55 protein-coding genes and 3 tRNA genes (1 of these 58 running past the window's edge) are annotated in these 50,091 nt (G+C 45.9%); 41 read left to right on the forward strand and 17 right to left on the reverse strand.

Translation table 11 applies throughout. The features are described from left to right. Both ABD031_RS18965 and fabG read right to left on the reverse strand, forming a co-directional pair. Positions 1-127, reverse strand: partial view of a CHRD domain-containing protein gene (locus ABD031_RS18965; RefSeq protein WP_343854257.1) — the 5' end (the start) only. The gene continues 842 nt to the left of window position 1, outside the view; the window shows 127 of its 969 coding nt (coding positions 1-127); the start codon lies at positions 125-127; its stop codon lies beyond the left edge, outside the window. Between the two features lie 416 nt (positions 128-543). Beyond that, positions 544-1,290 carry a 3-oxoacyl-[acyl-carrier-protein] reductase gene (gene fabG / locus ABD031_RS18970; protein ID WP_343854259.1) on the reverse strand — a complete coding sequence of 249 codons (747 nt, stop codon included), beginning with the start codon at positions 1,288-1,290 and terminating at the stop codon, positions 544-546. A 292-nt stretch (positions 1,291-1,582) separates the two neighbouring features. On the opposite strand from fabG, the gene lpdA reads away from it, so the two are divergent. The 16 genes from lpdA to ABD031_RS19050 all read left to right on the forward strand — a co-directional run bounded on the left by lpdA (position 1,583) and on the right by ABD031_RS19050 (position 12,520). After that, complete coding sequence (gene lpdA / locus ABD031_RS18975; protein WP_343854260.1) at positions 1,583-2,980, forward strand: dihydrolipoyl dehydrogenase; 1,398 nt, start codon at positions 1,583-1,585, stop codon at positions 2,978-2,980. Positions 2,981-3,070: 90 nt separating this feature from the next. Beyond that, entirely contained in the window at positions 3,071-3,604 is a 534-nt protein-coding gene (locus ABD031_RS18980) for an RNA polymerase sigma factor (RefSeq protein ID WP_343854261.1), read from the forward strand. After that, complete coding sequence (locus tag ABD031_RS18985; protein ID WP_343854263.1) at positions 3,604-4,425, forward strand: anti-sigma factor; 822 nt, start codon at positions 3,604-3,606, stop codon at positions 4,423-4,425. The genes ABD031_RS18980 and ABD031_RS18985 overlap by 1 nt, the downstream gene beginning before the upstream one ends. Positions 4,426-4,540: 115 nt before the next feature. Beyond that, positions 4,541-5,176, forward strand: coding sequence for a hypothetical protein (locus ABD031_RS18990; RefSeq protein ID WP_343854264.1), 636 nt, complete (start codon positions 4,541-4,543; stop codon positions 5,174-5,176). Between the two features lie 225 nt (positions 5,177-5,401). After that, positions 5,402-5,860 (forward strand): DUF2721 domain-containing protein, encoded by a 459-nt coding sequence (locus ABD031_RS18995; RefSeq protein ID WP_343854265.1) that lies wholly within the window; start codon positions 5,402-5,404, stop codon positions 5,858-5,860. Then, positions 5,853-6,815 (forward strand): glycerophosphodiester phosphodiesterase family protein, encoded by a 963-nt coding sequence (locus ABD031_RS19000; protein ID WP_343854266.1) that lies wholly within the window; start codon positions 5,853-5,855, stop codon positions 6,813-6,815. Before ABD031_RS18995 ends, ABD031_RS19000 begins: the two co-directional genes overlap by 8 nt. Beyond that, entirely contained in the window at positions 6,805-7,818 is a 1,014-nt protein-coding gene (locus ABD031_RS19005; protein WP_343854268.1) for a threonine aldolase family protein, read from the forward strand. The genes ABD031_RS19000 and ABD031_RS19005 overlap by 11 nt, the downstream gene beginning before the upstream one ends. A 63-nt stretch (positions 7,819-7,881) precedes the next feature. Continuing rightward, entirely contained in the window at positions 7,882-8,163 is a 282-nt protein-coding gene (locus ABD031_RS19010; RefSeq protein ID WP_343854269.1) for a type II toxin-antitoxin system RelE/ParE family toxin, read from the forward strand. An 11-nt stretch (positions 8,164-8,174) separates the two neighbouring features. Continuing rightward, the gene (locus ABD031_RS19015) at positions 8,175-8,474 is read left to right on the forward strand and encodes a HigA family addiction module antitoxin (RefSeq protein WP_343854270.1); all 300 of its coding nucleotides are present in this window, start codon (positions 8,175-8,177) and stop codon (positions 8,472-8,474) included. Positions 8,475-8,566: 92 nt separating this feature from the next. Further along, entirely contained in the window at positions 8,567-9,829 is a 1,263-nt protein-coding gene (locus tag ABD031_RS19020; RefSeq protein WP_343854271.1) for a replication-associated recombination protein A, read from the forward strand. Between the two features lie 158 nt (positions 9,830-9,987). Next, positions 9,988-10,062: transfer RNA gene (locus ABD031_RS19025), tRNA-Val, on the forward strand. A 47-nt stretch (positions 10,063-10,109) separates the two neighbouring features. Then, positions 10,110-10,182, forward strand: a tRNA-Cys gene (locus tag ABD031_RS19030). A 47-nt stretch (positions 10,183-10,229) separates the two neighbouring features. Then, positions 10,230-10,304: transfer RNA gene (locus tag ABD031_RS19035), tRNA-Val, on the forward strand. Between the two features lie 43 nt (positions 10,305-10,347). Continuing rightward, the gene (locus tag ABD031_RS19040; RefSeq protein ID WP_343854273.1) at positions 10,348-10,596 is read left to right on the forward strand and encodes a GIY-YIG nuclease family protein; all 249 of its coding nucleotides are present in this window, start codon (positions 10,348-10,350) and stop codon (positions 10,594-10,596) included. A 446-nt stretch (positions 10,597-11,042) separates the two neighbouring features. Continuing rightward, positions 11,043-11,405, forward strand: coding sequence for a TfoX/Sxy family protein (locus ABD031_RS19045; RefSeq protein ID WP_343854274.1), 363 nt, complete (start codon positions 11,043-11,045; stop codon positions 11,403-11,405). Between the two features lie 131 nt (positions 11,406-11,536). Next, entirely contained in the window at positions 11,537-12,520 is a 984-nt protein-coding gene (locus ABD031_RS19050) for a PDDEXK nuclease domain-containing protein (protein ID WP_343854275.1), read from the forward strand. Positions 12,521-12,572: 52 nt separating this feature from the next. Here ABD031_RS19050 and ABD031_RS19055 read toward each other — a convergent pair whose 3' ends face one another. Further along, a complete protein-coding gene (locus tag ABD031_RS19055) occupies positions 12,573-14,399 on the reverse strand; it encodes a TonB-dependent receptor plug domain-containing protein (protein WP_343854276.1) in 1,827 nt (608 codons plus the stop codon). Between the two features lie 159 nt (positions 14,400-14,558). On the opposite strand from ABD031_RS19055, the gene ABD031_RS19060 reads away from it, so the two are divergent. The 5 genes from ABD031_RS19060 (at position 14,559) to ABD031_RS19080 (ending at position 20,887) form a co-directional block, all read left to right on the forward strand. Then, entirely contained in the window at positions 14,559-16,511 is a 1,953-nt protein-coding gene (locus tag ABD031_RS19060) for a M1 family metallopeptidase (RefSeq protein ID WP_343854278.1), read from the forward strand. Positions 16,512-16,812: 301 nt separating this feature from the next. Then, positions 16,813-17,934 (forward strand): hypothetical protein, encoded by a 1,122-nt coding sequence (locus ABD031_RS19065; protein ID WP_343854279.1) that lies wholly within the window; start codon positions 16,813-16,815, stop codon positions 17,932-17,934. 62 nt (positions 17,935-17,996) lie between these two features. Continuing rightward, a complete protein-coding gene (locus tag ABD031_RS19070; protein WP_343854280.1) occupies positions 17,997-19,037 on the forward strand; it encodes a sensor histidine kinase in 1,041 nt (346 codons plus the stop codon). After that, on the forward strand, positions 19,037-20,122 hold the full coding sequence (locus tag ABD031_RS19075; RefSeq protein ID WP_343854282.1) for a histidine kinase: 1,086 nt from the start codon (positions 19,037-19,039) through the stop codon (positions 20,120-20,122). The genes ABD031_RS19070 and ABD031_RS19075 overlap by 1 nt, the downstream gene beginning before the upstream one ends. Next, positions 20,123-20,887: a LytR/AlgR family response regulator transcription factor gene (locus ABD031_RS19080; protein ID WP_343854283.1), complete on the forward strand. Its 765-nt coding sequence runs from the start codon at positions 20,123-20,125 to the stop codon at positions 20,885-20,887. Between the two features lie 158 nt (positions 20,888-21,045). Here ABD031_RS19080 and ABD031_RS19085 read toward each other — a convergent pair whose 3' ends face one another. Then, the gene (locus ABD031_RS19085) at positions 21,046-22,149 is read right to left on the reverse strand and encodes a trans-sulfuration enzyme family protein (RefSeq protein ID WP_343854284.1); all 1,104 of its coding nucleotides are present in this window, start codon (positions 22,147-22,149) and stop codon (positions 21,046-21,048) included. A gap of 151 nt (positions 22,150-22,300) precedes the next feature. Between ABD031_RS19085 and ABD031_RS19090 the strand changes: the two genes are divergently transcribed. From ABD031_RS19090 to ABD031_RS19100, 3 genes are read left to right on the forward strand one after another with little or no spacing between them, the layout of a single operon-like run. Continuing rightward, complete coding sequence (locus tag ABD031_RS19090) at positions 22,301-22,831, forward strand: RNA polymerase sigma factor (RefSeq protein ID WP_343854285.1); 531 nt, start codon at positions 22,301-22,303, stop codon at positions 22,829-22,831. Further along, positions 22,828-23,508, forward strand: coding sequence for a hypothetical protein (locus tag ABD031_RS19095; RefSeq protein WP_343854287.1), 681 nt, complete (start codon positions 22,828-22,830; stop codon positions 23,506-23,508). Before ABD031_RS19090 ends, ABD031_RS19095 begins: the two co-directional genes overlap by 4 nt. Before the next feature lie 24 nt (positions 23,509-23,532). Then, positions 23,533-24,291: a hypothetical protein gene (locus ABD031_RS19100; protein ID WP_343854288.1), complete on the forward strand. Its 759-nt coding sequence runs from the start codon at positions 23,533-23,535 to the stop codon at positions 24,289-24,291. 122 nt (positions 24,292-24,413) lie between these two features. On the opposite strand, the gene ABD031_RS19105 is transcribed toward ABD031_RS19100, so the two are convergent. Continuing rightward, positions 24,414-24,884 carry a DUF4293 domain-containing protein gene (locus ABD031_RS19105; protein ID WP_343854289.1) on the reverse strand — a complete coding sequence of 157 codons (471 nt, stop codon included), beginning with the start codon at positions 24,882-24,884 and terminating at the stop codon, positions 24,414-24,416. Positions 24,885-24,986: 102 nt separating this feature from the next. Between ABD031_RS19105 and truA the strand changes: the two genes are divergently transcribed. From truA to hemE, 6 genes are all read left to right on the forward strand, one after another. Continuing rightward, positions 24,987-25,745 (forward strand): tRNA pseudouridine(38-40) synthase TruA, encoded by a 759-nt coding sequence (gene truA, locus ABD031_RS19110; protein ID WP_343854291.1) that lies wholly within the window; start codon positions 24,987-24,989, stop codon positions 25,743-25,745. Between the two features lie 6 nt (positions 25,746-25,751). Further along, the gene (locus ABD031_RS19115; protein WP_343854292.1) at positions 25,752-27,524 is read left to right on the forward strand and encodes an ABC transporter ATP-binding protein; all 1,773 of its coding nucleotides are present in this window, start codon (positions 25,752-25,754) and stop codon (positions 27,522-27,524) included. 52 nt (positions 27,525-27,576) lie between these two features. After that, on the forward strand, positions 27,577-28,146 hold the full coding sequence (locus tag ABD031_RS19120) for a hypothetical protein (protein WP_343854293.1): 570 nt from the start codon (positions 27,577-27,579) through the stop codon (positions 28,144-28,146). A 3-nt stretch (positions 28,147-28,149) separates the two neighbouring features. Next, entirely contained in the window at positions 28,150-28,662 is a 513-nt protein-coding gene (locus tag ABD031_RS19125) for a hypothetical protein (RefSeq protein WP_343854294.1), read from the forward strand. A gap of 73 nt (positions 28,663-28,735) precedes the next feature. Then, positions 28,736-29,290, forward strand: a complete 555-nt coding sequence (locus tag ABD031_RS19130) for a collagen-like triple helix repeat-containing protein (RefSeq protein WP_343854296.1) — start codon at positions 28,736-28,738, stop codon at positions 29,288-29,290. A gap of 111 nt (positions 29,291-29,401) precedes the next feature. Further along, a complete protein-coding gene (gene hemE / locus ABD031_RS19135; protein WP_343854297.1) occupies positions 29,402-30,427 on the forward strand; it encodes a uroporphyrinogen decarboxylase in 1,026 nt (341 codons plus the stop codon). 104 nt (positions 30,428-30,531) lie between these two features. On the opposite strand, the gene ABD031_RS19140 is transcribed toward hemE, so the two are convergent. Next, a complete protein-coding gene (locus ABD031_RS19140; protein WP_343854298.1) occupies positions 30,532-31,341 on the reverse strand; it encodes an MOSC domain-containing protein in 810 nt (269 codons plus the stop codon). Positions 31,342-31,771: 430 nt separating this feature from the next. On the opposite strand from ABD031_RS19140, the gene dnaK reads away from it, so the two are divergent. After that, on the forward strand, positions 31,772-33,679 hold the full coding sequence (gene dnaK, locus ABD031_RS19145; RefSeq protein WP_343854300.1) for a molecular chaperone DnaK: 1,908 nt from the start codon (positions 31,772-31,774) through the stop codon (positions 33,677-33,679). A gap of 127 nt (positions 33,680-33,806) precedes the next feature. Continuing rightward, positions 33,807-34,181 (forward strand): co-chaperone GroES, encoded by a 375-nt coding sequence (locus ABD031_RS19150; RefSeq protein ID WP_343854301.1) that lies wholly within the window; start codon positions 33,807-33,809, stop codon positions 34,179-34,181. Positions 34,182-34,227: 46 nt separating this feature from the next. Here ABD031_RS19150 and ABD031_RS19155 read toward each other — a convergent pair whose 3' ends face one another. From ABD031_RS19155 to rocD, 6 genes are all read right to left on the reverse strand, one after another. Continuing rightward, complete coding sequence (locus tag ABD031_RS19155; RefSeq protein WP_343854302.1) at positions 34,228-34,590, reverse strand: hypothetical protein; 363 nt, start codon at positions 34,588-34,590, stop codon at positions 34,228-34,230. A gap of 298 nt (positions 34,591-34,888) precedes the next feature. Next, positions 34,889-36,061, reverse strand: a complete 1,173-nt coding sequence (locus ABD031_RS19160) for a porin (protein WP_343854303.1) — start codon at positions 36,059-36,061, stop codon at positions 34,889-34,891. A 102-nt stretch (positions 36,062-36,163) separates the two neighbouring features. After that, complete coding sequence (locus ABD031_RS19165) at positions 36,164-37,459, reverse strand: ammonium transporter (protein WP_343854305.1); 1,296 nt, start codon at positions 37,457-37,459, stop codon at positions 36,164-36,166. Positions 37,460-37,976: 517 nt separating this feature from the next. Beyond that, the gene (hemB, locus tag ABD031_RS19170) at positions 37,977-38,945 is read right to left on the reverse strand and encodes a porphobilinogen synthase (RefSeq protein WP_343854337.1); all 969 of its coding nucleotides are present in this window, start codon (positions 38,943-38,945) and stop codon (positions 37,977-37,979) included. A gap of 139 nt (positions 38,946-39,084) precedes the next feature. Next, on the reverse strand, positions 39,085-39,741 hold the full coding sequence (locus ABD031_RS19175; protein WP_343854306.1) for an HAD family hydrolase: 657 nt from the start codon (positions 39,739-39,741) through the stop codon (positions 39,085-39,087). Between the two features lie 60 nt (positions 39,742-39,801). Next, the gene (gene rocD, locus ABD031_RS19180) at positions 39,802-41,043 is read right to left on the reverse strand and encodes an ornithine--oxo-acid transaminase (protein WP_343854307.1); all 1,242 of its coding nucleotides are present in this window, start codon (positions 41,041-41,043) and stop codon (positions 39,802-39,804) included. Positions 41,044-41,114: 71 nt separating this feature from the next. Between rocD and ABD031_RS19185 the strand changes: the two genes are divergently transcribed. The 9 genes from ABD031_RS19185 to ABD031_RS19225 all read left to right on the forward strand — a co-directional run bounded on the left by ABD031_RS19185 (position 41,115) and on the right by ABD031_RS19225 (position 45,602). After that, positions 41,115-41,267, forward strand: a complete 153-nt coding sequence (locus ABD031_RS19185; protein ID WP_343854308.1) for a C1orf53 family protein — start codon at positions 41,115-41,117, stop codon at positions 41,265-41,267. Positions 41,268-41,369: 102 nt separating this feature from the next. Further along, complete coding sequence (gene rpmB / locus ABD031_RS19190; protein ID WP_026968635.1) at positions 41,370-41,612, forward strand: 50S ribosomal protein L28; 243 nt, start codon at positions 41,370-41,372, stop codon at positions 41,610-41,612. A gap of 31 nt (positions 41,613-41,643) precedes the next feature. Beyond that, on the forward strand, positions 41,644-41,826 hold the full coding sequence (gene rpmG / locus ABD031_RS19195; protein WP_009036148.1) for a 50S ribosomal protein L33: 183 nt from the start codon (positions 41,644-41,646) through the stop codon (positions 41,824-41,826). 37 nt (positions 41,827-41,863) lie between these two features. Further along, a complete protein-coding gene (locus ABD031_RS19200; RefSeq protein ID WP_343854312.1) occupies positions 41,864-42,016 on the forward strand; it encodes a DUF4295 domain-containing protein in 153 nt (50 codons plus the stop codon). Between the two features lie 94 nt (positions 42,017-42,110). After that, positions 42,111-43,067: a signal recognition particle-docking protein FtsY gene (gene ftsY, locus ABD031_RS19205; protein ID WP_343854313.1), complete on the forward strand. Its 957-nt coding sequence runs from the start codon at positions 42,111-42,113 to the stop codon at positions 43,065-43,067. 119 nt (positions 43,068-43,186) lie between these two features. Next, positions 43,187-44,032 (forward strand): SPFH domain-containing protein, encoded by an 846-nt coding sequence (locus tag ABD031_RS19210; protein ID WP_343854315.1) that lies wholly within the window; start codon positions 43,187-43,189, stop codon positions 44,030-44,032. 3 nt (positions 44,033-44,035) lie between these two features. After that, positions 44,036-44,527, forward strand: a complete 492-nt coding sequence (locus ABD031_RS19215) for a hypothetical protein (RefSeq protein ID WP_343854317.1) — start codon at positions 44,036-44,038, stop codon at positions 44,525-44,527. Positions 44,528-44,530: 3 nt separating this feature from the next. Beyond that, a complete protein-coding gene (locus tag ABD031_RS19220) occupies positions 44,531-44,707 on the forward strand; it encodes a type II toxin-antitoxin system antitoxin (RefSeq protein WP_343854319.1) in 177 nt (58 codons plus the stop codon). A gap of 130 nt (positions 44,708-44,837) precedes the next feature. Then, positions 44,838-45,602, forward strand: a complete 765-nt coding sequence (locus ABD031_RS19225) for a class I SAM-dependent methyltransferase (RefSeq protein ID WP_343854321.1) — start codon at positions 44,838-44,840, stop codon at positions 45,600-45,602. Here the strand turns inward: ABD031_RS19225 and ABD031_RS19230 are convergent. The 5 genes from ABD031_RS19230 to ABD031_RS19250 are packed head-to-tail and all read right to left on the reverse strand — an operon-like array spanning position 45,599 to position 49,829. Then, on the reverse strand, positions 45,599-46,561 hold the full coding sequence (locus ABD031_RS19230) for a glycosyltransferase (RefSeq protein ID WP_343854323.1): 963 nt from the start codon (positions 46,559-46,561) through the stop codon (positions 45,599-45,601). The genes ABD031_RS19225 and ABD031_RS19230 overlap by 4 nt on opposite strands. Continuing rightward, positions 46,561-47,523, reverse strand: a complete 963-nt coding sequence (locus ABD031_RS19235) for a glycosyltransferase family 2 protein (protein ID WP_343854325.1) — start codon at positions 47,521-47,523, stop codon at positions 46,561-46,563. Before ABD031_RS19235 ends, ABD031_RS19230 begins: the two co-directional genes overlap by 1 nt. 3 nt (positions 47,524-47,526) lie before the next feature. Beyond that, positions 47,527-48,075 carry a DUF4199 domain-containing protein gene (locus ABD031_RS19240; protein WP_343854327.1) on the reverse strand — a complete coding sequence of 183 codons (549 nt, stop codon included), beginning with the start codon at positions 48,073-48,075 and terminating at the stop codon, positions 47,527-47,529. A gap of 7 nt (positions 48,076-48,082) precedes the next feature. Continuing rightward, complete coding sequence (locus ABD031_RS19245; protein WP_343854329.1) at positions 48,083-48,595, reverse strand: DUF4199 domain-containing protein; 513 nt, start codon at positions 48,593-48,595, stop codon at positions 48,083-48,085. After that, a complete protein-coding gene (locus ABD031_RS19250; protein ID WP_343854331.1) occupies positions 48,588-49,829 on the reverse strand; it encodes a dihydroorotase in 1,242 nt (413 codons plus the stop codon). The genes ABD031_RS19245 and ABD031_RS19250 overlap by 8 nt, the downstream gene beginning before the upstream one ends. Between the last annotated feature and the right edge of the window lie 262 nt (positions 49,830-50,091).

Consider the following 50,091-nt stretch of genomic DNA (forward strand, 5'->3'; position numbering starts at 1 on the left):
CAGTCGCGGTAGTATTGTCTTCTGCGATTCGATTCATTACAGGACTTTCTTCCTGAATTGTCTGGCAGCTAAAGGCGATCAAAGCCAAAAATGCCAACCCCAGAGGGGGTTTGATAGAGTTTTTCATAGTTACAAGATTTTGGGTTTTTTGAATTGATTTTTTTCCATATACGTAATTTTGTGCCGAGTATGGATTTTTTTGACTATCAATTAATTAACGGCTTTTTTTCGACATTTTCTACTGATTTCTCTTTACCAATACAAATGAATAAATCCACGGAAAAATGGTTTTCCATCTTTTTGATTTGAGTTTTATAGGAATTCATAACAGAAGTTAGGACGAAAAAAACTGAGCCTCCCAAATCGCCAGAATACCATTAAGGTTTCGTTGACGTCGAGAACTCTTCATTAACATTTCAAAACCCTCAAATCGGCATCGAAATACTCGAACATCCCCTACTCCTCCGATGGTCAAACAGGCAGGAACAAAAAACGGCTGGAATCTCTCCAGCCGCTCGTAAATCGTAATTCAAAAATCGTAAATCAAGTATACATCGCTCCATTCACATGCAGCACCTGACCTGAGATATAGGTACTCATATCAGACCCCAAGAAGACGCAGGCATCGGCAATCTCTTCCGGCTTGCCGCCACGCTTCATCGGAATGCCTTCTCTCCAGCCCTGCACGGTTTTTTCATCCAACACTTCAGTCATCTCGGTTTCGATAAATCCCGGAGCGATCGCATTGCAGCGGATGTTTCTGGACCCAAGCTCCAAAGCAACTGACTTGCTGAAGCCGATGATTCCAGCTTTGGAAGCTGCGTAGTTGGCCTGACCGGCGTTCCCTTTGGCTCCGACGACGGAAGTCATGTTGATGATAGAGCCGGATTTGGCCTTCATCATGGTGCGGGTGGCGGCCTTCACTGTATTGAAGCAGGATTTCAGGTTGACGTTCATGATTTCGTCCCAAGACTCTTCGGTCATTCTCATGAGCAGATTGTCGCGGGTGATACCGGCATTGTTGACCAGAATATCCAAGGCACCAAAGTCTGCCACCACGGCATTGACCAATTCCTCTGCCGCCTTAAAGTCGGAAGCATCCGAGCGATAGCCCTTGGCTTTGATCCCAAAAGCTTCCAATTCCGCCACCAAAGCTTCTCCTTTTTCTACACTAGACAAATAGGTGAAAGCTACGTTGGCACCTTCTTGTGCATATTTAATCGCAATGGCCTTGCCGATGCCTTTTGAAGCTCCGGTGATTAGTGCGGTTTTTCCTGAAAGTAATCCCATGAAGTTTAAAATTTTGTTTGGCCAAAATTAGAAAAAACTACCAGACTTTCTGCTTTCAGCAACTGGCCGAAAGGCTTTTTACCTGAAAGCCAAAGATTTAATCCTTGGACAAAGCTGTTCTCAAAAGATCGCTTCTTCAATTGAAGAAATGATAAAATTTCCGATCTATATTGACAAATTATTCAACATGAGTGCGTTTTGACTCAAAGAACTCGAAGAATATCCGATTTTTTTCTGAATTCAAAAGGCCTATTTTTGCAAAGTTTCAATTGTAATTAAACCCATTTTAGATATGTCTTCGACAAAATTTGACTTGATCGTGCTGGGTAGCGGTCCCGGTGGATACGTAGCGGCGATTCGCGCTTCACAACTCGGACTGAAAACAGCGATCGTAGAAGCAGCCGAACTTGGTGGTATTTGCCTCAACTGGGGCTGTATTCCTACTAAGGCTCTTTTGAAAAGCGCCCAAGTTTTTGAATACATCAATCACGCTGCAGACTACGGGATCACCGTGAAAGATTCCAGCGCCGATTTCACGGGAATTGTCAAGCGAAGCCGCGGAGTTGCAGATGGAATGAGCAAGGGCGTGACTTTTTTGATGAAAAAAAACAAGATCGAAGTCATCACCGGCTGGGGCAAGGTCCAGCCCGGCAAAAAAATTGAGGTCACCGATAAAGACGATAAAAAGACGGTATACTCAGCAGACAATATCATCATTGCCACCGGAGCGAGATCCCGTGAGCTGCCGTCGATGAAGATCGATGACAAGAAGATCATCGGCTATCGCAAAGCTTTGACTCTGGAAAAGCTGCCAAAGAAAATGGTGGTTGTGGGTTCCGGAGCCATCGGAATTGAGTTTGCGTATTTCTATTCTACTTTGGGCACAGAGGTGACGATTGTAGAATTCATGGATCGCATCGTGCCGATCGAAGACGCAGAAGTATCCAAGACTTTGGAGAAAATCTACAAGAAGGCCGGCATGCAGATCATGACGTCCTCTGAAGTGACCGCGGTAGACACCAAAGGCGAAGGCTGCAAAGTGACCGTGAAAACCGCCAAAGGCGAAGAGACGTTGGAGTGTGACATCGTCCTTTCGGCAGCAGGGGTTGTATCCAATCTCGAAAACATCGGTTTGGAAGATGTCGGAATCTTGGTAGAAAAAGGCAAAATCAAAGTTGACGAGTATTACAAGACCAACATGCCGGGCTACTATGCAATCGGTGATGTGATTCCTGGGCCAGCGCTGGCTCACGTAGCATCTGCTGAAGGCATCACTTGCGTGGAAAAAATCGCCGGTCACCATCCCGAGCCGATCAACTACGGCAACATCCCAGGCTGTACTTATTGCTCACCTGAGATCGCGTCTGTGGGTATGACTGAGGCGAAAGCAATCGAAGCGGGATACGAAGTGAAAGTGGGTAAGTTCCCTTTCTCCGCTTCTGGAAAAGCTTCCGCAGCTGGCGCAAAAGACGGTTTTGTGAAACTCGTTTTTGATAAAAAATATGGCGAGCTTCTTGGCGCGCACATGATAGGATTCAACGTAACTGAGATGATCGCCGAGATCGTCGCCATCCGCAAGCTAGAGACTACCGGTATGGAACTGATCAAAACCATCCATCCGCACCCAACCATGTCAGAAGCAATCATGGAAGCGGCAGCGGCGGCTTACGACGAGGTAATTCACCTTTGATCAAAATATTTTTGAAATAAATTGACACCAGGTCGAAACATTCGGTCTGGTGTTTTACTTTTAGACAATACCGCACCAACCCATTGACTTTTGCAGGAAGATGAAATCATAGCCGGTCTGAGAGCCAGAGACCGAAAAACGACCGAGTACCTCTACGAGAAGTATTCGAGAGCGCTGTTCGCTGTGATCGCCCGAATCATCTCCGATTCTGACATTGCCGAGGAAGTCTTCCATGATTCTTTTCTCAAAATCACCAAAAAAATCGACTCCTACGACGAGTCAAAAGGCCGCTTATACACCTGGATGGCCAATATTTGCCGGAATGCCTCCATCGACAAACTGCGCTCCAAAGAAATTTCCCAATCCACAAAGACCAACACAATAGATGACTTCGTATATGGCCTTGAAAGTAATTCAGGAACCATGGAGCAGGTAGAGGCGATAGGGGTTAAGGAGTTGATGAACCAACTCAACGAAGATCAACGATTCATTATTGAGTATATTTATTTCAAAGGATATACACACTCGGAAGTGTCAGAGGAGTTTGAAATCCCGCTCGGCACGGTCAAATCGCGTGTCAGAGCGTCACTTCAAGTACTAAAAAAGAACATAGACAGAATCTAGTGGACATTCAATCATACATAGCATCAGGCAAATTGGAGCTCTTCCTTCTGGGAGAGTTGACTGAGCGCGAGCGTGAGGAGGTTCTGGCTTTGGCAAAGACACATCCCGAAATTCAGCGGGAACTTGATGACTTGGAGGAGACGATGTTTTCTTTTGATGAGAAAATGGGAGTAGCTCCTTCACCAAAAGTGAAAGAAAAGATCTTTGCCAGCTTGGAGGAAAGTTTCAAAAAAGAAGAACCTGATTTTGTAAAACCAGCGCCAGTAGAAGCGAAAGTCGTGAAGCTTTCTCCTTGGAAAAACTTTGCGATCGCAGCGTCACTCGTAGCCGTATTGGCGAGTGCGGCAGCGATTTATTTTGCAGGAAAATTCTATGATACAGAGGAGAGATTCACTGCCTTGCTCCAAGACCAGCAAGTGATGGCAGACAATCTCAACCAGGTCAAACTCGAGTTTGAAGAAACCGATTCCCGACTGGATCGTTTGGTGTCAGGAGATTTCAAAAGGGTTCAGATGATTGGTGAGACACTTCCGATGCAGAAGGACGCCAAAGTCGATGTCTTCTGGGATCAAAGTGCACAGGAAGTGTTTGTAGCTGTCAACAACCTGAATTCACTTTCAGCTGAATTTGACTACCAGCTTTGGGCGATTGGAAAAGACGGGCCGGTAGGTATAGGCTTGGTCAATCCTGGTGAAAAATTCACCCTACAGCAAATGCAGGCGGTAGCCGAAGCGGGAGCTTTCGCCATCACCATTGAGCCAAAAGGAGGATCCAAAGCGCCCAACCTTGAGAAACTGGTGGTCTTGGGAGAGACTGCATAATTTCCGCCAATAAATATTGACGAAGCCCGGTTGTGAAATCGGGCTTTTTTTTGTGGCTTTTTCCTAACTTAAGTTTTATTTTTCTCCTGGTATTTTTCAAGTAAACTGGTTCGCTATGTTTTTGTCTTTTTTCACTGTTCAGGACTGCGTGATTTTGCCCGGAGAAAAGAAATATCTCCATGCACTGAACACCCACTCCGATAGGAGTAATCAATTGTTCGGTGATTTAAAGGAGGGCGATATTTTTGGTTTATGCCCATGTGAACGGGACATTCTGGGATACGGAACCGAGTCAAGGCTTTTGACTCTTTCCAAAAAACTCGAAGATGGCTCCTACAGTGTGGAAGTAGAAGGACTCAGAGTCTTCAAAATCGACGAGTTTGTCTATCCTTTACCTGGAAAAAGTTACCCAGGAGGAGAAGTCTCATTTTTGGATGGAGATGACTTGCTTTCAGAAGAGCTTCAAGACGCATTGGTCGAGCAAATCCACGGATTTCTGGAGATAGCGAAAGTCGACATCCGAATCCCTTCTGGAGCTTTGAACACATTTCAACATGCAACATTACACCAGCTTTCTTTTCAAGAAAAATTAGGACTGATCAAACTTGCCAGCGAAACGGAGCGGGCTATATATTTGGTTGACCTGTTGGAAAAGAAACTCAATATGTACAAACAAGTGATCAAGAAATTCCGAATAGATTTGACTGTCGCAGCCGATAGAGCCAAACGAATCAACCCTTCAGACAACTGAGGTATTCAAATCACCTATCCACGCAATATTATTAGCTGCAATTGACGCTTGTTTAACAAACGTGTTTGGAGACGGAAACTTCCCTTTCTCCTCGGATCTACCGATCGCCAAACTTGATCAACGCAAAGCGGTTACCCCGAGGATCTCGGAAAAACACTGATCCACGTCTTCAATTACAGCGGAAAAAGCAGCCTCCTTTTCACCCGAATTTCTGAACTTACCGAAATGGAACTCCAACTCTCCACTCCTGCACTTCTTTTCTCCGCCATCACGCTGCTGATGCTGGCCTTTACCAATCGGTTTTTGGCGATAGCGACTCTGATTCGAGGGCTACACAAAAACTACAACAATGAGCCGGGCTCAGAAAAGATCGTCGAGCAACTTCACAATCTCCGCCGTCGCTTAACACTCATCAAAAACATGCAGCTCTTTGGAGTATTTAGCTTTTTACTCTGCGTGGTTTGTATGTTTTTGCTCTTTCAAGGATACACCTCCGCCGCCAACTGGGTATTTGTCATCAGCATGGGGTCCCTCCTTATCGCGCTGGTGATTTCCTTGGTGGAAATCCAGCTATCTACCAGGGCACTCAATCTGGAACTTTCTGACATGGAAGACATCTTCAAAAACCGATCGAGCAGTCTTGATATTTTCTTCAAAAAAGACAACAAATCTGAGAATGAATAAACACTTTATTTGGACATTAGCCTGCTTTGGGCTGTTCACTTTTTGCAAACCCAGCGACACTTCCCAAGTGGAAGTCTTTGGGCAAAAACTGGTAGGAACACCCACCAACCTGATCCAACTTGCCTCTCTGAAAGAAACCCAGGATTTCTACACCTGGACTGCTGATCGGATTCCGATGGTCTCTGCGCATCGAGGCGGTCCATATCCGGACTTTCCAGAAAACGCCATCGAGACTTTTGCCCATGTGCTTGAATTCACACCCACCATCATCGAGCTCGACGTGGCCATGACCAAGGACTCCGTCTTGGTACTCATGCACGACGATGACCTCGACCGCACGACCAATGGTACTGGGAAAGTGGAAGAGGTTACCTTCGAATACATTCAAGGTCTTTTGCTTGAAGACAATGAGGGAAAGCTTACAGAATTCAAAGTACCCACATTGAAAGAGGCGCTTGTTTGGTCGAAGGGAAAAGCCCTGCTGACCGTGGATATCAAGAAATCTGTACCCTTCGAAAAAGTCGTGGAAGAAGTGCACGAAACCCAATCGGAAGCACATGCTGCCCTGATCACCTATTCCTTTGCGGCAGCCAAAAAACTCCATCACCTCGCGCCAAAGCTCATGCTGTCCATCACCATCAGAAACGAGGAGGAAATCGAGCGAATGGAAGAGACGGGAATCCCCTGGGATCGCGCCATTGCCTTTACTGGATTGGCGGAGCGGACTCCGGAGTTCAACAAAGCCCTACATGATCGAGGAGTGTTCACCATCCTAGGCGTGCTCGGCAACCTAGACAAAAGCGCCGAAGCCCATGGTGACCAGCTCTATGCCTCCTTTGTTCAAAATGGGGCCGACATCCTGGCCACAGACCGCCCCATCGAGGCATCCGCTGCCATTCAAACTTTGGCACCAAAAACCAGTTCCAAATCCAAGTACTTCACCCATGCTGATTGATCTGAGAAGCGACACGGTGACCCGGCCGACTCCGGGCATGAAAGAAGCCATGTTTACTGCGCCAGTGGGCGACGACGTCTTCGGCGAAGATCCGACGGTCAATGCGCTGGAGGAAAAAATCGCCAAGCTCTTTGGCATGGAAGCCGCGCTCTATTGCCCGTCGGGCACCATGACCAACCAGATCGCGATTCGTCTCCACACCCGGATTCAGACCGAGGTGATTTGTCATCAGCATTCCCACATCTACCTCTATGAGGGAGGTGGTATCATGGCCAATTCTCTGGCCTCAGTGAAGTTGCTTGATGGAAATTTGGGAAAAATCACTGCTTCACAAATCGCCGAGGCAATCAATCCCGACGACGTACATGCTGCGGAAACGACCTTGGTTTCCCTCGAAAACACCATGAACAAGGGTGGAGGAAGCATTTATATCTTAGACGAAATAAAGCCAATCCGAACGCTTTGCCGGGAAAAAGGCATCAAACTCCACTTGGATGGTGCAAGACTTTTCAATGCCTTGGTCGAAACCGGCGAAAGTCCCGCCGACTGGGGAGCACAGTTTGACACGATATCCATCTGCCTAAGCAAAGGCTTGGGCTGTCCGGTGGGTTCTGTGTTACTTGGTTCCAAAGCCGATATCAAACGAGCCCGAAAAGTCAGAAAGGTATTCGGCGGCGGGATGCGGCAGGCCGGCTTCTTGGCCGCGGCCGGAATCTATGCCCTGGATCACCAAGTAGACCGCTTGAAAGAAGATCATGCGCGGGCAAGAGCCCTGGGAAAGATGCTGGAGGCCTTGCCCTCAGTTTCGGAGGTTTTTCCCGTCGCAACCAACATCGTGATCGCCAGACTGGAGGGAATTTCTCCGGAAAGCTTCATGCAAAAGCTGGCCGAGAAAGAGATCAAATCGGTCAAGTTCGGCCCAGATCTGGTTCGCTTTGTCACCCATCATGACTTTGGGGATGAGCAGCTGGAGGAGTTTGGGAGAAGAATAACGACAATCTGATTTTTATTTTTCAAACTTAAATCATTTACTAACTTCATACGTTAGTACCTCGAGACGATACTGATGATTCAAACTTTTGGAGACAAGGAAACTGAAAAAATTTGGAATGGTTCAAAGTCTTCGAAACTACCTCATGAAATTCAGGAAATAGCTCGGAGAAAACTAAGGATGATAAACAACTCTTCAACCATTAGCGACCTTAGAATTCCTCCATCCAATCACTTGGAAAAGCTTTCCGGTAATTTGAGCGGCTTGTATAGTATCAGAGTGAATAAGCAATGGCGGATTATTTTCTCGTGGGTAGAAAATCATTCATTTGAAGTGCAAATCGTCGATTATCATTAAAAATTATGATTATGGAAAAGTTAAAAAACATCCACCCAGGAGAGATTCTGTCGGAAGAGTTCCTTAAACCCATGGGAATTTCAGCTTATAGATTAGCTAAAGAAACGAACATTCCCCAAACGCGGATTTCCGAAATCGTCCTAGGGAGACGGCGGATTTCAGCAGATTCTGCTCTGAGATTTTCCAAGTTTTTTGGCACCTCTGCCACATTCTGGCTAGGATTGCAGAATGACTTCGATCTCGAAGAAGAAAAAAACACAAAGCAGACAGAGTTTGACGCAATCATCCAATTCGATTTTAACCAAGCCTAAAACGGCCTTTTTTTTATACTATTTTGCCACACCTTTGATTTGGTCACCAAGTCTTATGTCTTGCATATAAGCGTATTGTCTCTCCAAAGAAGATGAACAACACTCCCCTCGCCGAACGGATGCGCCCGACCCGATTGGAAGATCTGATCGGGCAAGAGCATCTCTCCTTGCCCTCTTCTTTCCTACACAAAGCCCTCAAGTCCGGCAATGTACCTTCTCTCATTCTTTGGGGACCTCCGGGCGTGGGCAAGACTACGATTGCCAATATCATCGCCAACGAGATCAAAGCGCCGTTTTACACACTCAGTGCAATCAGCTCGGGAGTGAAAGACATCCGGGAGGTGATTGAGAAAGCCCGATTCCAGCAAGGGGTAATCCTCTTCATCGACGAGATCCACCGCTTCAACAAGTCCCAACAGGATGCACTGCTCGGCGCCGTGGAAAAAGGCACTATTCGGTTGATCGGAGCGACTACGGAAAACCCTTCCTTCGAGGTTAATTCAGCTTTGCTATCGCGCTGCCAGGTTTTCACCCTGAACCCACTTGGAAAAGCCGAATTGGAAGCCATGATGAAGCAAGCATTGGAAAAAGACGTCGAACTGAAAAAAAAGCGAGTCGAACTCCAGGAGATAGATGCCCTGCTTCGCATTTCTGGAGGTGACGGAAGGAAACTTCTGAACCTGCTTGAGATTGTCATTGACGGAATCAATGAAGACCTGTCTGTGATCACAGATGAAAAGGTGATGCAGATCGCCCAGCAAAAGGTCGCTCTTTATGACAAATCCGGCGAGCAGCACTACGACATCATCTCAGCCTTCATCAAATCCATCCGTGGTTCGGATCCCAATGCCGCAGTCTATTGGCTGGCTCGGATGATAGAAGGAGGAGAGGACGTCAAGTTCATCGCCCGTCGGCTCGTTATCCTTGCCTCGGAAGACATTGGCAACGCAAATCCAAATGCGCTCTTGTTGGCTACCAACTGCTTTGAAGCCGTCAAGATTATCGGCTATCCCGAAGCGAGAATTATCCTTTCCCAATGTGTAACCTATCTGGCCAGCTCTCCCAAGAGCAATGCCGCCTATATGGCCATCAATCAAGCTCAGGCTATCGTCAAAGAGACAGGGAACCTCTCTATTCCGCTTCATCTCCGAAATGCGCCCACCAAGCTGATGAAGGATCTGAATTATGGCAAAGCCTACAAGTATTCCCATGACTTCCCCGGCAACTTTGTAGCGCAGGAGTTTCTTCCTGATGAAATCAAAAACACGAAACTCTACGATCCCGGCGAAAATGCGAGGGAAAACGAGCTGAGAAAGTATCTATCGAGTAAATGGAAAGGGAAGTATGGGTATTAGAACATTTGAAATTTGAGATCTAAGACTTGAAATTTCTGAGCCTCTCAAAACTTCGAAAAATTAATTCCGCTCATTTTCAAATAATTGTAGGCGAACACAAACTTTTATTTGCCTTTAAAAAATTAGAATCTACCTTTGCAATCCGTTTGATAAGCAACGGGAGTTTAGCTCAGCTGGTTCAGAGCATCTGCCTTACAAGCAGAGGGTCGGGGGTTCGAATCCCTCAACTCCCACATTCAAATCTAATCGCACGTGATTAGAAAAAATTTCACAGTCCTTCGGGAGTTTAGCTCAACTGGTTCAGAGCATCCCGATGCAATCGGGAGGGTCTAGGGTAAATCCCTCAACTCCCACATTCAAATCTAATCGCACGAGATTAGAAAAAATTTCACAGTCCTTCGGGAGTTTAGCTCAGCTGGTTCAGAGCATCTGCCTTACAAGCAGAGGGTCGGGGGTTCGAATCCCTCAACTCCCACTACAAGCCTCAGAAAAATCTGGGGCTTTTCTTTTTTCAGGATATGGGCTGCTTTTTTTACATTCTATACTCACCCTCTGCCGGCAGATTCTATGTCGGACACACCTGCGAAAAACTTGAAGAAAGGCTGAGAAAGCACAACTCAAACCATAAAGGCTTTACTGGCAAAAAAAACGACTGGAACGTCGTCTATTTCGAGGAGTTCGGCTCAAAGTCAGACGCCTATAAAAGGGAACGACAGGTGAAGTCGTGGAAATCAAAAAAGAGAATAGAAGAACTCATTCCCCGATAATCGCAAACACCGGGCTCAGCGCATCCCGATGCAATCGGGAGGGTCTAGGGCAAACCCCTCAACTCCACATTCAAATCTAATCGCACGAGATTAGAAAAAAATTCACAGTCCTTCGGGAGTTTAGCTCAGCTGGTTCAGAGCACGCCGATGCATTCGGGAGGGCCGGGGGTTCTCCTGAAAGCTTTCCGGACTCAACTCCCACACTATAGCCTCAGATTTAGGGGGTTTTTTTTCTGCTTTGCTGGCAGGCCCAATATTTTTGATGAAGTTCGTCAAACATTGAAAATGAAAGAAACTTCATTGGTTCCACTAAAAAGACAGACTAGGCAGGCAGCCATGTGAATGGTTTTATTCAATTGATGCTTAAATTGAACTGGCAGCCAACAGGTCCTGAATATGTTGGCTGGCATTCAGGCTCAAACCGATTAATTAAAAATCCCACTTCTATGGCCTACGACCTATATCTCGCCGAAAGATTGAAACGGATCCTCTCTGACAGAAAGGCGAATTTTTACCAAAAAGCGATGATGGGCGGAGTGGTGTTTATGGTCGAAGACAAGATGTGTATCGGAATCGCAAGAGATAAAAAAACTTCCGAAGATAGGCTTATGGCCCGTATCGGCGAAAAAGCTCAATTGAGATATGCCAATAAACTTGGCTGCAGACCGATGGAATTCACAGGCAGGCCCATGAAAGATTTCGTGTTTGCCTATCCTGAAGGGTATGATCTCGAGAAGGATTTGGAGTTTTGGGTAGCGCTGGCTTTGGAGTTCAACCCCTTTGCAAAAAAGAGCAAATCCAGAACCTAGGAATCTTGTCAAAAAAGGAAAATCATGAAATCCCCACGGAAAAAAATCAAATACTCTAGTAGAAATGCGTTCCGTCGAACCAAATAAATCCCAAACTATTCCATGATTGATTCTTAAATAGGTAAATGGTGATGGAGAGAAACCAATTATTCAGCGCTGTGAAGGAGATCATTCTCCAGTCCAGAGGCAGGGCATTCAGAATGGTGAATGCGGTGCTCATTGAGACTTATTGGCAGATAGGTAAGACCATTCTAGAAGACGAGCAGCAGGGAAACATCAAAGCTACCTATGGTAAAGGCATTCTAAAAAATTTAGCTCAGCAACTCACATTAGAATTCGGAAAAGGATTTGACGAGCGCAATCTCAACAACATGCGGTCTTTCTACAAAGCTTTTCCAATTTGGAACGCATTGCGTACCGAATTGAGCTGGACTCATTACAGATTACTTTCCAGATTGGACAGTGAACAAAAGAAGAACTTTTATCTATCAGAATCTATTGCCGCCAATTGGAATAGCCGTGAATTGCAACGCCAAATCAGTAGCCTGGCCTTCGAAAGGCTAGTAAAACAGGTTCCTGAAAATTCCAGACCTTCCATTCAAAACCTTATAAAAGACCCCTACATTTTTGAGTTTTTGGGATTAAGCCCTTCGATTAAAAATGCGGAGCATAGCATCGAATCTGCCATCATCACCCATATCCAACAGTTTCTTTTAGAGTTCGGAAATGGCTTTGCCTTTGTAGCCCGACAGCAGCATATTGTCACTGACACATCTGACTTTTATATCGATTTGGTGTTTTACAACTACCTCCTCAAATGTTTTGTGATCATCGATCTTATGACGGGTAATCTTTCCCACCAAGATATAGGACAAATCGACATGTATGTCCGTATGTATGATGATCTGAAAAGAGGCCCTGACGACAATCCAACTATTGGCATTTTACTTTGTTCGGAGAAGGATGAAACCATTGTGAAATACTCCGTACTCAACGACAGAAACAACCTATTTGCCAGCAAATACCTCTTATATCTACCTAAAAAGGAAGAGTTAAAAGCCTTGGTCGAACAAGACAGACAGCGGTTTGAACTCGACAATAGCGACCTAAAATGACATCTTTGGATTGAAATTTCAAAAGGGCGAGGAAGCCCTTCAATCATGGCATCTATTCCAGATTCACCATGAATCCAGCCCGAAACCAACGTCCAGGCATTTGCACTGTGCCGGCCTCCACATAGTCTGTATTGGTGATATTGGATGCCTCAGCAAAGAAGCCGACCTTACCCAGCCTGTTGTAATCGGCCCTCATGTCCAGGATAAAATAGGGATCCATACTGACTCGCTCCACGTAGCGCATCTTGGTATTCCACTCTATCTTTTTGCCAAAGCCTACCAAGACACTTCCGATGACCTGATTCTTGAGTGAAGTCAACGAATAGCGGGACTCTACTCCTGGCAAACCCTCAAAATCCGCATCAATATAGTTGTAGGAAAGCATCAGCTCCTTCAGCTGTACCACAGAGCTACTCGGATTCACGCGGTAAAAGGCTGAAGCTTCGACCCCATTGAAAGTGACCTCGTTGAAGTTTTGGGGCTGCCAGGGTTGGTCTGCAGAGGTACGAACCCAGTCGATGAGGTTTTCCGAATAGCGATTGAAGTACACCAACTCCGCCCTCCAGTTGGTACGGTTCCATTTTCCCCCAAACTCAAAAGAGCGGGCTTGCTCTGGCTGGAGGTCGGGATTGCCAATATTTGTCGGCCCGACATAGTAGAGGTCGTTGTAAGTCGGAATGCGAAAACTGGACCCGATACCGGAATAGAGCCGGATAGACTCGGTCGCCTGGAAACCAACCTCCATCCCCAGAAAGTGCTTCCAGCCATATTCGGAGTAATAGTTGGAATACAGGCCCGCACGGATGTCTGTCTTTTCTCCCAGATTGACCATTTGCTCCAAGAAAATCCCACTGAGCACCCGGTCGTGATCGCCGAGGTTGGTGCTTTCGATCTGTTCTTTTCTGACCTCGACGCCAAAACCTGTCGTACCAAGCTTGCTTTGAAAAGTACCGTTGGTCTCTAGCGCAAAGACATCCGACGTGTGGAAATTCTGATAGAATTCTGGCTCGTTTCTTCTCAGCCGATACTCATCTTCATTTCTCCTCCAATAGCCTCTCGTGTTGAGCGAAAAATCACCAGACACGAACGTGTGACTCAGCGATCCCAAAGCGGTTTGAATGCTTTCCCACTGATCCGGAAAGGTCGAGGCATAGAATCCATTCGCTCCGAAAGTTCGATCAGCATAGGCAATCATGCCTCGGATCGCATTTTTCTCATTCAGGTCAATCCCGCCTTCGTAGAAAATATTGCTCACCTGATAGTCGGAATTATACTGGTAGCCATTGGAATCATCGTAGGAAACGGCCAAGTTCTGCTTGTACTTTCCAGCAGGAAGCGATCCTGCAAGACTTATCCCCTTCATCCCAAAATCACCCGCATACCCCTGAAGTCTGAGGCTTTTGATATCTGACAGACTGGTAATCACATTCACCGCTCCGGTGTAGGCATTTTGCCCAAAGATCCTAGAGGCAGGCCCTTTCAGCACCTCTACCCGATCGACGTTGACTAAGGGCACCGGAACATTCATCATGTGATGGCCCGTCTGCGGATCGCTGAGTTTGATCCCATTCAGAAGCATCAGCGTCTGTTCAAACGAACCTCCCCGTATTCCAATGTCGGCCTGCACTCCAGTCACCCCTCGTTGTCGCACATCCACGCCCGGCACAAAACTCAGCACTTCCGGCAGGCTTCTCGCTGGGCTCGTCTCGATCTGCTGCCTATCTACCAAAGAAATATTTCTGCTTTGCTTCGAAAATGGGAGCTGGATCCGGTTTTCCTGGATCAAAATTTCATCCAATTTCTGGGTAGTAGTGTCAGTCTGGGCATTTACATGGGCGGCAAAAAGAGCACAAAACCCGGTAAAAATTAGTTTTTTCATGAAATAGAGTTGCAATTTGAACCAAATGTAAAGCCGAAATTACTACCCAACCAAACCCAGTTGAAATCTAAATTTTGGTTAAACACTTTTCGCTCATCAAAAAAACGTTCTCCATAACCCACAAGGCTGTTACTTTTGACCCCAAATATTTTACGCCCAATGAGAAAATTGAAATTAGCAGGATGGGCCCTTTCCGCGTTTTTAATGACCGGAAGCCTATCCGTTTTTGCCCAGCAGGGAAAAGAAAACAACCAACAAGACTTCTCGGAATCGATCGCCCGAAAAGGAAATTATTACCGCGCAGCATCCGGTAAACCCGGAGAAGGCTATTGGCAAAATGCTGCCGACTACCAGATCGAAGTCACGTTGGATGAAGCCAACTTTACCCTTTCGGGAAAAGTAGCCCTCACCTACACCAACAACAGCCCGGAGTCGCTGGACTTTATCTGGATGCAGATGGAGCAAAACCGCTTCACCGCAGATTCCAGAGGCACGCTGACCACGCCGCCACAGGGAAACCGATACAATGGCAACACCGACGGCGGCTATCAGATCACAAACCTGGCTGCGAAAGTAGGATCCAAAGGAGCCATCTCCACCAAGCACCTGATCGACGACACCCGTATGCAAGTGTGGTTTGCAGAGCCTATTCCTGCCAGAGGCGGCAAGGCGACCGTGTCTATGAACTTTTCCTTCAAAGTCCCTGAAGACGGGATGGATCGAATGGGTCGACTGAAAGTGAATGACGGATGGATCTATGCTTTCGCACAGTGGTATCCAAAAGTTGCCGTGTTCGACGACATCGAAGGCTGGAACGTCGAGCCTTACCTCGGTGCGGGTGAGTTTTACCTGGAGTATGGCAACTTCGACTACAAAGTCACGGTGCCCTACAACCACATCGTGGTCGGCTCAGGCAAGCTCATGAATCCAAATGAAGTCTTGACCAAAGAACTGCAAAACCGATTGGCAAAAGCCTACCAAAGCGACGAGACAGTTTTCCTGGTTTCTCCTGACGAAATCAAAAACACGCAATTGACCCGTCCCAAGCAAGACGGAATGATCACTTGGCACTTTCGCATCGAGAACTCCCGAGACGTGGCTTTTGCTACTTCTTCTTCTTTCATCTGGGATGCTGCAAGAATCAACTTGGCTTCCGGCAAGACGACTTTGGCACAGTCTGTCTATCCAAAGGAGAGCGAAGGACAGGAAGCCTGGGGCAGATCCACCGAGTACAGCAAAGCCTCCATCGAAAACAATTCCAAGTGGTATGAATTCCCTTGGGAAACTGCCACCAACGTGGCTGCAAAGATCGGCGGGATGGAATATCCAGGGTTGAACTTCTGTCACTATACTTCCAAAGGTCGTGGGCTTTGGGGCGTGACGGATCATGAATTTGGCCACAATTGGTTCCCGATGATCGTCGGCAGCAACGAACGACGCTACGCGTGGATGGACGAAGGCTTCAACACGTTCATCAACCACTACAGCACGCTTGACTTCAACAACGGCGAATACCCGAGCACACTCAATGAGACTAGAAGACTGACAAATTTCCTGACCGACACCAACAGAGAAGGCATCGACACCTATCCCGATGTCGCTGACCTGAGAAATTTGGGTTTCATCGCCTACAGAAAACCGGCAATGGGCCTGATCGTTCTCAGAGAGTATGTTTTGGGGCCAGAGCGATTTGACAATGCGTTCAAATCTTACATCAAAACCTGGGCGTACAAGCACCCACAGCCGGAAGATTTCTTCAACCATATGGAAAATGTAGCTGGAGAAAATCTGTCTTGGTTCTGGAAAAATTGGTTCTACGGTACCGGCAACATTGACCTGGGAATCGGCGGCGTGCAGCCTTATGGCGGTAACTACCTCGTGAGCATCGAAAACAAAGGCGACATGCCTATGCCGGTGCTGCTGGAAGTGACCTACGATGACAACTCGACAGAGCGCACTATGTTACCTGTGGAAATCTGGCAAAGAGGAAATACCTGGGTTCACCAGATCAAAACCTCCAAGAAGGTAAAAGCGGTCGTGATCGACCCTGACAAAATCCTTCCGGACGTCAACATGGCTAATGACAGCTGGCCTGTAGAGATTTACAAATAAGGGGTTGAAAGACCGAAGAGGCCTGCTTACTAACGTGGGACAACTTAGCAGCAGCTTTTCTCTATTCCTGACGACGAAACAAACCATATTCCAATAAATTCAAAAAGCTCCTGAACGCGAATTCAGGAGCTTTTTTTGGTTTGGGAATTTTTCGGATTTTCTTCCAACGACAATAGCCTTCAAATTTTCATTCCATTTTTTCCACAGGTCAGTGCAACCATTTGACGACTGACTGCATCTGGTTTTTAAGGTAGTTAGGATTCTATCATTTTGGTGGCAGAATTCAACTAACTCAGAAATGATGAAAAACCGCATCGACCTTCTCAAGCTTTATTTTCTATTTCTTTGCCTGACCTGTCCGCTGTTTTGCGGAGAAGTCTTGGCTCAGTCAAACTCCAGCATCGCCATGTCCAAGAACTCTACTAGGTGGAATAGCGATAACGGTAACCAAAAATCCAATCTGGAGACAAGCGGAAAAATCACCATTTCGGACGATGAGAAATCCATCAGCTCTATTTCTCCGGGCGGCTACCTCAAGATCGAAAGAACCACTTTTGGCAATTCCAGAAAGCTTTTTATCACCAACAAAAACGGCACATTGGACTATGAGTACAACGAGGGAGGACGCACCAAACCCTTCGAGCCGGACGGGAAAATCTGGCTGAGTGAAATTCTCCCGGAACTATTGAACACGACCACCATAGGAGCAGAAGGCCGTGTCGATAGACTTTACGCCAAGGGCGGAACCAAAGCAGTGTTGGACCTGCTCAGCAAACTAAAAAGTGATCACGTGAAGTCCGGGTACATTTCAATTTTGCTTGAGAAAAAACTAAGCAACCCAGACATGGTCGCTGTAATCGATGCGGTGCCCTCGTACTTGGATTCGGATCATTACAAATATGAAGTGTATAAAAAAATCCCAGCCTCCTACTTTCAAAACGTCGACCAACTCAGCAGGGTGGTCAGCAATCTCGATTCGGACCATTTCAGAGCCCAACTTCTAAAGCCGATCTACAAAGCCGACGTTCTGAATGGACAAGGTGAAAAAGCGCTGCAGCTCCTCAATCTGCTCGACAGCGACCACTTCAAGGCAGACATTGCGAAGAGCATTCCCTTCGACAAGATGTCCGACCAAGACCTGCGTTTCGTAGTAGATGATGTGATCCGAAAATTTGACTCCGATCATTTCAAAAATGATCTTCTAAAATCCATTGTCAACGCCGGAAACTTCACAGAAGCCAGGGCTTTGATCGTTCTCTCAGGTGTCAAATCTATGCAAAGCGACCACTTTAAATCCGAAATCCTCCGATACGTCTGTGGAAAACAAGGGACTGCCCGGGTAAAAGAACAAATCCGTAAAACGGCCAAAACAACCATCCAATCCTCCCATTTCCTCGGCGAGGTGATGAGATGCGCTGCATAAGGGTTATGATTTTGTAAATTATTGCTCCGCCCTTAGTGGCCTGAGCTATTTTATTCTGTGAAATGAAGGAGAAAATTCTGTCTTTTTTGCTCGCCACACTGTTGTCTGCCTGCCTTGCCGGCTACCTGTTTTACCATGTGGGCTTGATCAGCTGGATGGGGCAGGCGTCTCTATTTCAGTGGACGATTTTGATAGGGATCACTTCATGCGCCGGGCTACTCATTTCCCAAGGGTACAGCTTCATCATCAAGATTCTTCCTTGGGACAAAGGACACGCCACCCGCTCCTTTGCACTCTTGGTCGTTCTCGCTGGCGTGCTCACTTCCTACGCGATACTTCTCGATTCTATCGTAACGGATTGGCTCGTTGGGTTTGACGAAATCTCAGACACACTCAGCGGAAGTCTCGCTGTCAAAGGCGCCCTAGTCAGTCTCATTCTCAGCCTGCTGATCATCTGGATCGACTATTCCTGGTTTGCCTTTGCCCGATATTCCAAAGAAACCATCCATCGACTGCGAGATGCACGCAACAAAAAAGAACTCCAGTTCAATCTGTTGAGATCCCAGTTGACCCCTCATTTCCTTTTCAACTCATTGAATACTGCCTCGCATTTGGTTTCAATCCATCCAGATCAGGCCGAAGAGTTTATCCGCAAGCTGGCGTTCAATTTTACCAACCTACTCCGAAACGGCATCCAACCGCTCAACACGCTGGGACGCGAACTCGAGATCATCGACAACTACATGCATCTTATGAAAGTCCGCTATGGCGAAAAAGTAATCCTGGAAAAGCGGATCAAAGTCGGCGCGGAATCAAACTTTCTTCCCGCGTTGGGAATCCAGCTTTTGGTGGAAAATGCCCTCAAACACAACGTCGCAAGTCTGGAGTACCCGGTCAAGATCATCATCACAGCTGATCAGGGACAGGTAGCCGTGACCAATTCGCTCACGCATCCGCCCGAAATCGTCGAATCCACCGGCACCGGTCAGCGAAATCTCCGTGAACGCTACCTGCACTATGGCAGATTGGCGCCTTCCGTCTCCCAAACCGGTGGATTCTATGAAGTCCGCCTCCCCTATGTCACTAAACCAGAGATGACCTGATGACTCCACTGCCGGGTATCAAACCGATCTTTAGAATCCTGCTGCCACTCCTGACGGGAACCCTGGTATACCTCAGCATTTTGCTTGCTTTTGACACAGTAGAGAGCATGCTGGATGATTTTTTCACACGTGAATTATTCTTTTGTCTGGCAGTCAGTCTCTTGCTTTTGGAGGTCAACCGAAGACTTCTTCGTCTTTTTGAGAAAAAACTGGTGTATTCATCCAATTTTGGAAAGTATGCCATCCTGCTCATTTCGACTTCAATCGGGGCATGCATCCTATTGGTCAGCGGGCTTTTGATCGGTTACTTTTCCTGGTTTGAAAATATGACCGAGATTGCGATCTACACCACCGAGCTCAAGATTTTCAATGGGATTTTCCTCTTTGTCACCTTGCTTTTTCAAAGTCACTTTCTTGGCTTTTACCTCATCCAAAAGCGCTTCGAAAGAGCGCTGGAAAAGGAAAATCGGGAAGAGGCAACGCTGGACAGAAACGTGAATCTCTTCCATTACATGTTCAATCCCCGGTTTTTGATGACCGGACTGGAATCGATTCTCCTAAAGCTCCAGGAACAACAGATGGAGCAAGCCGATGAGGCGATTATCTTGCTTTCTGGGATTTACCGACATTCGTTGAAAACTCAGGAAGAGTTGATCCCACTGGAGGAAGAACTTGCAGCGATGCAGGACATGGCCACATTTCTCAATGAATTTGGATCAAAGCATATCCAACTTGGGGACCTTTCTATTCCCGAGGGCTTCTTGTTGGTTCCCCGCACCTTGACCAAACTCGTGGAAGCTATCGCTTATTCGCAGCTCTCCTCTGCCTCTCTCCCGCTCAAGATCACCGTCGAAATTCACAAAGACCAGCTGAACGTGAGCTTCCCCAGTAACTTTTCACTGACAGCCGACGAGCAGTTGTATGACACCATAAAAGAGGTTCAGCAGCAGTACCTTTGGCTCGAGAAGCAGTTAACCTGGAATGCAAACGGCTCGTTTTTCATCCATATTCCCTTGGAAAAACTTTTCCAGCCGCCTGCGGACAATTCAAAAAGTACTCTTTCAATCTCCTCTAATCCAACTTAAATGAAAGTCTTACTGATCGAGGACGAAATTCCGGCAATTGAAAAAATAAGGCATTTTCTAGCCAAATATGATCCCGACGCCGAGCTACTGGCCGTGGCCAAATCCATTGCAGAAGCCGTTCCCTTGCTTCTTGAATTCGGTCCACAGACTGACCTTTTGTTGATGGACGTGCATCTGGAGGACGGGCTTTCATTTCAGGCATTGGATCGGGTGGGATTTTTCAAACCAGTGATCTTCATCACCGCACACAGCCAGTATGCGCTGGAAGCCTTCAAGTCCAATGGAATCGATTACCTGGTTAAGCCGATCAGCTATTCCGCTTTTGCTGCCAGCTTGGACAAATTTCGCCAACTCAAGGGCGCTGCCGACACTGTAGATCCGAAGGTGTGGAGCGAGATCGTCAAGCCAACTTACAAGGAACGCTTCATGGTGAAAATCGGAGAACACATCCATTCCGTCCCAGCCAACGCTGTTCGAATCTTCTTTGCTGAAGGCAGAAACACCTATCTCATCCGGGAGGACGGAAGGAAGCTGATCACGGATTACAAGATGGAAACGCTGGAAGAGGTCTTGAACCCTGCACTTTTTTTCCGGGTTAACAGAAGCTACATGGTAAATCTAGACGCCATCAAGGACGTCTTGATGTACTCAAACAGTCGACTGAAGATCAATCCAAACTTCCCTTTTCAGGAAGAAATCATTGTCAGTCGGGATCGGGTGAATGGGTTTAAAGATTGGCTGGATGGAGAAAGAAAAAAAGAGTGAAGGCATTTTTGATCTACGAAGTACGATTTACGGCCAAGTGGGCAGCGCATGGCGAACATCGAGTCCAATCGTCCCGATGCCCGAATTTTGAACCTCACATTTTGCAAAGCCGTCCCAAAGATCTGGTGAGTTCGTAGATCGTAATTCGTAAATCGTACTTAAAGGAGCGCCTGATCCAAGTCCTCCAGCAAATCATCGGTGTGCTCCAAACCGACCGAGACTCGAAGCAAATTTTGCGGAGTTTTGGTAGTCGGCCCCTCTACAGAAGCTCGTCGCTCAATCAAGCTCTCGACACCGCCAAGGCTGGTTGCGTTTGCAAAAAACCGGAGTTTCGATACCACCGCATCTGCTTCCGCTGCGCCGCCTTTTACCGTAAAAGAAATTATCCCACCAAATCCGGTCATCTGCGAAGCGGCGATTTCGTGACCCGGATGGTTTTTCAAGCCCGGGTAGAAGACGCGTTCCACCTTTGGGTGATTCATCAGATATTCCGCCAAGATCATCGCGTGCTGTGCGTGCCCCTTCATCCGGTAGGCCAGTGTGCGGATACTTCTGCAGAGCAGATAGCAGTCAAAGGGCGAAGGAACCGCCCCGCCCACTTGCTGGATTGTCTTGATTTTCTCCCAAAAAGGGGTCACCGCTTTGGTAACTAAAGCCCCTCCCAAGACATCTGAATGTCCTCCAAAATACTTGGTACTGCTGTGCATGACGATGTCCGCACCCAGAGCAAGTGGATTTTGAAAGACTGGCGTCGCAAACGTATTGTCGCAGGCCAAAATCGCTCCCCGAGCTTTGGCCAATTCAGAAACCGCTCGAATATCAGTAATCTTCAACAGCGGATTGGACGGAGTTTCTACCCACAAAAGGCGTGTATTTGGCTGAATGGCGGTTTTTACTTCTTCCAAATTACTCATATCCACAAACGTCACCTCTAGAACTCCTGCAAAAAGTTGCACCATGGAATGTCGAAGACCATGGTACATATCATCGGGAGCAATGATGTGCGAGCCCGGCTCCAATCCCTGAAAAACGGCAGTTCCCGCCGCATTGCCAGATGAAAAAGCAGCGGCATCCGCCCCACCTTCCAAAGCTGCCAATACTTTCTCCAGTGACTGCCTGTTGGGATTGTTGGCGCGAGTGTACAAGATCCCGCCCTCGTTGCCATGCTCAAACGTGGTACTTAGGGTTATAGGCTGCACGACCGGTTTATGTTTGTCCGTGACTTGGTTGCCGCTGTGAATGGCTATCGTTTCAAATTTCATTGCTTACAGGATTTGGGATCAAATTAGAAAAGTCTATCAAGGATTTGAAAGCCTTTCATCTAAAAGGATGTTTTTAAAGATTCCAAAATAAATTGGAAGGCATTCCAACCTTTTGGAACTTCTGGTGCTCTTTAATACAGAAGCATCTGGAATGGAAAAGGAACGAATAGACTTACGCTTGATCGAGTTGGTAATTGCCCAAGACCGAAAGGCACAATTCCAGCTCTTCGAACTGACCAAACGGATGGTCTATTCGATGGCGTTCCGAATCCTGAATGATGAGGACACGGCTCATGACGTGCTTCAAGACACTTACGTGAAAGTGTTTCAGGAAATCAGAAACCTCAAACATCCCGAGGCCTTGATCTCTTGGATGAAAACGATAACGGTGAGAAAAGCCATCGAAAAAGCAAAGAAGCAGTTTCAGTTCGAGGAATTGAGCGTTGCCGAAGATCAAGTCGAGGATCATTTTGAGTCTTGGTTTGATGCCGAACTTTTGGATCAAGCCATCCGGACGCTACCTCCTGGATCGAGGGCAGTGTTTATGCTGGTGGCCGTCGAAGGTTACCCGCATCAGGAAGCCAGTCAGATGCTCGGGATCAGCGAAAGCACTTCCAAATCCCAGCTGAACTATGCCAAGAAACTGTTGAAAACACGGATCAAAACCCTGCTTCAAGCATGAAAAAGCTCCCTGAACATACTCCAAAAGCAAGCACTTGGGAAGATCTCTTGAAAAAAGCTGACTTTGAAAGCCAGCTCAACAATCATCTGCCCAGTCTTCCAAATTTCGCTCCGCAAGATGGGGCTTGGGAAAAGATCACTGCGGAACTGGATCGAAAGAAATTCATTCCTATTTGGGTTCGCTGGAGTGCGGCGGCGGCCGTTGCGGGCATCTTCTTGGCTTTTTTGATCTCTCTAAACAGATCAGTCGATCCAATGCAAGACCAGGAACTGTTAACTGACAACCCGATTGAGATTGACAATTCAGCAGTTGAAGTTCTCCCTTCCGACTTGCCAATTGTTGCAGACGCCTTTGCTGAAAACACCGAGAATGCACCTTTCCAAATATCTCCAAAAAAGAAAGTCAAACGAACTACCGAAACCATCGAAGCTCCAAAGATGGGTTTGCCGGAAATCGATCTTTCACTGTCCAAAAATCTGAGTCTTGAAATCCCTGAAAAACAAATCCAAGAATCCACTCCTCCCAAAACCCTGCACCAGGTCAGCATTTCCTGGAGCAAGATAAAACCCGGACTTCAGGTCAAAACTTCCTTTGGCCGAATGGGGTCGGAATTGGGAGAAAAACAACAAGCCTCTACCCACCACCTCGGCCAACTCACGGTGGAAATAGACAACTAGTAATCTTACTTAAATCAATAGAAAATGAAAAGACTGACACTTCTCACTGGCATTGCCATGCTTTTTTGCCAACTGGCAACGGCCCAGGAAATCGAAAACAAGCCCTTCGGAGACTACCTCGAAAAATTGAATGAAGACTCTCCGGTCACAGACACCCTTGTTTTTGACTTTCCAAATGACGGCAAGCTGCTCCTTCTTTTTAACAACACAGAATACGAGCTCAGCGATTTGGAAGAAAAATTCGGCCCCGTGTTGAAGAAAACGACGGCCTTCCCTGAATTCAAAACCCTCATCTACAGACTCAGCGAGGACTATCCACAGACGAAAGTCGATGCGGTGATTCTAGATTTGGAAAGAAACTACTTACCCTTTGTTGATCAGCTGATTTTAGACGCAATCATAGGAATGGACTATACCGGAGGGGATTTCACTCCCGAAATTGGCGCTAGAGTGAAGTTCAACTTTCGGAAATTCGGTATTGGAGGATCTGTCACCAACAAGATTTATTTCCCCGATCGAATCGACGGCAATGTCAAAGTCAACAGCAATTGGTTTGCAAACTTGGAATACAGCTGGGATCGCAGCGATCCCAAATCCAATCAAGGCAATATGTTTGGGGTAGGGATATTATTCAATGAAAGCAAAAGCCAACTTTTCACCGGAACAACGATGCAGGTTTTTTATAAAAGAAGGGTTAGCAAAGACATTTCCATACAGGTGGGAATCATCTCAACCGAAAACTTTAAAACTTTTTATCCGACGATCGGAATCCGGTTTTGGTAGGCATGCCCAAAAAGAGAACGCCAGTGATTTGCTGGCGTTCTTTTTTCACGAAACTGTGCTAGAAGATTTTTCGGCACCAAGTCATGAATCTTATGTCTAAATCTGGAGTCCTGGCGTCTTTTTTACCTGATCCGATCCACTGAGCGGACAAGCGCTTCATCTTTTCGGATAAATCGGTTGGCCAACATATTGCAGACCATCGCAACCAAGATGGCCCAAAAACCAAGTTTGTAAGTTCCTGCCACTGACGAAGCAATATCTTCGTTGATCCCGTTGGTAGTCAAAAATACTGTAACAACCAGCGCAACCATCAAGAGACTGTTGACCATGTTAATCATCATCTGCTTGCCTCTGTTTCGGTATTGAAAGATGGAAATCAACGCCAATAAGCCGGCAAAGGCAGCCAAAGCAGCAATGTACCACTTGGAGACGGATTCGATCTCCTGCCCGGCCGCATCGACATGGATCAATGCAAAAGCGGAAAGGCTCCAAGTACTGTCAGTGGTCACTTGCTCCCAAATCGGCAAACCGACGGTAATTCCCATGGCGATGACCACCAGGAAAAGAAATATTGTTTGAACGCGCTGAATCATCTTGCTGTGTTTTTTTGGCAAAGAAAAGGTCAAATCCTATCATAACCAAGTATGGAAAAGTCTCCCCGCTGATTTGGATGGGAATTGTATCTTTGCAGCCGTATGACTGAGACCAAGCGGTATTTTCTGGAATTAAGCTACAAAGGCACACCTTTTCACGGTTGGCAGATTCAAGGCAATGCCTACAGTGTGCAAGAATGTCTCGAAAATGCGCTTTCCACTTACCTCAGACAAAAGATCAATGTGGTCGGCAGTGGTCGCACGGACACCGGAGTCCATGCCAGCATGCAGGTTTGCCACTTCGATTTGGTGGATGCAGTACCGTCGGAAAATTTCCTTAAAGGAATCAATTCCATTTTACCGAAAGAAATCGCCATTCACTCGATCAAGGAAGTGAAGGCGACCGCACATGCACGCTTTCACGCCGTGCGCCGGTCGTATGTTTATCGGATTATTTTCCGAAAAAATCCATTTCTGGATCAATTGGCTTGGCACTGCTTCTACAAACCTGATGTGGAGAAAATGAACCTGGCCGCAGAAGCTTTGCTTCGACATGAGGATTTCGAGTGCTTCAGTAAGATTCACACCGACGTGCCGCACTTCCGCTGCCAAATAATGTCCGCCTACTGGGAACAAAAAGACGGTGAATTGTTATTTCATATAACCGCAAACCGATTTTTGCGTGGTATGGTACGAGCGATCGTAGGAACTTTGGTCGAAGTGGGCACCGGACTTAGAGCAGTAGAAGACATGGATAACTTGATCCTGTCCCGTAACCGGGCATTGGCCGGAAAAGCAGTACCAGCCAAAGGACTTTTCCTCAGCAAAATCGAATACCGCAAAGAAATAAACCTAGACTAATCCCCCTTGAGCTTAGAAAAAGAAAAAGAGTCCTCCGGCGAGATCGTCGATATGAAAGTGCTGAGGCAGCTTTACTCCTTTGTAAAGCCTTACCAAAAGCAGTTTTACTTTCTGGTGTTTTTGACGGTCGCCATGGCGATTTTGGCACCTACCCGCCCCTATTTTATCCAGATTGCCATCGATGACTATATCGCGTTGGGTGACACTCCCGGCCTGATCAGAATTATCTATGTCCTCGTCGGACTGATGATCTTGCAGGCGATCGTACAGTGGGCACACACATACTTCTCAGGGTGGATCGGACAGGTGATCATCAAGGACATCCGTGTCCAGCTATATAAACATCTGCTTAAACTTCGTCTAAAGTTTTTTGACAATACACCCATTGGTCGACTTGTCACCAGAAACGTCTCCGACATCGAGACGCTTGCCGATGTATTCAGCGAAGGGCTGGCTGCAATCATAGGAGATTTACTTCAGATCATCACGATCTTGGGAGTGATGTTTTACATCGACTGGAAGCTTACACTTGTCAGCCTCAGCACACTGCCGCTGCTGATTATTTCCACCTATGTATTCAAGGAAAAAATCAAAGTCACCTTCAATGACGTAAGAAACGCTGTTTCCAATTTGAACTCATTCCTCCAGGAGCACATCACCGGCATGAACATCGTCCAGATCTTTAACCGGGAAAAGCGGGAATACGAAAAATTCAAGGAAATCAATAAAGAGCACCGCACTGCCCATATTAAGTCGGTCATGTACTATTCGATCTATTTTCCGGTCGCTGAAATCATCCAAGCCATCGGCATTGGACTAGTGGTCTGGTACGGGGCCGTGGGAGTCCTGGGTCTGAATCTACAGATCGGTGTGTTGATCTCCTTTATCATGTACCTTCAGCTATTCTTCCGTCCGATCCGAATGATCGCTGACCGGTTCAACACGCTTCAAATGGGTGTAGTAAGTTCGTCGAGGATCTTCAAGCTGTTGGCCTCTACGGAACACATCGCCAATGAAGGCGGATATAATCCTTCAAAAATCAAAGGGAACCTTAAGCTGGACAAGGTGTGGTTTGCCTATTCCAATGATGATTACGTGCTCAAAGACATCAGCTTGGATGTCAAAGCCGGTCAAACCATTGCTTTAGTCGGTGCAACTGGTGCAGGCAAATCCTCGGTCATCAACTTAATTTCCAGATTCTATGAAATCAACCAAGGACAGATCCTGATTGACGGCACAGACATCAGAGATTATGAATTGGGTACCTTACGGAAACACATCGGAGTTGTTCTTCAGGACGTTTTCCTTTTTTCCAACAGCATCTACCACAATATCACGCTTGGAAATCCGTCCATTTCTAAGGAGCAGGTGCTGGAAGCCGCTGAAAATGTCGGTGCCAGAAAGTTCATCGAGCGACTTCCCGGGGGACTGGATTACAATGTAATGGAACGGGGCGCTACACTTTCGGTCGGTCAGCGTCAATTGATTTCCTTCGTTCGGGCGATGGTGTATAATCCGGAAATCCTAATTTTGGACGAGGCTACTTCATCTGTGGATTCTGAAACTGAAGAGCTCATTCAAGAGTCCATCGAAAAAATGATGAAGGGTCGAACGTCTATCGTGATCGCTCACCGGCTATCGACCATCCAAAAAGCCGACAAGATCATCGTCCTTCACAAAGGCGAAATCGTAGAAACAGGTACTCACGACTCCCTGCTGGAACTGGGCGGCTCCTATACACAGCTCCATCAAATGCAACTGAAAACAATGGCTATCTAGTCACTCAAACTTATCCAAACCAACTTTGAATCCATTGAAATCCCTCGTTTTATTGCTGTTAGTTTTCGCACCCTTTTTAACTATTGCTCAAGAAAGGGGCGTAGGCATACGCCTCGGCGAACCTCTCTCCCTGACTTACAAGGACTTCATCGAAGATTACCTTTCTTACGAGGTCATGATCGGATTTGCCGGTGTAAACAGCTCCGACTATTACCGCAAGGATTTCGAATCCAACCCGCCGGCATCCAATGCATTTTATCAAAACCACTCTGCAAAAAAGGGGGTATCGATAAATGCACGAGTGGCCTTGCATGAAGACATTACCGAGGTATTTGAGATTACCGAAGGATACCTGATGGCATATGGAGGTGCCGGCATCCAGATTCGAACTACAAATGTGAACTATAGCTATTTTCAAAATATTACAAGCTCGGCCACCCAGCCTCTACTTCAAGAGGACCGAACCAATTTCGACTTTGGCCCGGAGGCCTTCGCGGGCGCCGAATACTACTTTAACGAAACTCCGATCAGCGTCTTTGCAGAGGTGGGAATGTTTATTGAATTGATCGATCGTGTGAATATCAAAGGTCAGGGCGGAGTAGGAGTCCGCTATCTCTTTTAGCAGATGAAAAAGATCGCAATTGCATTCACCATCCTTCTCGCAATCGGCGCGCTGGGTTACGGCATATTCAATTACCTTGGAGGAAACAATCCAATACGGATTGAGCTCGTGGAGGATTCCCCTGTTACCCTTACAGGAAAAACCTATCGAGGCACTCCCCAAGACAAAAAACTGAAGGAAACATTTCAGTTCATCGAGTCGCGTATGGCCCTTAGTCCCGGGACGAAAATTCATACGATTTACTACCTCGAACCCGCGGGGAAACTCGACACCATGGAGGTTTTTATCGGGTTGGATCTCCCTTTTGCTACAGAAAAACTTGAGTCAAAGACCTTTCCGGAAACTCGATTTCTACGGGCTACAATCCATGGAAATAAATGGGTGATGCCGCATCCAGAGACGGTCAAAGCTTCTCTGGAGGGCTACGCCAAAGAAAATAACCTCAAGCTGAGTGGAGTTTTTATCGACAAAATTGTCAGCGACGAAGAGGTACAAGTGCTTGCTCCTATACAATAAAAAAAACTTTTCAGGGTCATTCCCAACCTTGGCATGATCCCTGCCGTGAAACTGAAAAACTAACCTTAACCATATGAATAAAATCCTAACAATTTTTGCGCTGATCGGCCTAGTGGCCTTTCAGGCTTGCGAAGGGCCTGAAGGCCCAGCTGGTCCTCAAGGGGATCAAGGAATACAGGGCACACCCGGTGCTCCAGGAGCTCCAGGGGTCAACATTGTCGGCATTACTTACCAAGCAACAGTTGATTTCACTGAAGAGGGCGGCTGGGGAGTTGCTTTAGATTTCCCCGAGGAATTAGTAGAAAGTGACGTTGTACTAGCGTATATCCTGTGGGATGTAATAGATGAGAAACCTCTCTGGAGAGCCATCCCGCAGACGATCTTCTTCAATGAAGGTCCTTTGGTTTACAATTTTGATTTCACCCAATCATTTATCCGACTTTATCTTGAAGGCAACATTGACCCAGCAAGTCTAGACGATGTCTGGACCAAAGGCCAAGTATTCAGAATCGTCGTAGTTCCTTCTGATTTCCCTGATTCAAGAATTGATTTTACCAACTATGAAGCAGTAACCAAGATGCTAGGTATAAAAGATTCAGACTTCACAGATTTAGAAGTTCGAAAGTGAAATAGTAAGTAAACCAACTAGGACCACATACAAAGCCCGGAAATCCGGGCTTTGTTGTTTTTATTCTTTCGGCGATTCTGCCAAAAATAATTAGGCGCTTATCTTTGCCCTATGCAACTCAAAAATGATCTGCTGCTTCGCGCAGCTAAGGGTGAAAGGACCGAGCGGACTCCCGTTTGGCTTATGAGACAAGCCGGCAGGATTCTTCCCGAGTATCGCGCCGTTCGTGACTCCGTGAGCGGATTTATCGAACTTGCCCAGACGCCTGAGCTTGCCGCCGAGGTCACCATCCAACCAGTAGATCTTTTGGGCGTAGATGCCGCGATTATTTTCTCGGACATCTTGGTCATCCCCGAGGCCATGGGCTTACCATACGAAATGATCGAAAAACGCGGCCCTTGGTTTCCAAATACTGTTCGCAGTGCTGCTGATTTGAAAAAACTACGGATAGCCGAAGGGGACAATGATCTCAAGTACGTCATCGACGCCATTCAAATCACAAAAAAAGCTTTGAACGGCCGGGTTCCATTGATAGGGTTTGCTGGAGCTCCTTGGACGATTTTTGCCTACATGGTCGAGGGAAGCGGTAGCAAGACTTTTTCCAAATCCAGAGAAAAGCTCTATCGAGACCCCGTTTTTTCCCACAAGCTCCTACAGCTGATCACCGACTCTACGATCAATTATCTCAAAGCTCAAATTCGAGCCGGAGCTAATTTGGTTCAGCTTTTCGACAGCTGGGCGGGGATTTTGGGGCCAATGCAATACCGGGAATTCTCCCACCAATACATCTCTCAGATCTGCGATGCGATCACGGAAGTGCCGGTGACGGTTTTCGCAAAGGGAGCTTTTTTCGCCAGAGAAGAAATGGGACAACTCAACTGCGAAACCATAGGATTGGATTGGAATATGGGAATCGCTGAATCCAGAAAACTGATCGGAAACGAAAAAACACTTCAGGGAAATCTCGATCCAGCCGCGCTGTATGGCAATCCAGATCAAGTCCGAGCCGCCACGATCGAGATGATGGAACAGTTTCGTGGATCAAGACACATCGCCAATCTCGGTCACGGCGTCTATCCAGATATCGATCCGGAAATGGTGAAAGTCTTCATTCAGACTGTGAAGGAATTTGATTAAATCGATTAACGTCTTTAGAGACCTGTCTGCAGGATCTCAAAAAAGCTGTTCAGTTAATTCGGAGCAGCTTTTTTGATTCCCGGAGTTTTATCCGGCGCCTGCGCTCAAGCGATCGAAACGATCTCATCACCGACTTTGATTGTACCCGATTGCAGCGCGACGAGATTTTGCCCAAAGTACACTTTGCCATTAATCGTCCGATAGGATGCGAGCGTCTTCAAAGGCTCCTTGCCTTTGACTCCGGATTCTTGATCCACCGTTGTCAGCACGCAGCGGGCGCAGGGTTTGACGATTTGAAATTCCAATTCACCGACCTTGATTTTGCGTAGCGAATCTTCCAAAAAGGGACTACCTCCCGCGAAAACAATATTCGGACGGAAGCGATTCATCGGAACGGAAACTTCCAGCCTGGAATTCAGATCATTAAGTGATTCTTGGCCGATCAGCAAATACGGCATCCCATCGGCAAAACTGACGGATTCGCCATGCACGGCGTACCTTGCATCAACCTTGCGATGGGCAGACTCCGGCATGTTCACCAAACTTACTTTGACTCCCAGAAAGTTGGAGAACCAGACGTCAAAATCCGGATGGACCGTTTTTGCCAATACCTGATCGTCCCAAATCGTCACCCTCAGCGCTGGCCCCGTGGCTAGATCATAGGGGATTTCAACGTATATTTCTTCCGCTGTTTTCTTGAAAACACGCAATCCCTTTTCTCCTAAAGCAACCTGTATCAATGCCAGCTGCGGGTATTTGCGCTGTGTGATAGATACGCCCTCGGCATCTACCAGCATCCAACGCCGGTCATATCGAAATCCTTTTTCCTCCACCACAGCGTCATTAAGCCGGATTCCTCCCAGTGATTTGATCGGATAGATAAAAATATCCTGGACAGTGAGCCTTTTTCCCATGGACTAAAAATAGGATAAATCAGAATGTCAACTCATCCAAGAAAGAAAAACCTTCCTGAACCCATGGCTTTGATAAAATGCCAAAAAGAGGGAAAGATCTCAAAATATCGAGTGAGCTGTATCAGGGTCATACCCATCAGAATGACAAAAAACCACTTGGCTCGGTCTCGGTTTCTCATTGAGGAAAAAAGTCTCATCGATTATTAGATGCACCTCTTTGTAAAATGGTTGCATCGCGAGCTCGTTTTTCAGAAACCTGCCAAAATCGACAGCACTTTTTTCAGTTTGGGTGACAATTCGATTTTTATCCACTCAATTTTCTGGCAGTTTGTCTGACAAACTGACACCAAAACATGGAAATTATCCACTGGCACACCGCTTGAAGAAGGGGGATTGTACAATTTTCGCAACTATCTAAATCTATATAATCATGGGAAAAATCATAGGCATTGACTTGGGTACCACCAACTCCTGCGTAGCCGTAATGGAAGGTAACGAGCCTGTAGTCATCCAAAACAGCGAAGGAAGAAGAACCACTCCATCTATAGTGGCTTTCCTTGACAATGGAAACGGTGAGCGTAAAGTAGGTGACCCGGCAAAACGGCAGGCTATCACCAACCCAGCCAACACTATTTCCTCAGTAAAAAGATTCATGGGCAAGAAATTTTCTGAAGTTTCTGCAGAGAAAAAACATGCTTCATACAAAGTAGAGCAGGGAACAAATGACACCGTGGTCGTCAAGATTGGAGACAGATCCTATACTCCACAGGAACTTTCCGCAATGATTCTTCAGAAAATGAAGAACACTGCTGAAGATTTCTTGGGGCAAACCGTAACAGAAGCGGTCATCACCGTACCGGCTTACTTCAATGATGCAGAGCGTCAAGCAACCAAAGAAGCTGGACAGATCGCCGGCCTAGAGGTGAAGCGAATCATCAACGAACCAACTGCTGCGGCATTGGCATACGGGATGGACAAGAAGCACCAAGACATGAAAATCGCCGTGTATGACCTTGGCGGAGGTACTTTTGATATCTCTATCTTGGAATTGGGTGATGGAGTATTTGAAGTTAAATCTACCAATGGTGACGTCCACTTGGGTGGTGATGACTTTGACCAGGTGATCATTGACTGGCTAGCCAATGAATTCCAAACTGAAGAGTCCATCGATCTGAGAAATGATCCAATGGCACTTCAACGATTGAAAGAAGCGGCTGAGAAAGCTAAAATTGAGCTCTCCAGTTCCGCATCTACCGAAATCAACTTGCCGTACATCACTGCAACACAGACTGGACCAAAGCACTTGGTAAGAAATCTCAGTCGGGCGAAATTCGAGCAACTTTCTGAAACCTTGGTAAAAAGATCCATGGATCCTTGCGTCAAGGCTTTGAAAGATGCAGGCATGACTGCCACTGATATTGACGAGGTGATTTTGGTAGGAGGTTCTACCCGAATCCCTAAAATCCAGGAAGAAGTTGAAAAGTTCTTTGGCAAGAAGCCATCCAAAGGGGTAAACCCTGATGAGGTAGTAGCGATCGGTGCTGCGATCCAAGGTGGTGTATTGACCGGTGAAGTCAAAGACGTTCTTCTATTGGATGTGACTCCGCTTTCTTTGGGTATCGAGACCATGGGTGGTGTATTCACCAAGTTGATTGAATCTAATACGACGATTCCTACCAAGAAATCTGAAGTTTTCTCGACTGCAGTAGACAATCAACCAGCTGTGGACATTCACGTCCTGCAGGGCGAAAGACCCATGTCAAAAGACAACCGTTCCATCGGGCGATTCCAACTGTCTGACATTCCACCAGCACAAAGAGGTACGCCTCAGATCGAGGTGACCTTCGACATCGATGCCAACGGAATCTTGAATGTATCTGCCAAAGACAAGGGAACGGGCAAGGAGCAAAAGATCAAAATCGAAGCTTCCTCCGGACTTTCTCAGGATGACATTACCAGAATGAAAAATGAAGCGGAGGCGAATGCCGCATCTGATAAGGCTGAAAAAGAAAAGGTCGAAAAGCTAAATCAAGCTGACAGCCTGATCTTCCAGACAGACAAGCAGTTGAAAGAATACGGCGACAAGCTCTCCGACGGCAACAAAGCTACGATCACCGCAGCTTTGGAAAAACTTAAGGCTGCCCACGGTTCTCAAAACCTGGAAGGCATCGACGCTGCAATGGCCGAGCTAAACAAAGCTTGGGAAGCGTCCTCTCAGGAGATGTATAATTCAGCGCAAGGCGAAGGAGCACAGCCAGGCCCTGACGCGGGAGCTGACAGCGCTGGTGACGGCGTCTCTGACGTAGACTACGAAGAAGTAAGCGAGGATAAAAAATAATTCCCTGCTGAATCCAATAAGACGGCATCTGTTTTCGAGCAGGTGCCGTTCTTTATTCAGAGCCAAGAATCAAGATGTCGGAAACAAGACTCTTGGCGCTTTGTACTTGTTCCTATTCACAATTGAAATGCAACTTACAGCAGAAAACAAACTCAAAAAATTGATCCTGGTAGGCGACCGGGTGCTAATTCGACCTAAAAAACCAAATGAGAAGACAGGTTCTGGGCTTTATCTTCCTCCCGGCGTGCAGGAAAAGGAGAAAGTTCAGCAGGGATACATCATCAAAGCCGGTCCTGGATATCCCATTCCGATGCCGACGGACGATAGCGAACCCTGGATGGACCAAGAGGAAAAAGTAAAATATGTGCCTTTGCAGGCAAAAGAAGGAGATCTAGCAATCTTCCTTTTGTCTGGAGCCCACGAAGTGATGTATGAAAATGAAAAATATTTCATTGTCTCGCAAAACTCGATACTGATGCTCGAACGAGAAACTGAACTGTAAACAAAAAGCCCCGAAGAATTGAATTTTTCGGGGCTTTTGTCAACTATCAATGTATCCAACCTTTTTTCGGCCGCATGGACTTGGGCTCTTGATATACCGCCTTGGAATCTACCTCGGCTGGCTTCTTATCCCAAGGATTGCAATTTTTTGCTTCCAATCCCTTGGGATTGTCAATCACATCACGGAAACCCACTTTTAGCTTTGGAGAACTTTTGGTCATCCAAACTTCGGCATTCTTAGCCGCGGGGCCTGTAATCGTGGTGGGTGTCGATTCATGGACCAAAGTTATCTTGGGGCCTTGGACTCTTCCTACTGGTGCATTTTTAAATTTTGGACCGGTCAATATTTCCTGGGAAAAAGCCATGGTCGAAATCGCAAACGCAGAAATAAACAGGGTCAGTTTTTTCATATCCGTACATTTGGGTCAGTACAAAAATATACTAATTGAAGAGACCAAAGGTTACAAAAAACAGTCGATTTAATGGAATTTCTCTTCTTTTTAAGAATATTGTTCTTAAATAACAAAAAACAAGTGGCCAAACCATATTTAATTTCAAACCACTATTTTGAAATAAATCGCATTTTCAAAGAAAATCGGTTCTTCAAATAGCCCCCCTGCTGGCGCCAGACCCTCTAAAACAAAAAAACCGGGATGAAAATCACCCCGGCTTTAATTAACAATAGACCCTGTTTAAATTCTTTATTTCTTAGAAAGCAAATACTGCTGCGAACAGAAAAGACGCCAAACCTTTGCTTCCATTCAGATCTTTGTTCACAAAAAATTCTTCCTTCATGCTGTCAACTCTAAGCTCCGGAATTAAGGTGAGGTTACCACCAACTTTGATATTTCCAGACAAAGTCGCCGCAAACACACTCCCATCACCTGTAGTCGGATCAACCCCAACTACACCTTCTAATCCGTCATTGAATACTCCGAAGTATTCGCCCCGAAGTCCGATGGCAAACTTGTCGGACGGGCTAGTCTGCAAGTAACCTGCAAATCCGTAAAACCCAGCGCCATCACCGTCCACATCCTGAATATCAGAACCTGAGAAGATTTCACCTGAACTCGTCGTGTTATAAGTGGTATTCACACCTAGATACAGCTTATCCGAAAGATCGAAACCCGTGGTCAAATCCACCTGAAAGGTATTGCCCAATGAGGATTGATCCTGGATCAAAGTGCCATCGTCATCCAATGTTCCATCCTGATCTCCGTACACAAAGTTCAGATAAGTACTGCCCAAATCAGTAGTGTACCCCAATTGAGCTCCCAAAGTATAGGTACCTACGAGATTGAACTCCGTCATATCCGTAGGGTTCATCACAGCAGCGAGGAAGGAAAACTTATCCGACAACTGGAAGTTTGCCTTGATACCAGTGTGTGAAAATGGCCCGTAAGAAAACATGTAAGAAGTTGAGTAATTGAAATTGGCCGTCGGAGAGATCACTTCATACCCTAAGAAGGTATTGAAATTACCCATGGTCAAGGTGACTTTATCAGACACATTCCAGTACACATACAATTGATTGACAATCTGAGAGCTGCCTGCCATACCCCCGGCGTATAACGGAGAACCAAAAACCGCATCTTCACCCCTTGGTCCAAATACCAAATCAGCTACAGCTCCGACTTTTTTACCCTCGTAGGTAGCAATGATATTAGCCATACCTAGCGCAAACCCGGGAAGATTCCCGAATGAACTGGCAGGTGCTTGAAAATTTTCGCCTTTGTTTGGCGCATTGAAATTGGTCCTAAAATAGGCGTCTACCGAACCTGACAAGGTCAAAGATCCAGTCTCTTCTTCAGCTTCTTCTTGAGCAAAGGCCATTTGATAAGTAGAAAGTGCCACGCAGAATATAAGTAGTAATTTTTTCATTTTTTTTTTTGAATAATGTTTAACGATTTTGTTTATCTATCCCCTCCTGCGATTGAGGATTATATGTTTTCGGTGCAGGATCGTTTATCTATGTGAAGCGGTCTATTCATCAAAGACAATGGTGTATCCACGGATGCCGTGCTCATGAGAATCCAAACCGGTTCTTTCATGCTCTTCAGATACGCGGATTCCTACAGTCTTTTTCAGAACAAAGAAGATAGCAAAGGCAGAAGCGAAAGCGGTCGCTCCGCAAATAGCCACACCAATCAGCTGAGTAAAAAAAGAGTGGTCCGGGTTGGTTGAAAAAATACCTACGGCCAATGTACCCCATACACCGCAAGTCAAATGAACTGAGACTGCGCCGACAACATCATCAAGCCTTACTTTATCCAATAGCACCGCAGAGATCACCACCAAGATTCCGCCAACAAAGCCCACAAGGACTGCAGTACCCGGATTAATCACATCTGCGCCTGCTGTAATAGAGACAAGTCCGGCCAATATTCCGTTCAGCACCATCCCGAGATCCAGTCGCTTGAATGCGAAATATGCCGCCAAGAAACCACCCATTCCACCGGCACAAGCCGCCAAACTAGTCGTAACCAAAACAAAGGAAACTAACCCGGGATCTGCAGAGAGTACTGAGCCGCCATTGAATCCGAACCATCCTAACCACAACAAAAACACCCCGATTACCGCCAGCGGAACACTTGCACCTGGTTTCTCGATGGTTTTACCGTTTACATATTTACCGATACGGGGGCCAACTAGGATCACTCCGGCCAAGGCTCCCCATCCACCTACAGAGTGAACGAGTGTGCTACCTGCGAAATCATAGAATCCCATCTCGTTCAATGCACCGCCACCCCACTTCCAACTCCCGATGATCGGATAAACCAAACCAACAAAGAATAGGGTGAAGATCAAATAAGCGCCCAACTTGACACGCTCAGCTATCGCACCGGATACGATGGTTGCCGCAGTCGCTGCAAACATCGCCTGAAATAAGAAGTCTGTCCAGTAGGTATACCCCGCGGAAGCATAATCCGCCGTCACGTCAGCAGTCTCAGGAGCAAACCAGAACATGCTCCAACCACCTGCGTCGAACGCAAACCAGCCAGGAACTTCGAAACCCGGGTACATTAAGTAAAAGCCAACAGCGGCATAAGACAAAATGCCGATAATTGGCGTAACGGTATTCTTGAAGAGAATATTCACCGTGTTTTTGGCTTGGCCAAATCCCGCTTCTACCCCGGCAAATCCCAAGTGCATTATAAACACCAAGGCGGTAGAGAGCATCATCCATACATTGTTTGTCGTCAGGAGATTCTGAGAGAGCTCCGTAGACAAATCGATCGCGGCCAAATCTTGGGCCAACAGGGGTGCGAAATAATTCATTAGGTTTCGGTTAAATTTTGAACGTTTTCAGAATTTAAAATAGGTTTGAGAACAATTGTTTCTTTCGAATGTAATTATAAAAAAAGCATAAAAACAAACTTCATTTTCAAATAAAATCAATAATTCGAAGATTTATAGATCTAATTTCAACCATTTATTACATTTTTTTCAAAATTTATTCAATTTCACAGTGTTTTGGACACTAGGTAAATCAAAAAATAAAATTTGGATAATCTTCAGGAAATTCTTTGAAATCGATTACGAGAGTTGTCAAACAGAACTTATTGAATGATTTTTATTGTTTTAAAAAACATAATTCCAAGTATTCTGCATTTTTGGAATTTTTCCCTTTTGATCAATTTTTATGAAAAACATAAATTTTTAAAAATTTGACTTTTTTTTAAGGACAAATCAAAAAACGATACAGTTTTAACTGATATCAGGTAAAAATTTTATGCTTGATCAAAAAAAAAAACCCGGAATTAACCGGGTTTTCAATAAAAAATTAAAGAGACCTTTATTTCGATAGAGTCGCAAACTCTTTTGCAAAGTAGGAGAGGATTATTTTTGCCCCGGATCGCTTGATAGAAAGCAAAACTTCCTGCATTGCACGGTCAGAATCCAACCAACCTTGCCTTGCAGCGGCCTTGATCATACTGTATTCGCCCGAAACATTATATGCGGCGATCGGCAATGGGCTGTTCTCACTAAGAAGCTTGATAATATCCAAATAACTCAACGCCGGCTTGACCATCAGGAAATCTGCGCCCTCTTCAGTATCAAGAGCTGCCTCAATCAAGGCTTCTTGGGAATTGGCCGGATTCATCTGATAGGTTTTCTTGTCTCCAAACTTCGGCGCAGAATCCAGCGCGTCCCTGAATGGTCCATAAAATGCACTCGCATACTTGGCCGTGTAGGACATGATTGAGGTATCTGTGAAGCCGCTTTCATCCAAAAGGCTCCGGATGTACCCCACTCTGCCGTCCATCATATCCGACGGACCCAGAATATCCACTCCCGCATCTGCCTGTGCCAAAGACATTCGCCCAAGGATTTCAAGCGTCTCGTCATTTAGAATTTTACCATCTTTGACCAATCCATCATGCCCATCGCTGCTATATGGATCCATAGCGACGTCTGACATCAGGCAAACCTCAGGAAACTGCTTTTTGATCTCGCGCAGCGCTTTTAGGTAAAAAGTCTCTGGATTATAGCTTTCAGTAGCGGCCTCATTTTTCAAGGACTCAGGATATGCAGGAAAAACATCGAAGCCTCTGATCCCGAGCTTCATGCATTCCTCGATCTCCCTCAGCAGCTGATCCTGCGAAAACCTAAAAATCCCTGGCATTGAATTCACTTCAACTTTCTTGTTGAAGCCATCGATCAAGAAAAGCGGGAATATCAGGTCCTTGACTGACAAGCTGGTTTCCTCGACGAGATTTCTTACAGCTTCAGATTTTCGATTGCGGCGGGGTCTTCTAAGCATCATATCTTCATTGTTAACGGCACCAAAGTTAACCATAGGCTGTGTAACCTTTCTCCAATAACCGAAAAAAGCATCCCGGGAACTCCAGAATGCCTGAAGAGGTCATTCGGCGAAAGACCCCATCTTATACCTCCGTTTACTACGCGTCAAGAAGGGCGTGGATTCTATCCACCTCCAACCCCTCATAGTTTTTGATGTAATGATCACAGACAGGCAGCTCTTCTTTGGTATGGGAGGAAAGAACTCCCACTACCTTCATTCCGGCATTTTTCGCAGCCGAAACGCCCGAAAAGGAATCTTCAAACACCACGCATTGACTCGGTTCAAGAGATAGGTTTTGCGCAGTCTTGAGATAAACCTCCGGGTCAGGTTTGTGCTTGCTGACATGTTCGCTCGCCAATGCAGACTCTAAATGAGGAAAAAGATCCAGCTTGCCTGCGATTAACTCCAAATTGGCAAAGGGCGCAGAAGTTGCCACAGCGGTTTTGAAGCCACTTTTTCTCAAAGCCTGGAAAAAAGGCATAAACCCGAAAATCGGATCCACTTGAGACTGGTAGATTTCTCTGAAAAGACTTTCCTTCTCATCCTCCAAATCCAAGAGTTCCTGACCTTCAATCTTTCTTCCCAGAAAATGGCTCAAAATGTAGCCGTTATTCTTTCCATACATATGGAGCGCAAAATCCTCCTCTGTCGGAAAAAGCTCACGCTTTTCAAAGAATTGCTTAAAGGCTTTTGAATGGAACGGATTGGTGTGACAGATTACGCCATCCATGTCGAAAATTACTGCGTGTGGCATCGTGTATATAATAAGGTGTACTGTGGAGGGTAACCAGATCAGATTTCAAAAAGTGCGATTTCAATCCTGATTATTAAACCCGGAAATTACATGCTCGATAATATCGCAGCATTCATGTATCTGCTCCTCGGTCATCACCAACGGCGGTGCAAATCGGATGATATTGCCATGGGTAGGCTTCGCCAAAAGGCCATTTTCAGCTAGCCCCATACAAATATCCCAAGCAGTAGAGCTTTCCTCACTGTCATTGATCACCAAAGCATTCAGCAAACCCTTTCCTCTGACCAGCTTGGCAATTGAATATTTAGCTACCACTTGCTGCATCCGATCCCGGAAAACAACCCCGAGTTTCTCCGCATTTTCAGCCAATTTCTCATCCTTCACTACTTCCAAAGCAGCCATCGCAACTTTGGCCCCGAGAGGATTTCCTCCAAACGTAGATCCGTGCTGGCCCGGCTTGATCACATTCATGATCTCATCATCTGCCAAAACAGCGGACACCGGGTATAATCCTCCGGAAATCGCTTTACCCAAAATCAACATATCAGGACGTACATTTTCATGATCCACCGCCAAGAGCTTGCCGGTCCGGGCGATTCCGGTTTGAATCTCGTCGGCAATGAAAAGCACGTTTTTATTTTTACAAAGCTGACTCGCCTGACGCAGATATCCCTCCTGCGGGACGTATACACCTGCCTCGCCCTGAATCGGCTCTACAAGAAAGGCCACGACATCATCGATCTTAAGCGCCTCGGTCAATGCCTCTATACTATTATAAGGTATGCGAACGAACCCATCCGTAAATGGTCCAAAACTCTTTCGTGCATTTTCGTCATTGGAAAATGAGATGATCGTGGTGGTTCGTCCGTGAAAGTTGTTTTCGGCCACGATAATTTTAGCCTTATTGTCTGCAATACCTTTTCGCTCATAGCCCCATTTCCTGGCGATTTTGATCGCTGTCTCCACTCCTTCTGCGCCGGTGTTCATAGGTAACACCTTATCATAACCGAAGAACTCGGACAGATATTTCTCAAACGGACCCAACACATTATTATGAAAGGCGCGCGAAGTTAAGGTCAAAATTCCCGCCTGCTCGACCAGCGCGTTCACTATTCTGGGATGACAGTGCCCCTGATTCACGGCGGAATAGGCAGATAGAAAATCATAATATCTTTTCCCTTCGACATCCCAAAGAAATACACCCTCTCCCCTGGCCAGAACAACGGGTAACGGATGATAATTGTGAGCTCCATATCTTTCTTCTAGTTCGATTGCTTGGCTGCTGGAGGTAAGGGTTGACATGTTTTGATTATTTTTACGCTGTTCTCAAAATTGATTAAACTCAAATATAGTAAATGCCCCCTGGCCAAGCCATGAAAGTAGAAAAGAAGCCCATGCCGACATTGAACACCAAAGACTACTACATCAATGATAAAGGTTTGATGGTTTTCACAGAAAACTACCACCTCCGTCGGGGCTATTGCTGTGGAAACGGCTGCAAACATTGTCCGTACCCAAAAGCCTGAGGAAAAGCTGAATATTTTTAAAATGGGCTGTTGTTAATTCCCGAAAAGTTCCGATATTTGCAGACTCATTACAGAAACGCATTTTACTTACGATACGAAATCATGGCAAAAGTTTGTGACATAACCGGAAAAAGACCTCAAGTAGGTAATAACGTGTCCCATGCAAACAACAAAACCAAGCGTAGATTTTACCCAAATCTTCACAAGAAGAGCTTCTACGTCCCAGAGGAAGACGCATGGATCACTTTGAAAGTTTGCTCTAAGGCATTGAAAACTATCAACAAGAACGGCATCACTGCAGTTTTGAAAAAAGCTCAGGATTCTGGAATGATTGTTATCAAATAATCAACGTCACTTCCCTTAAATCAACACAGAGATGGCTAAGAAAGGCAATAGAGTACAAGTGATTATGGAATGCACCGAGCACAAAAACTCCGGCATGCCAGGTACTTCAAGATACATCACTACCAAAAACAGAAAAAATACGACTGAAAGATTGGAGCTGAAGAAATTCAATCCTATCCTGAAGAAAGTAACTGTTCATAAAGAAATCAAGTAAATTAGCTCGGGTCTGATCCCGCTTAAACAACACAGAAATGGCTAAGAAAGTAGTAGCAACCCTGAAAAAAGAAGGTGGCGTATCTTACGCCAAAGTGATCCGTGCCGTAAAGTCTGAAAAGACCGGTGCTTATACCTTCAGAGAAGAAATGGTTCCTTCCCCACTGGTACAGGAAACCTTGAAAAAATAATTTGCCAAGCGCATCGTAATGCACTTTGAGTCCCTCTGGTCAAAAATCAGCAGGGACTTTTTCATTATATTCCACTTTTAAAACACAACGCAGCATGGGAATCTTTGGATTTTTCTCGAAAGAAAAAAAAGAAAGTCTGGATCAAGGGCTTCAGAAAACCAGCGAATCCATTTTTTCCAAATTAAGCAAAGCTGTCGTAGGCAAATCCCAAGTAGATGAGGAAGTACTCGATCAGCTGGAAGAGATCCTCATCACCTCTGATGTCGGAGTGGACACTACAATCAAGGTCATCCGAAGGATTGAAGATCGCGTCGCTAAAGACAAATACCTCAACTCCTCGGAATTGGATGTGATTTTACGCGAAGAGATCGCTTCCCTTTTAGAGGAAAACAATACACAGGATCTCCTTGATTTTGAAATCCCAGCAGACAAAAAGCCTTACGTCCTCATGGTCGTCGGAGTCAATGGCGTCGGCAAAACGACCACCATCGGCAAATTGGCCTCCCTCTTCAAAAACGCCGGAAAATCAGTGGTGCTTGGAGCAGCAGATACCTTCAGAGCGGCCGCCGTGGATCAGCTGATTCTTTGGGGAGACCGAGTTGGTGTGCCGGTCGTGTCTCACGGAATGAATACCGATCCAGCATCGGTAGCGTTTGATGCGGTAAAACGAGGAGTAGATACTGGCGCCGACATCGTCATCATTGATACCGCCGGCCGATTGCATACCAAGGTCAACTTGATGAACGAGCTAAGCAAGATCAAACGTGTCATGCAGAAGTTCATCCCTGATGCTCCGCACGAAATCTTGCTGGTCTTGGACGGCTCCACCGGTCAAAATGCTTTTATCCAGGCCAAAGAATTCACCAAAGTCACGGACATCACTGCCTTGGCAATCACCAAACTAGACGGTACTGCAAAAGGTGGCGTTGTAATCGGGATCTCAGATCAATTCAAGATTCCGGTCAAATACATCGGTGTCGGCGAGAAAATGACGGATCTCCAGCTATTCAATCGAAAAGAATTTGTCGATTCTCTTTTCAAAAAGAACTAAAAATCCCCTATCGACTTAGATACCCCGGCCGCACCGGGGTATTTTTTTTTGTAAAAAATTTGAACATTCAATGACGATTGACGTTATTTACTATGATATCATTTTAACATCATATTGAAATGGAAAAGACAACCAAACCCAGCTCAGGATACATCATGGTTTTCCTGGTATTACTCGGAATCATTGCCGCCGTATTTCTTCTGGTTGCAAGAGCACCCATTGGCGCAGCTTTCATTTTTCTCTCCCTTCTATGTTTGCCTGGATTCTTCATCGTAGAGCCCAACAAAGCCATGGTTCTATTGCTTTTTGGCAACTACAAAGGAAGCGTAAAAGCGAATGGGTTCTACTGGGTCAACCCTTTCATGACCAAAAAGAAAATATCACTTCGGGTGAGGAATTTCGAAAACAAGCCTGTCAAAGTGAATGACAAGATCGGTAATCCGGTCATGATCGGAACGATCGTAGTCTGGCAGGTGGAAGATACCTTCAAAGCCACTTTCGATGTGGATGACTATGAAAACTTCGTCCACCTACAGTCTGACGCAGCCATTCGAAAGATGGCTGGTCTTTATCCATACGATAACTTTGAGGCTGAGGAAGCTGAAATCACGCTGAGATCAGGCGTCGAGGATGTGAATCATTCTCTGGAGAAAGAAATCAGTGAAAGGCTAAATCATGCCGGAATCAAAGTAATCGAAGCCCGAATTTCCCATTTGGCCTACGCATCGGAGATTGCGTCTGCGATGCTCCAAAGACAACAAGCCACGGCTATCGTTGCAGCAAGACAGAAAATCGTGGAAGGAGCCGTCGGCATGGTCGAAATGGCGCTAGCTGATCTCAAAATGAAAGACATCATCGAATTTGATGATGAGAAAAAAGCAGTGATGGTGTCCAACCTGATGGTCGTCCTTTGCTCTGACAGAAGCGCACAACCCGTGTTAAATGTCGGTACTTTAAATCAGTAACTCATGTACGGCCGGATTTTCAAAGAAGAGCAAACCTATCGAGGCACTTGGGTGATGTATCTGATCCTGATGCTGGAGATTCCTACGCTTATTCTGGTAAGTGTAGTGGTGCTTTCCGGCAAATCAACGGACATACAGGACGGAATGATTGCCTTGATCTCCGTTTTCACCATAATGGCATTGGTGATGGGGTTGATATTCAACATCAAACTGGAAACCCGAATTGATGACTCGGGCATCCATTACAACTATTTCCCTTTCGTCAAGTGGAGACTGATCGAAAAATCACGAATACACCAAGCCAAAATCGAATCCTTCAACCCACTGATGGACCATGGAGGCTGGGGGATCAAAGGAAATAGCACGACCAAAGCCTACACCGTGATCGGTGACAGCGGACTTTCCATTGATCTGGGGGAGAAGAAAAAGGTTCTGATCGGCACACAAAAGCCGAAAGAACTGCGTGAGTTTATAGAAAATTGGATGGAGGATTAAATCATGTCAAAGAAAAAAGCATTTGCGCTCCGACTCGATGAATCCATGATGAAGGCATTGGAAAAGTGGGCAGCCGATGAATTTAGAAGTACCAACGGCCAATTGGAGTGGATTATCCGGGAATCGCTCCGAAAAGCAGGAAGACTACCAAAAGGATCTTCCGAGCCCGAAAGCGACTAGGCGGTAAAGAACCAAAATCACCAAAAGGCGGAGCGATCCGCCTTTTTTACTTCCCAAAAAACCCCCGAAGAGTGAGTCAAGAAAGTCTAACTGCATTTGTTTTGGTAACTTGCGGAGCAATTCACAAAGCATGAAAAAAGCAATCAGTTTCGTCATTCGCTATATCCCCAGACCAATCCTTCAAACCGTCAGCCCGATGGTGATGAAACTCTTTTCACAACTAAATAAGGGAACGGATGTCGAGTGCCCGGTCTGCAAAAGCCAATACAAGAAATTTCTACCCTACGGAAGAGTCGCAAGGGAAAACGCGCTTTGTCCAAGCTGTCTCGCACTGGAGAGACATCGCCTGATGTGGCTTTTTCTCCAAGAGAAAACAGAGTTCTTTACCAGAAAGCTGAAAGTCCTTCATATTGCACCTGAGCATTGTTTTATTGATCGGTTTGAAGCGCTTCCAAATCTGGATTACATCACCGCCGATATTGAGTCGCCATTGGCAAAAGTCAAGATGGACGTTCACTCAATTCCGTTCACTGACAATACCTTCGATGTGGTTTTTTGCAATCACGTCTTAGAGCATGTCGAGGATGATATCTTGGCGTGCTCCGAATTCAACCGTGTACTGAAGCCAAATGGATGGGGAATCCTACAATCTCCGGTTTACAATCTGGAAAAAACCTTGGAGGACAAGTCCATCACCGATCCTACCGAGCGAGAGCGCTTATTTGGACAGCGGGATCATGTTAGGAAGTTTGGAAAAGATTACGCTGAAAGACTGCGCAAATCAGGGCTCCAGATTGAGGAAAATCTGTTCGTAAAAGCCCTTTCCGCTGAAAAAGTTAAGCGCTTCGCCTTGGCTCCGGACGAAGTGATTTTTGTTTGTAGAAAAGGAAATTAACGACTGACGCTTTTCCTGAAAAGCTCCACGATCAAGCCAGCACCGTATCCGCAAAGCTGGATAACCGAGGTCATCAGCGCCAAACCTCCCACGGATATCGACTTGTACTTCCAACATGCCGTGTAGACAACCAAGCCAGCCCAGATGCCGATTATAAGCAAATGAGGGATTAGAAAAATCTGAAAAAAGAGGCAATTGAAGATAATAGAAAGTACGAAAAACAGAAAAATGGTCGGCAGCCAATGTACCAACTTAATGGCTTCCGGGTGAAACCTGGACACGTTGACCCGGTTTCTTCCAAAAGAAAAGGCCTGCTTTGCAAATGAAACCAGCGTGTTTTTCCGCTTATGGAACACGAAGGCCTCCTCAACCAATTCTAGCTTAAACCCGTTTTTTTTGATCCGTAAACTCCATTCAATATCTTCTCCACGATTAGGATCTACAAATCCACCCAAGATTTCAAATACTTGGCGCGAAACTCCCATGTTGAAGCCCCGAGCTTGGTATTTTGAAGGATCTTTTAACTTCCCCCTGATTCCACCCGTCGTCCAAAACGAAGTCATCGCAAAATCCATCGCTTTTTGGAGATTTGAAAAATCTGAGGCTGCAGCATCCGGACCGCCAAAAGCGTCCAATTTCCTTTCCAGAATCGTCTTTTTCAAAACCATCAAATAGTCCGATGGCAAAATCACATCAGAATCCAAGATGACAAAAAAATTAGCTCTGGCTTTGGTCATTCCCAAATTCCGGGCAAATCCCTGACCTTGGTTTTCCTGGAAAAAATACCGTACCGTAAAAATCGATTCAAAACGAGAGGCGACTATATCGGATTTTGTTGTGGATCCGTCCTCAACCAAAATCACTTCAAATTCCCGGAAGGATTGAATAGCTAAACTGGAAAGTAGCTCCTGGACTTCCGAAGGCCGATTGTAAACCGGTATGATGATCGAAAAAAACATCAGAAGTCGAAGTTCAACTCTTCGTCGATCTTATATTCGATTTCTTTGGACTGATTAGATGTCATCAGCTCAGCAATAAAACCAGTGACAAACAGTTGAACTCCTATGATCAAGGCTACCAAGGCCAAAAAAAACAGCGGCTGGTCCACGATTTCGCGGACTTTCAATCCTTTGCTTAGCCCGTAGATTTTCTCAAAAATCAACCAGGCCGTAATTAAGAACCCAGAAAGAAACGAGAAGCTGCCCAAAAGCCCAAAAAAATGCATGGGCTTTTTCTTATATCGATGGACAAATGAAACGGTGATCAGATCCAAAAAACCGTTCAGAAACCGCTCCAAGCCAAATTTGGAATAGCCGTATTTTCGAGGCTGATGTTGGACTATCTTCTCGCCGATTTTCCCAAAGCCATTCCACTTAGAGAGCAGCGGTATGTAACGGTGCATTTCCCCATAGATATGGATATTTTTCACCACCTTATTGCGGTAAGCTTTCAGCCCGCAGTTGAAGTCGTGCAATTGGATTCCTGAGATCCAGCGAGTCACTCCATTAAAAAATTTGGAGGGTATCGTCTTGGATATCGGGTCGTGGCGTTCCTTTTTCCAACCTGACACGACATCCAGCCCATCATCAGTCACCATGGTATAAAGCCCAGGAATTTCATCCGGACTGTCCTGCAAGTCAGCATCCATCGTGATCACGACATCCCCTACCGCTCGTCGGAAGCCTGCGTCTAAGGCAGCGGATTTACCGAAATTCCTGGTAAAATTAAGTCCTTTGAGATTGGAATTTTGGGAGGATAATTTTTGGATCGACTCCCAGGAACGATCCGTACTGCCATCATTGATCAGGATCACCTCATAAGAAAAGCCGTGGTCGTTCATGACACGGCTGATCCATTCGGTAAGTTCTGGCAATGATTCTTCCTCGTTGAAAACAGGAACAACTACGGAAATTTGAGTCATGGATTAATAGTCTAGCGATTTGTCGCGTTTCTTTAGGATTGCCGCCAAAATTAAAGCGATAATCGCATAAAAGATCAAACCGAAGGCAAAGTTTTTCAGCTGACCGCCGATGGTAAACGACGCGGCTGTGTTGTTGCGAATTTCATCCAAAGTAGCAGGAGGCAGCGCGTCTGCATCCTGGCCGAAGCTTTCCATCATCTCCAAAGATTTGTCAAAAGCGATGTCGGTCAAGACCTGAGGAAGCGATGGGTCGATCACGTGAAAAAGGAGTACTTGACCGATTAGGGACACAATTCCAGAAATCAACATGGCTATGAAGCTGAAATTAAATGCTGTCCCAAAGCTCATGTAGCCGCCGATTTCTTCACGGTATTGTTTGCCAAAATAAATGATCAACCCGAAGAAGACCACGATAGAAATCAATAACATCCACATAGATGCCAGTAAACTGGAATCAATAAAATACGCTATATAAGTAATGGCCAATGCCACCAGACCTATGGTAAGTCCTGGCTTAATCGCTGCTTGAAGGGGTGTTTGTTGCTCTTCCATGAGAAAATCAGTTAGGGTTTTTCCTGAAAATAATGGAAATAATAATGCTAAAAAACATTCCAGGGACGATTTTCCAAAGTCCATCGTTCAAAGCAACATCCCAGGGGGACATCCCATTCAAATTTTCCTCGGTAGCTGAAAAGGACTTTTCTCCTAACTGAGACACGATGGCCTCTCTATTTCCAAGCAAAACACGGAGCTTACTTTCCTTAATCGTTTCAAATAGTTCAGGCGATAAACACAGAATCACCCAAATACCAAGCGCTGACAAAACCCCAAGTAAAGTATAGGTCACAAATCCGACAGTCATCCCTTCAGAAAAGGAAAGAAAACCGGCGTTAGCATAATCCTTAAAATATTTAATCGAAAGAAATACTGCTACCGGAACCAAAACGTAGCCGAAAAGCAAGTTTAAGTTCGTAGGATCATGATACAAAAAGGAAAGACTGTAAAAGGAGATTATGCTCAAAACACCTCCCAGGGCTCCAAATTGATAGGCAGACGTAAAATATTTAGTCATCCGTCTTGATCAATTGGCCTTTTTGGAAAACATATTTGACTTTACCAATAAGCTCTGTTCCAAACCAAGGATTGTTAGCGGACAGTGACTTGTTTGACTTCTCATCGAAAACCCATTTTTCTGTAGGATCAAAAATAGTCCAAGTCGGATTTGAAGTAGAAAGGATGCGTTCGGGCCCATTGGTTATCTTCTCGATTAACAGTTCCCAGGGCAGCTCCTCGGATAGCTGAACCAAGGCCGGAAGGAAAGTCTGCAACCCCGCCATCCCAAAAGCTGCCAAGTCAAACTCCGCAAACTTCGAATCAAAATCCTGAGGCTGATGATTGGAAACAATCGCATTGATGGTACCATCTTTAAGTCCTTCGATCAATGCTGCCTTGTCTTCCTCGCCTCGGAATGGAGGTTTTACCTTATAGTTGGGTTCAAAAGTCACTAAATCAGCGTCCGAAAACACCAACTGATAAATCGACACGTCTGCGGTCACTGCTAGTCCCTGTGCTTTGGCTTCCCGAATCAGAGCTACCCCTTTGGCAGTATTCACAGTTTGAAAATGGACCCGACCGCCTGCATATTTCAAAATCTCTAGATTCCGCTGGATGGAGACATCTTCTGCAAGGTTCGGAATTCCTTTCATCCCCAATTTGGTAGAAATCAAGCCTTCGTGCATCTGTCCAAATATTGCCAACAACGGGTCGTAGGCATGATCAAACAATACCCCGTCAAACTTTTGGAGGTATTGCAAAATCTTCATGTATCGGTCAGAATTCGCCAAGGTTTTAATCCCATCTCCAAAAAAGCGAAGTCCGGATTGAAAATGCATGTCCAAAATCTCGGTGAGTTCTTCTCCCAGGGCACTCTTCGTGACTGCGCCCATGACATGCAACTGAACACTGTATTTCTTTGCCTTGGTCAACAAAAAATCAACCTCACTTTTGGATTGGATGACGGGTTCTGTGTTCGGCAAGACTAAAGCTTGCGCAAAACCTGAAGCCGTCAAGGATTGGCACAGACTCTCGACTGTCTCACGATACTCTTGACCGGGTTCTCCTAAGCCGCACCGGAGATCGATCCAGCCTTTGGATGCTAAAAACGAGGAAGCGTCTATGGTATCCGCGAACTTCTCTGATCCTGAATCCAAAACCTCTGCGATCGCTTCATTCTCGAAAGTGTAATCTTTGGGTTCCAAAATTGCCCCATCCTGAATCAATCTAAGGCCCTTCAGTAGTACAGTCATCAATTAGAGTTTTGCTGCAAAAGTGCAACATTAATGGATAAAAAGAAAAGTGATCTTGACAAAAGCAGGGCATAATGGAAGCTTCAGCGGCTAGTATTTGGCAGCGAGATCAATTCAGTACTGGACATCTTAGGCCTTATAGCTTGAATTATGAGTCTAAATCAATTTGGCTGACGCTCTAAACGCAAAAAGCCCATTGGAGTGAACCAAAGGGCTTTGAATAATGTGGCGGCGACCTACTCTCCCGGGTGTAACCCCAGTA

The organism is Algoriphagus jejuensis (assembly GCF_039523455.1).
Classification (GTDB): Bacteria; Bacteroidota; Bacteroidia; order Cytophagales; family Cyclobacteriaceae; genus Algoriphagus; species Algoriphagus jejuensis.

Bases quoted from the DNA above. Each gene is read 5' to 3' on its own strand.
- fabG (WP_343854259.1), bottom strand. From the start codon at position 1,290: ATGGGATTACTTTCAGGAAAAACCGCACTAATCACCGGAGCTTCAAAA.
- lpdA (WP_343854260.1), top strand. From the start codon at position 1,583: ATGTCTTCGACAAAATTTGACTTGATCGTGCTGGGTAGCGGTCCCGGT.
- ABD031_RS18990 (WP_343854264.1), top strand. From the start codon at position 4,541: ATGTTTTTGTCTTTTTTCACTGTTCAGGACTGCGTGATTTTGCCCGGA.
- ABD031_RS18995 (WP_343854265.1), top strand. From the start codon at position 5,402: ATGGAACTCCAACTCTCCACTCCTGCACTTCTTTTCTCCGCCATCACG.
- ABD031_RS19000 (WP_343854266.1), top strand. From the start codon at position 5,853: ATGAATAAACACTTTATTTGGACATTAGCCTGCTTTGGGCTGTTCACT.
- ABD031_RS19005 (WP_343854268.1), top strand. From the start codon at position 6,805: ATGCTGATTGATCTGAGAAGCGACACGGTGACCCGGCCGACTCCGGGC.
- ABD031_RS19010 (WP_343854269.1), top strand. From the start codon at position 7,882: ATGATTCAAACTTTTGGAGACAAGGAAACTGAAAAAATTTGGAATGGT.
- ABD031_RS19015 (WP_343854270.1), top strand. From the start codon at position 8,175: ATGGAAAAGTTAAAAAACATCCACCCAGGAGAGATTCTGTCGGAAGAG.
- ABD031_RS19020 (WP_343854271.1), top strand. From the start codon at position 8,567: ATGAACAACACTCCCCTCGCCGAACGGATGCGCCCGACCCGATTGGAA.
- ABD031_RS19040 (WP_343854273.1), top strand. From the start codon at position 10,348: ATGGGCTGCTTTTTTTACATTCTATACTCACCCTCTGCCGGCAGATTC.
- ABD031_RS19045 (WP_343854274.1), top strand. From the start codon at position 11,043: ATGGCCTACGACCTATATCTCGCCGAAAGATTGAAACGGATCCTCTCT.
- ABD031_RS19050 (WP_343854275.1), top strand. From the start codon at position 11,537: ATGGAGAGAAACCAATTATTCAGCGCTGTGAAGGAGATCATTCTCCAG.
- ABD031_RS19055 (WP_343854276.1), bottom strand. From the start codon at position 14,399: ATGAAAAAACTAATTTTTACCGGGTTTTGTGCTCTTTTTGCCGCCCAT.
- ABD031_RS19060 (WP_343854278.1), top strand. From the start codon at position 14,559: ATGAGAAAATTGAAATTAGCAGGATGGGCCCTTTCCGCGTTTTTAATG.
- ABD031_RS19065 (WP_343854279.1), top strand. From the start codon at position 16,813: ATGAAAAACCGCATCGACCTTCTCAAGCTTTATTTTCTATTTCTTTGC.
- ABD031_RS19070 (WP_343854280.1), top strand. From the start codon at position 17,997: ATGAAGGAGAAAATTCTGTCTTTTTTGCTCGCCACACTGTTGTCTGCC.
- ABD031_RS19075 (WP_343854282.1), top strand. From the start codon at position 19,037: ATGACTCCACTGCCGGGTATCAAACCGATCTTTAGAATCCTGCTGCCA.
- ABD031_RS19080 (WP_343854283.1), top strand. From the start codon at position 20,123: ATGAAAGTCTTACTGATCGAGGACGAAATTCCGGCAATTGAAAAAATA.
- ABD031_RS19085 (WP_343854284.1), bottom strand. From the start codon at position 22,149: ATGAAATTTGAAACGATAGCCATTCACAGCGGCAACCAAGTCACGGAC.
- ABD031_RS19090 (WP_343854285.1), top strand. From the start codon at position 22,301: ATGGAAAAGGAACGAATAGACTTACGCTTGATCGAGTTGGTAATTGCC.
- ABD031_RS19095 (WP_343854287.1), top strand. From the start codon at position 22,828: ATGAAAAAGCTCCCTGAACATACTCCAAAAGCAAGCACTTGGGAAGAT.
- ABD031_RS19100 (WP_343854288.1), top strand. From the start codon at position 23,533: ATGAAAAGACTGACACTTCTCACTGGCATTGCCATGCTTTTTTGCCAA.
- ABD031_RS19105 (WP_343854289.1), bottom strand. From the start codon at position 24,884: ATGATTCAGCGCGTTCAAACAATATTTCTTTTCCTGGTGGTCATCGCC.
- truA (WP_343854291.1), top strand. From the start codon at position 24,987: ATGACTGAGACCAAGCGGTATTTTCTGGAATTAAGCTACAAAGGCACA.
- ABD031_RS19125 (WP_343854294.1), top strand. From the start codon at position 28,150: ATGAAAAAGATCGCAATTGCATTCACCATCCTTCTCGCAATCGGCGCG.
- ABD031_RS19130 (WP_343854296.1), top strand. From the start codon at position 28,736: ATGAATAAAATCCTAACAATTTTTGCGCTGATCGGCCTAGTGGCCTTT.
- hemE (WP_343854297.1), top strand. From the start codon at position 29,402: ATGCAACTCAAAAATGATCTGCTGCTTCGCGCAGCTAAGGGTGAAAGG.
- ABD031_RS19140 (WP_343854298.1), bottom strand. From the start codon at position 31,341: ATGGGAAAAAGGCTCACTGTCCAGGATATTTTTATCTATCCGATCAAA.
- dnaK (WP_343854300.1), top strand. From the start codon at position 31,772: ATGGGAAAAATCATAGGCATTGACTTGGGTACCACCAACTCCTGCGTA.
- ABD031_RS19150 (WP_343854301.1), top strand. From the start codon at position 33,807: ATGCAACTTACAGCAGAAAACAAACTCAAAAAATTGATCCTGGTAGGC.
- ABD031_RS19155 (WP_343854302.1), bottom strand. From the start codon at position 34,590: ATGAAAAAACTGACCCTGTTTATTTCTGCGTTTGCGATTTCGACCATG.
- ABD031_RS19160 (WP_343854303.1), bottom strand. From the start codon at position 36,061: ATGAAAAAATTACTACTTATATTCTGCGTGGCACTTTCTACTTATCAA.
- ABD031_RS19165 (WP_343854305.1), bottom strand. From the start codon at position 37,459: ATGAATTATTTCGCACCCCTGTTGGCCCAAGATTTGGCCGCGATCGAT.
- hemB (WP_343854337.1), bottom strand. From the start codon at position 38,945: ATGCTTAGAAGACCCCGCCGCAATCGAAAATCTGAAGCTGTAAGAAAT.
- ABD031_RS19175 (WP_343854306.1), bottom strand. From the start codon at position 39,741: ATGCCACACGCAGTAATTTTCGACATGGATGGCGTAATCTGTCACACC.
- rocD (WP_343854307.1), bottom strand. From the start codon at position 41,043: ATGTCAACCCTTACCTCCAGCAGCCAAGCAATCGAACTAGAAGAAAGA.
- ABD031_RS19185 (WP_343854308.1), top strand. From the start codon at position 41,115: ATGAAAGTAGAAAAGAAGCCCATGCCGACATTGAACACCAAAGACTAC.
- rpmB (WP_026968635.1), top strand. From the start codon at position 41,370: ATGGCAAAAGTTTGTGACATAACCGGAAAAAGACCTCAAGTAGGTAAT.
- rpmG (WP_009036148.1), top strand. From the start codon at position 41,644: ATGGCTAAGAAAGGCAATAGAGTACAAGTGATTATGGAATGCACCGAG.
- ABD031_RS19200 (WP_343854312.1), top strand. From the start codon at position 41,864: ATGGCTAAGAAAGTAGTAGCAACCCTGAAAAAAGAAGGTGGCGTATCT.
- ftsY (WP_343854313.1), top strand. From the start codon at position 42,111: ATGGGAATCTTTGGATTTTTCTCGAAAGAAAAAAAAGAAAGTCTGGAT.
- ABD031_RS19210 (WP_343854315.1), top strand. From the start codon at position 43,187: ATGGAAAAGACAACCAAACCCAGCTCAGGATACATCATGGTTTTCCTG.
- ABD031_RS19215 (WP_343854317.1), top strand. From the start codon at position 44,036: ATGTACGGCCGGATTTTCAAAGAAGAGCAAACCTATCGAGGCACTTGG.
- ABD031_RS19220 (WP_343854319.1), top strand. From the start codon at position 44,531: ATGTCAAAGAAAAAAGCATTTGCGCTCCGACTCGATGAATCCATGATG.
- ABD031_RS19225 (WP_343854321.1), top strand. From the start codon at position 44,838: ATGAAAAAAGCAATCAGTTTCGTCATTCGCTATATCCCCAGACCAATC.
- ABD031_RS19230 (WP_343854323.1), bottom strand. From the start codon at position 46,561: ATGTTTTTTTCGATCATCATACCGGTTTACAATCGGCCTTCGGAAGTC.
- ABD031_RS19235 (WP_343854325.1), bottom strand. From the start codon at position 47,523: ATGACTCAAATTTCCGTAGTTGTTCCTGTTTTCAACGAGGAAGAATCA.
- ABD031_RS19240 (WP_343854327.1), bottom strand. From the start codon at position 48,075: ATGGAAGAGCAACAAACACCCCTTCAAGCAGCGATTAAGCCAGGACTT.
- ABD031_RS19245 (WP_343854329.1), bottom strand. From the start codon at position 48,595: ATGACTAAATATTTTACGTCTGCCTATCAATTTGGAGCCCTGGGAGGT.
- ABD031_RS19250 (WP_343854331.1), bottom strand. From the start codon at position 49,829: ATGACTGTACTACTGAAGGGCCTTAGATTGATTCAGGATGGGGCAATT.